The following is a 57,671-nucleotide window of genomic DNA, read 5'->3' as shown; positions in this document are numbered from 1 at the left end:
TATAGATAAAGAACTTCAGCGAATTGATCTTCCTCCGTTAGGGGTCGTTGGCATTGGGGTTGGTTGTCCTGGGATCGTTAATACCAGTACTGGTGAAATTGTTCTGTCCGCAAGGTACCCTAATCTTTCGAATATTTCTCTGCGTTCCGCATTGGAGGAGCGCTTCCAAACCAGAGTCACGATAGAGCAGAATGGTAATGCAGCTTTAGCTGGTACGTATTATTTTGGGAAAATGAAAGGTTCAGCGACATCCATGTATGTACATGTGGGACTGGGCATTGGTTCAGGCATTATGTTTCAAGGTACTTTGTACCGTGGGGGACTCGGCTTTGCGCCAATGCTGGGGCATACCGTGTTCAAGGCGGATGGCAAAGCTAGCGAAATTTTTGAAATGCATGCTTCCGAGTTTGGACTGGCAGAGCATTATTATCAAAGAAAACTTACTGATGAAGAAGATGGTGATTTGCTGAAGAAGGCAAACGAAATCATTCAACTGGCTATGGCTGAAGACGTCAAGGCCAAAAAATCAGTTCTTCATACTGGCGAATTATTGGGTATTGGAATCGCAAGTTCCATTAATCTGCTGAACCCGGATCATGTCATTATTGGTAGCCGGATGAATCAGGTAGAAGGTTTCATGGATACTGTGAAATCCTCTATTTCCAATCATGCGGTTCCTTATATGCTGAAAGGAGTGGCGATAATACCATCGCCTTTTCCGGAAAATTCAGTCGCCATAGGAGCAGCATCCTTGGCAATCGAGCAAATATTCAATGGTGTAAAGATGGGATAAAGGCAAGAAATATATATCAGTTAATAAGGGGTTGCGGATCAAATGAATCAGAAAAAGTCAATGAACATGTTATTTCTATTTTCCGATCAGCAGAGAACGGACACGCTAGGATGTTACGGCAACGCTTTGGTAGATACTCCTCATGCCGACAGTTTAGCCGAGTCGGGTGTCAAATTTGACTGCGCTTACACACCGAATGCAGTCTGTACACCAGCTAGAGCTTCTCTGCTGACCGGACTTATGCCACATAAGCATTGTATTTTGACGAATTTCGAACGAAATATCGGTTATCCAGAGGTTGTGAACGAAGCACATATTCCTTTCTCGCACTACCTTAAAGAAGCTGGCTATAACGTGGGGTTAGAGGGGAAATGGCATGTAAGCGAGAAGCAACCAGCTTCCTATTTCGGTTTTGATGCTGTACATTTTCCGGGTTGGGGGAACCCGATCGACCATCCAGAGTACCTTGAATATCTTACTGCAAATAAACTTCCGCCATTCAGCATCTCCAATGAAACACGTGGAGTTTTGCCAAATGGCAAACCGACTGTCGTCTTTTCAGCCGAATTCGATGGACCACTCGAAGCGACGTTTGAGTATTTCCTTGCTCATCGCACAATAAATAAACTAAAGCAATACGCCGAGGATTACCGTGAGACTGGCCAACCGTTTTATCTGGCATGTCATTGGTTCGGTCCTCATTTGCCCTATATTATGCCCAGTTATTATTACAATTTATATGATTCAAATGAAATCGAGCTATCTCCCGCATACCAAGAGGAGTTTCACAACAAGCCGATGGTGCAACGCCATTACTCTAAGTATTGGGCATATGATTGTTTCACAGAAACAGAATGGAAAAAATATGTAGCTGTTTATCGCGGATATGCCAAAATGATCGATGATCTAACGGGTATGATTGTGGAGACATTAAATCAACTGAATCTACAGGATTCAACAGCTGTTTTTTTTACAACAGATCATGGTGAATTTACCGGCTCTCATAAGATGAACGATAAAGGACCGGCTATGTATGAAGACATATATCGAATACCACTAATCATCCGAATGCCTGAAGGGCTGCAGGGTTCTGTCAGTGAGGAGTTAGTATCTCTAGTGGATGTAACGGCTACTTTTATAGAACTCTCTGGAACGAACGTTCCTGAAAGATATGATGGTCGGAGCTTAGTACCCATCCTTAAGGGTTGTCCAGTTCCGAACTGGAGAAAAGAGATCATTTGCGAATTTCATGGACTGCATTTTCCATATCCGCAGCGCATGTTAAAGGATTCTCGATTCAAACTTGTCATTAATCCTGCTGATGTCAGTGAGCTTTATGACTTAGAAAATGATCCTTACGAGCTAGTCAATCAAATCGATAACACGGAATATTCCCAAATAAAGAAAGAAATGGTGACGAAATTGTTCCATTCTTTAAAAGATACACAGGATAACTTCTACTCTTGGCTTGGAGCTAATTTCGAAATGATTGAGTAGAAGGAGTGATCCTAATCGTCTATAGGAGTTGGAGTTCATGTTAGAAGGCGGGACTTGTCAGCATTGAGGCGGCTTTAACTACACTCACACCAATGGAAAAAAAAGCAGGCGAGTTCATCATTAGTCAGCCGAAGATGGTTATTCATTTGTCGGTACAACGTCTAGCGGAGTTGGCAGAAGTGAGCGAATCAACAATCATTCGATTGTCGCGTTCCTTAAACTACACCGGCTTTAAGGAACTAAAGCTGAAAATAGCAGCCGATTTAGCTGGAGGACATTCCTACTCCGACTCTTATCAAGAGATTCATGGAGACAATTCAATATCGGAAATATCGTCATCATTAACAAATAATAATATCAAATCCATTCAAGATACGATGAAATTGTTATCCATAGAGATGCTTGAACAAGCCATACACGTTCTCAAAGGAGCGAGGAAAATTGTGTTGTTTGGTGTTGGTACTTCGGCAATTATTGCCGAAGATTTCAAACAAAAACTGACGCGAATTAACCGTTGGTGTGAATCAGGATATGGATTTGATTTGCAAGCAACCCTCGCATCCAACTTGGAGAAGGAAGACGTCGTCCTTGGCATTTCCTATTCGGGTCAAACAGAGGACATCATCAAGTCATTGCATATTGCTAAACGCAATGGAGCAAAAATAATAACACTAACCAGGTTCAGTAAAAATCCAGTCTCCAATCTAGCAGACATCCGCTTATATACGAGCTCACTTGAATATAGCATCCGCAGCGGTGCCATGGCTTCAAGAATAGCCCAACTTAACATTATCGACGTGATGTACGTAGGCATTGCTGCAAATATTAGTAAAAAATCGGTGGATTAGCATTCTAAATGTGTTATTAATCTTCGGAATGAAGGTTAATATAAAAAAACATGATAGGGGAGGAATAAAAGTGAAAAAGAAAATTACGCTAGGTTTAATCACGTTAGTTTCCGTTGTTATTGCATTAACGGGATGCAATAAGGGAAATACGGAGGTGAAGGAGGCTACTCAGAAAGTCAAGCTAACTATGGGAAGCTGGCGGCCCGAGGATAAAGATATTTACGAAAAAATCATCAAAGCTTTTAACAAGAACCATCCAGATATAGAAATTCAATTCAGTCCAACAAAAAACACGGAATACGCCACGGTATTAAATACGGCATTGCAAACAGGCGGCGGTCCAGATTTAATTCAATTGCGTCCTTACGGTGTAGGACAGACTTTATCGGATGCTGGATATTTGGAGCCTCTTGACGGACTGAAGGGTTTAGATGTTTTCCCTAAAGATGCGTTGTTAGCGACAACTGGATCAAACGGTAAAGTGTACGGAGTTCCAATGGTGTATAGCACAACTTTAGTATTTTATAATAAACAAATTTTCAAGAAATATAACTTACAGGAGCCAAAAACGTGGGATGAATTTATCAAGGTTGCTGAGACACTGAAACAAAATAAAGTCGTTCCATTTGCTTTTGGAGCAAAGGAAAGCTTTATCCTTTCTTTAACGCATGGTGCATTAGGGCCTGCCCTATATGGTGGCAACGAATTTGTTCAGAAATTGCTCACTGGTCAAACAAACTTTAAATCTAAGGAATTTATGGACTCCATTCAAATGATGAAAGACTTAACGCCATATTTCCCAGCTAATTTTGCCGGAATGGGCCAAGATGATATGCGAAATATGTTTGCTTCCGAGCAGGCAGCAATGGAGATTATGGGTAGCTTTGATCTTGCTCCTACGAAACAAGCAAACCCATCTTTGGATTTCGATGTTTTCCCTATTCCAGATAAGAGCGGTAAGCAATCAGTAACAACTTGGGTGGATGGCTCTTATGCCATAAATGCTAAATCACCGAACAAAGTGGCTGCCAGAAAGTTTTTGGAATTTATGACAACCAAAGAGTTCGGTACGATCGTTAGTGATGAGATGATGAAACCAACTACGGTGCCAGGAGTCGAATCAAAAGAGCCGCTCGTTTCCAAAATAACGAAATATTCCAATAGTATTGCTACACCTTATACGTTCGTCGTTTACTTTGCTTTCGGTAATCCTACTTCGAAGGCGACATTAGAGAATGCATTGCAGGGGATGTATTTAAATAAGCTGAGTCCTCAACAAGTAACGGAAGAAGTTCAGAAAAGCGTTGATTCTTGGTTTAAACCGAAAAAGTAAAAATGCTTATAAAGGTGGAAAAGTTATGAACAAGGCAGATCGAGGAATACCCCATTGGAAAAAGGGCATTATTCATTTATTTCCTTTACCCGCCATCATTCTGTATACAATGTTTATCGTCTATCCGATTTTAGCTGCTTTCAGCTACAGTTTATTTGATTGGAAAGGGTTAACGAAGGGAGCATTTGTCGGACTAGAGAATTTTGTTACGCTATTCACGCAGGAACCATTTAATGAAATGTTCTGGCAAGCGTTGGTCCACAACATTTATTATTTCTTTCTTGTCATGGTTGCCCAGAATGGGGTTGCCTTCATTCTTGCTTATATTTTATATTCACGGATTAAAGGCAGCTCTTTTTTCAAAATGGCATTTTTTCTGCCGAGACTGCTTTCCGTCATCGTGGTAGGCTTCTTATGGAAGTTGATTCTTAATCCTAATACAGGCGCCCTGAACGTTTTATTGAGTAAAATAGGGCTTGGAGAATGGAGGATGGCATGGCTCGGCGATACTAAAACAGCGCTGACTTCTGTCATCTTGGCAAACTGCTGGTTTGGCATCGGGTTTGCCATACTCATATTTCTTGCTGGACTGCAAGCGATTTCAAAAGAAGTTCTGGAGGCTGCCCAACTAGAAGGAGTCAGTGGTTTCAGACTCATCCGCACCATGGTTTTGCCGATGATGACACAATCGCTGGTAATCATGACGATTTACACCTTCATCCACGCTTTCGAAGCGTTCGAGATGGTGTACGCGATGCAAGGATCCCAGGGAGAACCGTATCATTCAACGGATACGCTTGCCGTTTTCTTTTACCGCACTGCGTTCGGCGTATCATCCGGCGATTCAGCAGCAATTGGACTGGGGTCGGCATTGGCGGTTGTATTGTTTGCGATCATCGCAAGTCTGTCGGCAGTCTTTATGTACTACACTCGTCATTCAGAAGCCACACATTAAGGAGGAGATTCAAAATGAAAACAAGCGTCACCATGCGCACTATTCAGTATTTAATCGCTATTTTGTTTACCATATTGAGTCTTTTTCCAATCTTGTTAATGCTGATGTCTTCTTTGAAAAGCAATATTGATATTCTAAAAAATCCGTTTAGCTTACCTACCAGTCCGAACTTTAAGGCTTACGTAAAGTTATTGGATCAGCTCCCATACTTCACCTTTTTAACGAACAGTATCATTGTTAGCGTCACATCGGTCTTGCTCATACTCATGTTTGGCTCGCTGGCTTCCTTTTATTTGGCGAGATATTCATACCGCTGGAATGGAGCATTGTTTTTCTACTTCTTGCTTGGCATGATGATTCCGATAAAGCTGGGGATTATCCCCTTGTTTATGTTGATGAAAAGTTTAAGCTTATTCAATTCATTATGGTCTTTAATATTGGTTTATATTGCGATTGGAATTCCGATGTCAGTGCTTATTCTTACTGGTTTTTTCCGAACACTGCCGAAGGAACTTGAGGAGTCAGCAAGAATTGACGGCAGCTCTGAGCTGGGGATATTCGTTAAAATATTGATTCCACTCATGCGTCCGGCATTGGGGACTGTTATGATCATGAATTTTATTACGGTATGGAATGATTTTTTCTTCCCTCTTATTTTTATTCAGGAAGAAGCGCAGAAAACGATTCCTATCGGTATGATGGCGTTATTCGGGGAGTATTCGACAGACTGGAGCATGCTTTTCGCAGGTCTCACCTTATCTTCATTACCTATGATCATGTTGTTCCTTTTGTCGTCAAAACAATTTATGGAAGGGATGACGGCAGGTGCAGTCAAGTAAGGGGGAAGGTACACCAAGATTTATCGGTATTGATGGAGGGGGTACGAAGACATCCTGTCTCATCGGCGATGAATACGGCAACATTCTGGCTTACTGTGTTGGTGACTCTGGAAATGTCAATTCTCGTTCGTGGCAGGAGGTTCGGACAACCCTAATAGAGCTAATTCATAAGTGTCTGTACATCTCACGCTCGGAGTCTTCGCAGTTGTCCGGCATTTATTTGGGGCTTGCCGGAAGCGACAGGGCAACAGAAAAAGAGCTTATCTCCAAGGACTTATCCGGTTTGTTTCCGGTTAATACGGCCATAACCATCAACAACGACGCTGTGACTGCGCTTGCAGCGGGCACATGGGGAGGAGCTGGTATTGTGCTTATCGCGGGCACTGGTTCCATCGCTTACGGTTATTCTCCTTCAACGGGAGCAAGTGTCCGGGTAGGTGGCTGGGGGCATATTTTTGGCGATGAGGGAAGTGGATATGACTTAGGAAAGAAAGCGCTTACCGCGGTCGTGCAGCAATATGATGGGTATGGACGGATCACATTGCTAACAAATCTAATATTAAGTCGTTTGGGGTTACAGGAGCCTGCAGGGCTGATCAACATCATATATCACGCCGAGAATCCTCGGAAAACAGTTGCAGACTTGTCTGTGGTGGTCATGGAGGCTGCCAGGCTGGGTGACACTGTTGCATTAGAGATTGTTGAGCATTCGATAAGCAATTTAATTTCCCTTGTTCGTTCTGCAAAAACAAAACTATTTTACGAGGCGGAGGAGTTACCGCTTATTCTAAACGGTGGGCTATTCTCCGACCATCTCTTTGAATCAAGCTTTCTCGCGAGGGTAAACATGCTGGCTTTGGGATTGCAACCCAGGAAGCCTAACTTCCCTGCGTCTGTAGGTGCCTATATGCTGGCTTTATTGAAGCGGAAAAAGGATTTGGACAATGGTGTAAAGATACGGATAGAGGCAACGTGGGAACAAATAAAAGATTCTGTCTGAGATTAAAGAATGAAATGTCTTAAGGAGCGTGCAGATGGATAACCAATTGAGTAAACGGACAACAGAACAGCGAAATGAAAAAAGCAGAAATTTAGATCTGCTTTCGGTAAAAGATATTATCTCGCTCATGAATGACGAAGATCAAACGGTTGCGTTGTCAGTTCGTAATGCGATTCCGCAAATTGAACAGGCGATCGAGCGTATCGTAGTTCAGTTAAAGGAGGGCGGGCGGCTGTTTTACATTGGAGCAGGAACCAGTGGAAGATTAGGTGTACTGGACGCGTCTGAATGTCCTCCTACTTTCGGCGTTGAGAAAAGCTTGGTCAACGGGATCATAGCTGGGGGCCCGGATGCGTTAACCAATGCGATCGAAAATGCGGAGGATGACGAGTCTGCTGGAAGTGCGGATGCCCAGCAAAATATCAAGACTGGAGACGCGCTTGTAGGCATTGCTGCTAGCGGGCATACCCCCTATGTAATAGGCGCTGTTCGTGCAGCAAACACTATAGGGGCGGTTACCATCGGAATTTCGTGCAACATCGATACGCCTCTAAGCGCAGCGGCACGTTATCCGATCGAAATTGCTGTAGGTCCGGAGGTGGTTACCGGTTCAACAAGATTGAAAGCCGGAACAGCTCAGAAAATGGTGCTTAACATGATAACAACCGCTTCTATGATTCGTTTAGGGAAAGTTTACGGAAACTTGATGGTCAACGTTCAAGCAACTAATCAAAAGTTGCGAGATAGGGCAGTGCGTACGATTATGGAAGCTACAGGCGCAGATTTCCAAATTGCGACAACGACTAGTGATCTCGCTGGCGGAGATGTCAGGGCAGCGGTCCTAATGATCAAGTATCAGATCGGTTTGGACGAAGCTCTTGCCGCTTTACTAAGTTCCTCTGGACATTTCGGCAAAGCGATCGATTGGCTTGAAAACAAGATAAATAAAGTTGATTGAAAGGGATAAGAGCTGCAGATCGTAATGTTCTTGTCCACTGACAACTTATCCTGCGACAAAAACGCGAATGTTTTTTAATCCCCGTCAACCGGTTTTTTTTTTTTTTTTCAAAACACCTCATAAAATTGATTTGGGTGGAATCCCCCTCATGAAACTCGCTCGGTAACCGAAATGGAGTATGATACCGCAAAGTATCATAACTCAGCGAAAATTCTCATTTATCAGAAAGAAGGGGAAGTGGTGGACGAGAGACAAAAAAGGTTCAGGAGTAAGGTTAGCGATTACCATCAAGGTTTTTTCCGTCCAACTTTTAATTCAATTGAGCAACTCTACAAACAAATCAAAACAGATATACCCACATGGATGGTAAACAGAATAAAAATAAGTATGAATTCGAGATAGATAAAATTTATATAAAAAAGTAAACCGGGGTATAGAATCAATAATTAATGCATTAGAAAAACCTTTTGTGACAAAAGTAATTACAGAAAATAACAGTTTATGCCAATTATCATTCCAACGAGTGCCAAATGTACGTTACAAAACGCCTCATTTAGTGGTATTTTGTATGCCAAGATGAATTACAACTCACAGTCGTTGTGAGTTGTAATTCACTTTGGCACCGTTTGGAACGTCATTTGTCATAGATTTGGAACATAATTTGGTTACTTGATGAGATCTAGTAATTGGTACAAAGTGGATGCGTACAATACCCCTTTGATGAGTACAATATTTATGTTTTCAATTACTCAGATGGGTGGGCTAATGTATGACAACACACGATAAACAACAAGAAAATCACGCTAAAGATCAAGAAGATAATAAACCGAATCATGGTAAAAGTAGAAAAAAGGGTAAGTAAATACTAATGAAAAAAAGCCTTGGGGATTTCCCCAAGGCTTTCTCTTTGTCCGATGCTTTCGGAACAAGATGATGTTACATCGTATTCAACTTGCTGTTTATTGTATCTAGAGATGATATAGCTTTATTTTCGGTGAATAGGATGGTGTAAATGAGTTTTTTATATAAGAAGTATGCTCGGATAGGGATTGAGGACATAATGGTTATCATTCTACTCTGAGGTCTAATAAAAAAGGTGTAATTTGCATGCTATTTTCTCCTTTAAAGCCAATGATTGTTGCGAGCGGTAAAGAAGCGTTTGATGATGAGGGATATATTTTTGAACCCAAATGGGACGGCTGGAGAATTCTTTTACACAAACAGGGGACTCGATTAGAAGCGTTTACCCGAAATGGTCTTGTTGTTACAAGCAAATTTCCCGAACTGCAGGCAGCAATTTCTTCAATAAAAGCCGATACTTGCATATTGGATTGTGAAGGCGTATGTATGCGAGACGGCAGATCTGTGTTTGATGATTTTTCCTATCGTGGTCGTATTTCTGATTCAGCCAAAATCAAAGCTGCGCTTAGAACGCACCCTGCTACATTTGTTGTTTTTGATGTATTGTTTACTGGTTCAGAGCACCTGAAGGAACCACTTATGACCCGTAAAAATCGACTCAAAGAGATAATCAGAAGCACAGACATGATCACTCCAACCGTTTATATTGAAGGGCGTGGAAGAGATTTAAGCTCTTGGAGCAACGAACATGATATGGAAGGCATTGTAGCGAAGCGAAAAGACTCCAAATATGTTTTGGGTGTAGTAACGAATGATTGGTTGAAAATTAAAAATTTCAAAACGATCGACACCATTATTTTAGGCTATCGTACAGAACCCAAGTTTGGCTTGGTAGTAGGACTGCACTTTAAAACAGTTAAGTATAAACCTGTTGGTTTTGTTGAAGTTGGTATTAGTGAAGATGATAAGTACGCATTTCAAGAGATAGCAATACAGCTACAAATTAGAATGAAAAAGCAAACATTTTGGGTAGAACCAAAGCTTTGTTGTAGGATTCAATATCAAGAGCGTACCGATCAACATCAGCTTCATACGACTATATTTAAAGGGTTTCTTTTTGATAAGGATCCTGAAAATTGCTATTGGACGTATTAGGGTGAAAATAGAAGGGATTAAATATATATTTACTAAAAAAATGAGAGAAAAACAAAATAAAAAGCACCACTTGGGTGCTTTGTTGGATTCAGCTGGATGTTCAATTCAGAAGAAGCTGACTTTTTTTACACCCGATTTTTGTACACCCGCATTGCAAAGAAATAGGCTACAATCAAAATCCCAACGCACCACGCAAGCGCGACCCATATCTCATTGCCCACTGGCTGCTCTGTCAGTAGTGCACGGATGGCGTTCACGATCGAGGTCACCGGCTGGTTATCGGCAAAGGCACGAACAACCGACGGCATCGACTCGGTCGGCACAAACGCCGAACTGATAAACGGCAGGAAGATAAGTGGATAGGAGAATGCGCTGGCACCTTCAATCGTTTTTGCGGACAGTCCGGCAATCGCCGCGACCCAAGTTAAGGCCAGTGTAAACAACGCGAGTATGCCTACTACGGCGAGCCATGGCATTATGCCCGCGGACGAACGAAAACCCATAATCAACGCTACAAGAATGATGACGATTAGGGATAAGGCGTTGGAAACCAGAGAGGTCAGCACATGCCCCCAAAGCAAAGCGGAACGTGAAATCGGCATCGTGTGAAACCGCTCGAATATACCTCGCTGTTTATCCATGAACAGGCGGTAAGACGTATAGGCTATGCCGCTTGCGATCGCCATAAGCAGGATGCCTGGCAACAGGTAATTCACATAGTTATCCGTTCCGGTTTGAATGGCACCGCCTAACACATACACGAACAGCAGCATCATCGCAATTGGTGTGATGCAGACCGTGATGATGGTGTCCATACTGCGGAAAATATGGCGCATGGAACGTCCAAGCATAACGCTAATATCGGTGAAGAAATGATTCTTTGCCGTTTCCATTTACTTCGCCTCCTTTTTGCCGACGATAGAGAGGAATATGTCCTCTAATGATGGCTGTTTTTCAATATATTCCACTTTTGCAGATGGGAACAGTTTTTTTAGATCCGAGAGGGTGCCGCTGGCGATAATCTTACCTTCATGCAGAATAGCAATTCGGTCTGCAAGCTGCTCAGCCTCCTCCAAATACTGCGTGGTTAGGAGTACTGTCGTGCCGCCATCGGCAAGCTCCTTGACAATCTTCCAAACCTCGATGCGTGCCTCGGGGTCAAGCCCAGTTGTCGGCTCGTCGAGGAAAATAATCTGCGGATTACCCACAAGGCTCAAGGCGATGTCGAGCCTGCGGCGCATACCACCCGAATACGTAGACGCCCTGCGGTCGGCGGCATCTATCAAGTCGAAGCGTTTAAGCAAGTCGTCCGCAACCTGACGCGGATCCTTGAGGTATCGCAGCTTCGCGATCATGATCAGATTTTCCCGTCCGGTCAAAATTTCGTCCACCGCGGCAAATTGCCCAGTCAGAGAGATGGCCTGCCGAACATGATCGGGTTTTGACGCAACATCGTATCCGTTTACGGTGGCAGTTCCGCTGTCTTGTTTGAGCAGCGTGGTGAGGATTTTGACAACCGTTGTTTTCCCAGCCCCGTTGGAGCCGAGAAGGGCGAAAATACTGCCCTTTTCCACCTCGAAATCAACGCCCTTAAGGACTTGATGCTGCTTGTAGGACTTGTGCAATCCAACGACTTGAATCGAATTAGTTGGCATAAGTTTTCCCTCCTTATCGAACAGTTACTTTAGACAAATCGGCTCCCATACCTTTAAGAGATGCATAAGTCAGTTTATCCATGACTGCGCCGTCAAAGCAGATGGTTTTGAAGGCACGGTAATACTTATTGGTCAATGAAAAGAACGCTTGGAAAGACACATTCTTGAATATAGCGCCTTTAAATGAAACTTCGTTTACTGCTGATTTATCAAATTTAACGCCGATAAAGGTTTGCCCGTCAAAATTCAGCCCGCTCAAGTCGGATAATTCAAAGTTCACGCCGTCAAAAATACAATTTTCAAAGACTGTTTTCCTAAGGTCGATCTTGCTTAGCGTGACATCGGTTAGTTTTACACCTGTGAATTTGGCACCATCCATCCCCGAAACGCTGAAGTTGGTACGTACAAGAGTCGATTCATTGAAGCTTACATTTGTAAGGTCAGTTGCAGTTAGGACACAGTCCGTCAGATTGGCGCGGTCAAAATTGGCATCACGTAGATCACTGGTCTTAAATGAACTTCCGGTTAAGTCAGCGCCTGCAAAGTCGGCACCGCGTAACGCGCTAGCATTAAATTGACCTTTATGAGCCTTAACGCCTGCAAAGTCGCTCATTGCCAGGTTGCTTGCGCTAAAGTTAGTCACTAATTGCCGTTCCAGCGAGCGGGAGAGGTTGGCGACTTCTAAGATTGTTTGTTCGATGTCGCCGATGCTCTCAATGGTCATCGTAAACGCGGTTTCATCGTCTTTGCCCTCAGCTTTGAGTTCACGGTAGCGCTCTTGCAAATCGGAGTGCAGATCTGTCTTTAATTCAGTGACGCTTTTTACCCCATCATAGGGTGTGAAAACACCGTTCAAATAGTTCGTTAATTTCTGATTCATCATAGCAATCTCTCCCTTATAATAAATTTTCTAGTACGCGCTTCGAATACTCCCAATTGTTTTTGTTGCTGACGTAAGCACTCTTGCCCTTTTCGGTAATCCTGAAATACTTGCGTCTTCCTCCCTGAGACTCATCGCCCCAATACCACTCGATATCGCCGTCTGTCTCAAGCCGCTTGACGCTGGAGTACATGGTGGCTTCTTTTAATTCATATTCGCCGCCCGAGCGTTCAGCAATCAATTTGACAATTTCGTAGCCGTAGCGGTCAGCTTCGGATAAGAGCCGTAGTATCATCGTATCGGTATGTCCGCGGAGCAGGTCGGATGTAATTTTGTTCTCGCTCATATCATCACCTCACATTTATTATAATACGGCATAGTACTATGACTGTCAAGGTACTATTTTAAATAAAATACTTTGTTTGATCAGAATTGAAAATAGCGGCAGCCACGGACGAGAAAATAAAGTCCATGACTGCCGCTATTTTGTTGCAAATTCGAAAAATTAATGTGTTAGATATCCAGCTTACGGTTACTGATCCATTTCACCATTTCAGGATCGCGATGTGAAAAGAACAGGCTTTGTTTCGTATCTAACGTAGTTATTAACGCCAGGTTCATTCGAGAAAAAAGTTGCACTTTTGCAATTTTGAGCTTTTCACGACACGCAGAAAGTGATTTGGAGACAAAAAGAAGGCCCCTGCCACCTGGATGGCTTATTGGACCTTCTTTTTGCATTTCATGCGGATCTGTAACGCATTGTCCAGTCTCAATAATGGTTTCTATTAAAAATGCTGGCAACTAATCAAAGATAATACCAGATCTTCTGACATTTCGCTTATAATGAAGTCGAACAAGGACTTGAATGGGGGCTGATTTTGTGCAACTGATCAGAAAAATTACAGATAACGATATCCTAGGTAGTGCACCAACTGAATTCCTAGATACCATCTCTCGATTCGGATCAAGAGGAGTTGTAGTCGATAAGCCGTTAAACGTTGCCATGATGTATATGTCCAAAACGAAACTGTACAAACTACCTGGCGGTGGGGTAGATGAAGGTGAAGATGCAAGGGATGCCTTTCTACGTGAAATCCAAGAAGAGACGGGTTATGAAGCTGAAATCATTCATGAATTGGGGTATATCGAAGAGCATAAAAACAGAAATAAGTATTTGCAATTCTCATACTGTTATATAGCAATTGCGAAAGCTAGCTTTCGCGATACCAAGCTTACTGAAAACGAGATCCAGCTAGGGATGGCCGTTCAATGGATGTCATTAGATCAAGCACTGGCCGTGATGAATGATTCGGTGTTAACTTGTACCGATTATTCATCCAAATTTATGCTTTTGAGAGATATGACGATACTTAAAGAGGCCGTACGCATATTAACTGGGAAGGCTGTGTAGAAGTAGAAGAACACTCAGGAGTCGTTCAATACCTTTTTCAAAAGTTGTAAGAACAATCGCTTATGAGAGAAGGGGGCTGCGTGCTGTCCACGAAGCAGTAAGATCCCGATGGGGATCACTGGTTCATCCCATGCAATAGCAATTCTCACCACTTCTGGGATCAAAGGAGTTGAATCCAGAACGAGACCCACTGCCAGCGTTCCTTTTGCAAAATGGGGAATGGCTGAAATTTGGTTTAGGGTATGAAGATTGGGAAGCGTTACTTCGTAATGAGATAGTAATTTGGATATTTGTGAGTAATAGAGACATGTGGGTCCCCCTGAGATGAGGGGGTAATGAAGAAGCTCACGGAAAGTAACGCGATTTCGTTCCAGCAGTGGATGACTTCGGTCAACAACAATAGCTATTTTCTCATGATAAAGAGGTTCGAAAAAGAATGGCGACGAATCGGACGGTTCACCGCAAATTGCGAAATCTAGCTCTTTTTTGATAATCGATTGTGATAATGTATCTGTATTCCCCATCGTGAATTGACAGGAGATTCGTGGCTTCTGTTCGAGAAATAGCCGCATGGTGTTTGGGAGTAGCTTCTGCATGGCAGATTCGATTCCGCCTACGTGCAAGTTGCCGATCTCATCATGCTGTAAGGCTTTGGTCAGATTGCTAACATCGTTCCAATGTTGAATGAGTTTATCAATCTCCAACGCGAATCGCTCCCCAGCACTCGTCAGTTCGACGTCCCATCCCCTGTTGAAAAGTTGCACGCCAATTTCCTTCTCTAATCGTTGCATTTGGTTCGATATCGTAGATTGTGCATATTTCAATTTCTCTGCTGCACGAGAGAACGTCCCCTCTTTAAGAATGGTTTGGAAAGTGATTAATTCCTTTAAATCCAAATCCCTCAAGCCTCCATCGATAAAATTGATTGAGATCATCATTTTATTCCATTATATAGATTTAGATGTGCGGAGTACAATGTAGCTATCTCATCAAGGGAGTGATGCATGGTATGCCATTCATAAGAGTCAGCTACTACGAGAACCAATATGATCGTAAGAAGTTAGGACAGATCAGCCGAATTATCGGAAGCGAGTTGGTGGAGTACTTCAACGTTCCGGAAGACGATGTATTTCAAGTGTTTCATTCTCATAAGGAAGGTGAGTTTTTTTACAGTTCTAACTATCTAGGTGTCGAACGAAGTGATGGACTGCTATACATTCAAATAACACTGAAATCAGGGAGAACGACTTCGCAGAAGAAAGATTTTTATAGAGCGCTAGCTGAACTATTATCCAATGAGCTTCCTATGCGGAAAGAAGATGTGTTTGTGGTGCTGGTGGATAACGAATTCGAGGATTGGTCGTTCGGTAACGGAGAAGCCCAAATGTTAAAAGCGCCTAAGATAGGTCGTGACCTATGACTCATCGGAAAATAGTGTCTACCGCAAGGGAAGCCTACGGTGAAATCGCGCCAGCATTCGTTGCATACTCGGAAGACGTGCTTTTCGGAGATTTGTGGCGAAGGGAGCAGCTTTCTCTTCGGGATCGAAGCTTAGTCACGATTGCTGTGCTGGTCGCAGGAGGTACGACAGAACAACTACCGTATCATTTGCGGTTGGCTATAGAGAATGGCCTAAGCACAGAAGAATTAGTAGAAGCAATTACGCATATGGCCTTCTATGCAGGATGGCCACGAGCGGCTTCGGCTCTTGATATTGTAAAGGGGATTAGCGAGTCGATAGAGCGGTGATCTGGCGAATGTCGCAATCTTACACTTCCGATGGCATCAATATGAACTAAAAAATCGTTCTTCTATATGCTATTGTCAATCTATATTGAAATGAAGGGAAGTTCGGACTTCAAACACTTTCATAGAGAGAAGGATTGACGACAATGAGCAAAAAGCTGCGTATTGGGATCATTGGAACTGGGGGCATTGCCAAAGCCCATATATCCGCGTATAAAAAACTTGACTATGTGGAGATTGTAGGTGTGGCCGATGTAATCCCAGGCAAGGCGTCAGCATTCGCACAGAAGGAAGGATTAACGGAAGCTGCTTCATTTGATAGCCATACGGATTTATTGCACTTAGATTTGGATGGGGTTAGCATTTGCACGCCGAACGTTTCCCATCACGTAACGACAGTGGATTCTTTGCGCTCAGGAAAGAATGTGTTACTTGAGAAACCGATGTCGGTGACACTTCAAGAAGGTATTGATATGACACAAGCGGCGAATGAGAGCGGGAAAATGCTAACACTGGGTTTCCAGCCTCGCTATGATCCGAATATGAAACTGCTGCAAACGATTGTTCAATCAGGACGACTTGGCAATGTCTATTATGTAGAGACGGGAGGCGGGCGTCGTCGGGGTATGCCAGGCGGGACATTCATCAGTAAACAGCTCGCCGGAGCAGGTGCGATGGCGGATATTGGTTGTTACTCACTAGACATGGCGCTGAATACGCTCGGATATCCTCGTCCGCTAACGGTGTCCGCATTTACGTCTAACCATTTCGGTACTAACTCTCTGTACCATCCGGAAGCGAGCAAGTTCGAAGTCGAAGATTTCGGGGTTGCGATGGTGCGCTTCGAGAATGATCTTGTGCTGCAATTCAAAATATCGTGGGCGATGCATATGGATACCCTTGGATCAACGATGTTTCTCGGTACGGATGCGGGTCTTAAAGTGACTCCGGCTGGTGCTGGGCCGTGGTCAGGGGTATGGGATGGCTCCGTAGGTTCCATCACGCTATTCCATGATGAATTCGGTGGACATACAGCGACGCCAGTTCCACTTGTCGAGCATAAATTGAATCTGTTCGATCAGAAAGTACACGATTTTGCCGAAGCAGTTCGGGATGGTCGACCAGCACCAATTCCTGGTGAGCAGATTCTAATCCAGCAAGCGATTATTGACGGCGTGCTGCGCTCCGCGGCGGCCCGTCGTGAGGTATCGGTGGAGTTGCCTCGCTGAAATAGTGATAAATGCGAAATAAAGAAAAGCAGCCAATGATGGCTGTTTTTTTTATTTCAAGTTTTATGTCACAGATGGACAACGCCAGTTGTCTTATCAAAGAACGCATGTTTCTGTCAGAATGGCTAAGGTTCTCTTAGGAAAGAAGGAGTGTTATTATGCAAAGTTTCACGATGGATCACCCCGCAACGAACATGGAGGATTTGTATACATCCTACAAACTTCATTTGTTTTCTATTGCGTACCGGATGCTTGGTTCTAGATCAGATGCAGAGGATATGGTGCAAGATTTATTCATAAGCATTCATGGCCATATCCATGAGAATATTCATAATATCAAGTCATACTTAAGCAAAATGATGATTAACCGATGTTTGAATGAATTAAAGTCAGCACGGCGAAAAAGAATTAGCTATGTGGGACATTGGCTGCCAGAACCAACGGTGCAGATCAACGAGGATAGTCCGTTGGAAAGCGCAGAGCGCCATGATACGATTTCTTATGCTTTTCTTATTCTGATGGATAAACTGACCCCATTGGAGAGAGCGGTGTTTATTCTTCGCGAAGTTTTTGCGTATGAACATAGTGAAATCGGCGAAATGTTTAATAAAACGGAAGTGAATTGCCGGAAGATATTCAGTCGTGTCAAGAAGAAGGTAGATGTGTCCTCGGCAAAGCAGGCAAGCACATCCACCCGTCTGGTTGAAGAAAAGGAACTGGTGTCACGATTCATTTCGGGAATTTCGAATGGCAACATTCAATCCTTGGTGGATATGTTAACAGAGGATGTCATCCTGATTGCGGATGGTGGAGGGAAAGTCTCAGCAGCTATCCAGCCTATATATAGGAAGGAACGCGTGCTCAAATTGTTGAGTGCTCTCTCTCAAAGTCGCTTTCCAGCATCGAAAGCGCAGCTTGTCGAGGTTAATGAGCAGCCTGGGGTACTGTTATCGCAAGATGGTGTGCCAACTGGCGTCATTTGTTTTGAATGGGATGAACCAACCATGACGATTCAACGTATTTACATTATTGTCAATCCAGATAAACTACAACATTTAGCTACTTGAGGCTTTGCGGCGAAGTCGTATACCGCCAATTGCCCATAAAATCAAGGGGAATGACAATATAGACGGCAGGGTAAAAGAAGCTAATCAGAAACGTGACCTCCAGGATTTGTCACACTTTGAAGTCGCCAGTTGTCTTCATAGTGTCAGAAAAAATAGGAGGTAAGAACTTATGACACAACGTTTAAATTATATGCAGCAATCACCGGAGCTTTTCAAAAAAATGCTGGAATTCAGCAACGCAGAACAGGGGAGTGCTGTTGAAGAGAAGATTCTTGATCTTGTTCACATCAGAGCTTCACAAATGAATGGTTGTGGTTTCTGTCTAGACATGCACGTCAAACAAGCCAAGATCCATGGGGAAGGCGAGCTTCGTCTCTACCACATTGCAATATGGAGAGAATCGACACTGTTTACGCCCCGCGAGCGGGCTGCACTGGCTTGGACAGAAATTCTGACTAAGCTTCCTGAGCATGGTGTGCCAGACGAATTGTATGATCGGGTACGCGGACAGTTCTCTGAGAAAGAAATCTCAGATCTGACTTTCTCCGTAATGGCAATCAATGCTTGGAATCGCATCAACGTCGCTTTCAAGAATGTACCAGGCTCGGCTGATGCAGCATTCGGATTGACCAAAGCTGGTCTTAGCTAATAGCTGCCCAATTAGACTGTAGCTGGGGCGTGACAATACAAAAAGATCTGGTGCTTCGCGCATCCAGATCTTTTTTGTATTGGTATCATTATTGCAACGATGACTTCATTCTGTTCAATAAATTGTTGATTGACTTGACGCTCTCCGCACGGGATGTTGGGCCTTGTGGATCCAGACGATGGTTATCTTTACCTTCGATTAAGCCAATGCGGACTGCTTTCGCTATGGCTTCTCTTGCCCAATTACTGATCGTGTCTTCATCCGTAAATGTCGGTTTCATGCTTACGGTTTCAGCATGAGTCCCGACGACCTCCGCAGCCCGTAGCAGCATGACCGCCATCTGTTCGCGGGATATCGTACGATCCGGGGCGAAGTTGTTACTTTCAGTTCCGTTCACGATACCGGCTTCAGCTAGTGCTGTGACGGCTTCGGCGTACCATGCATGTTCGGGAACGTCAGCAAATGAGGATCGTTGTGCTGCTTTCAGCTGCATAGTTCTTGTGAGTAACGCCGCAAATTCTGCTCGCGTTACGGATCTGGCAGGTTCGAATGTCATATCGGTTACACCTTGAACGATATGCTTAGCACTTAATTCGGCGATGGCTGACTTCGCCCAGTGTCCTTCAGGAACATCAGCGTAAAGCTTGTTGTACTCCAACATGATGTAAGTACTGAAGTGGTGCAGCTGAACCTCCAAGACATCCCCTATTAATTCCCCACCGACGTACTCCACAACTCCGTTATTGTCGACATAATAAATGCCCAACAGATTTTTATCCATCTGGGGGTTGATCTTAAAGGTAACAGTAATGGGAGTATCGAATGTGCTGATTTCTTTTTCCTCGCCATCATTGTTCACAATGCTCAGATGGAAGTCCACGGCATCGCTGGCGCTTCGTACAATTGCATTTTCCAAATCGTGGGCATGATTCAGCTGAGCGGTTATGTTGTCATCTGGCACTTTGTTTATTTTAAAAGAAACTGATCCGTCTTTACGTTCTCCCTCAGTCGCCTGTGCGGCAATTGCTTGTAGTGAATCCTTTGAAAGTGTTACCTTAAGATCCTCTCTGACGATTTCCAAAGAGCCGGTTTTGAGCAATTTTATCGTATTGGCCGGCAGTATAACTTGGTTTTTTTCACTCGATAACTTGAGTATAACTTTCCCGTTCGTCGAAGTTAAATCTTCTGGTTTTACAATGAGCGAGGTTGTTTCTAACTGTGGTGCTGCAGGTAGTGATTTAGGTTCTTGTGAATAAACAGGCTCCTGATTGTGCTCATCAGTCGAATTCGTTACCGTTAAGGAAAACGTTGCTGTCCGGATGCCGTTGGATGCACGGATAACGGTTTCTCCATACGTTTTTGCATGAAGATATCCAGTTGCTGAGATTTCCGCAACACTCGGGTTGCTGCTCGCAAAGTGATATCCATGTGTAGCGTCCACTTGTGGCTTATTTCCCATTTCCTCCAGCACACTCGCCTGACCTTGAGTTCCTGCTACCATTGATGCGGCTAAGCCGTGAATGGAAGGGTTTCCGTAATTCGTCCACTGTGACAAATCAACCATCTGGAGTCGATCAAGCGTATAGTTAGCTGTATCTCGGTATTCGTTAGCACCGGACTCGAACAATAGATATAACTTTTCATCCCGTTCGATCATATTCTCCAACATAGGTGGAACGAGCATATCGTTATTACCAGCCGATTTCGCATGACTATCCATATACCATACGGGTACATCGACAGCATTTACCTTCACGATCGTATCGGCAGTTCCGTTAAAATCAGGTTTATTGTATTTCAAAAGATTGCTGTCCCTGCTCCGCGAATAGGACTGACTGAGCATGATGCTGTCATGCAGCATCGCCATTCCTTGTATTTTATCCGGTATGGACAAAATCAAATCGGGAACAACCGTATTCGTTCCGTCATTTCTACTGGTTGGCAACACGTCGGTCTGGCTGTCTAAACGGTAACCAGCTACCCACGCGTATTGGTACGTATTGTCGCGGGTTAACAACTTATGGCTGGCAGCCGTCGTGTAGGTAGGTGGGTAGTAGTATTCTCCTACCCATAGAATACCGTCTGCATAATTGGTAAAGGATGCGTTGGTGGCCGTTGCAAACTTGCTTTCGAAGGACACACCGCCTTTATCCGGGGCATTGATTAGGTCTGCCTTGCTCAATTGATAAATAGTTGACCCAGAGGCAATCCAGACATGATCTTTACTGACGGCTACGCCGCCGGCATGGCCGTTATAAGGTACATTACCATCATATAGGTTTACATATTTGATCAATTGATCGGTTTGTGCATCGATGATCGATAGGGTGCTCGGACGTTTGTCTTCCATATAACTTGTGATGATAATCCAATCTTCATCTTTGTCGTACGCCATTCCTTGCGGAACGAAATCTTCAGCAAGTCCAGGAATAATGGCTCTTTCGCTGCTTACGTTCCATAGCATTTGGTAAGTCGAATTAAATGGATTTATGGCTCTTTCCGTTTGTGTGATACGTTGGTGCGTCGGCGTTGCTACGACTACTGCAGATCTCAGCGATTCGTTGTCAGAGGAATCGAGTGCGGATATCTCGAAGGAATACGAGATTCCTCCTTGAAGCAGTGGCACATTTAACGTTGTTTGCCCTATAGGTAAGATGATGTCTAAGAGTCCATCTTTGTAAACTTTGTAAGCGTTGAGATCCGATTCTATATTGGCGTTCCAACTAAGTGATACTTTACCTTCACCAGCAACAACAGTGACGCCAGTCGGAGCGGTGGGGGCAAGATCGTCTGTTTTCGTTTTTGGAGGCACCTGTCCATCCTGTAATACACCAGGTGATGCGGATTGCATTGTGCTGACCTTCCTCATGGTTGTCGATCCGTCAAACGGATAAGCATAAGTGATTGTCTTTTTCTCTGCAAAATCGGTCGCACCGTTATCGTTATATGTTGCACGGATAATCTCCGTTCCATTCGGGTCGGAAATCGCAAGCGTTTGCTGACCAGCATTGATAAGACCGTTGACGTCATTTATTTTGTAAATGTTCCCTTGTGGCATATACTTTTCTGAATATGTATCGAAATAGTAGTGATTAAAATGCTCATCTGAATAGAAATCGAGTCCGACATTTCGAGTCCAAATGAGCTTAATTTCGCGCGGAGCGATCACAAACGATTGGTCGATCGTTTTCTCCCAGCTTTTCGTCACATCAGCACTCGTAAATTGCAGCTTGTAACCCTCGAGATCTATCGAAGTATTGCTTGAATTGAAAATCTCCACGAATTCATAGGCATCATAACTGGTAGGTGCCCCAGAGGGTAAGTAGTTGCCTGTGTCCGGAGAAAGCTCTGTGATTAGAAGCTTAGGCAGCATTGCTCCTGTAGGCGTCACTGTTACGGTCTCGGAGTTCAACGATTCGTTGCCAGCTGTATCTATTGCTGTAATCGCGAACGTATAAGGTTGATTATTTTGCAAATTAATGAAAGTAGCGGTTGTATGATTTCCTAGCAGCGTTTGACTTAGAGTTCCATCCAAATACACATTGTAATAGGCGACATCTGCCTCAAGATTCGCGTTCCAGCTCAATTCGCTGCTGTTTGTTCTCGCTGTAGCCGTTAGTCCTTTAGGCGCGGCGGGGGCACTATGATCCGATGGCGATGGTGGCTGCTGAGCGGCAAACACGGAGCCCGGGGTTGCGGATTCGGTATATCTTAGCTTTCGCAATATGATCGTTCCATCCGTCGGATAGGTGAAATTAGCCCCCCGATTTTCCCCGACATCTACCGCGTCATAGGAAACTGTACTGATCGGTACATCGTTTGGAGCTGCGATGGATAACGTTCGAGGAGAGGCGTTGGCCATTCCTCCTAAAGCATCGACTTCACTAAGCTGATCCGTGGTCAGGTTCGTGCCGTAGCTCGTGTTAAAGCCTGCTAATGTAGCTGTATTCGTTGTGGAGTTACTTGTATTTTTGGCCCATAACACGACAGTTCCTTTGGGCTGAATTACGATATCAGACATAATCGGCCATTTATAAACGGTCGGCGTTGAATAAATAACTTTATAGTCTTTTAAATGAATCGGATCGCTGCTCGTATTATAGATTTCAACAAACTCATAGGCATCAGGCGTGCCGCTGGTCATATCAATTTTCAGGCTATCGGGTACTACTTCCGTAATCATTAGGGTAGGATATTGTCGTGGTATAGTGGCGACTGCACCCGAAAGAGCTGATTCCTGGCCGACGGTATCCACGGCCGTAATCGTAAAATGATACGTGATATCGTTTGACAATCCGGTTACCTGGTACGTTGTACCAGTTACTGTACCGGAAATGTTATTACCATTCATATAAACCTTATAACCAGATACATCGGATTCCATGTTGGCATTCCAGGTAATAGTTGCCGACGCTGGGCCGGCAACCGCCATCAATCCTGTAGGCGTTGAGGGAGGAAGATCACCATTCGTTAGCGTGGTTGTCCTGACTAACGCACGCGGTGACTCGATTCCGCTCGTATTCTTTGCCGTGACTTGGAAATTATAGGTGGTTCCGATTGTTAGACCAACAATCGAATATGTCGTACCCGTAACGGTGTAGGCTTGCTGCGTCTCTGGCACATAAACGTTGTAACTTGCCAAATTCTCTTCCGTATTCGCGCTCCAACGTAACGCTACGCTGTCTATAGATGGCGTTGCCGTCAGGTCCGCTGGGATTGCTGGTTTTATTCCGGGAGAAGCTATTTGTCCGTTTGCAACTTTGGTTGTATCCAGATTTCCTGTGTATGTGTAAGTGACACTTTTATTGATGTTACCAGCGGTACCATCAGCGACGCCATCGTTAATAAAAGCTCCGCTAATCACATTTCCGCTGCCATCGGCAAGGGCGACACGACGCTTCGACGAGTCATGTAGCCCTTGAGCGCTCGTCGTTAAAGCAATCTCGAATACATTAGTTGTGGTCAGATTAACACCATAATTGAGGTTGAAGTCGGTTAACGGTACATTAGGATAATCGAATTTTTTTAACCAGAGGACCAAATAGCTTCTCGGTCCGATAGTTTTGTTGGATATTTTCCAAGTATTACCCGCTGTTGTGTAAGGTGACGCAGTATAGTACTGTAATTTGAAGTTATCGAGATCGATCGTCTCTGATGTACGGTTGAAGATCTCTATATATTCATAGGGTTGTCCTGAACCACTTGAAGCTGGAACGATCTCGGAGATCACCAAGTCAGAGGGACTTACTGCAGCAGCATGGGCTGCAGGGACGGATCCCAATCCCGCGACATGCAATGCCAACAACGCGGCTACTAAGCACTTCGCGAACATTTTCGAAAAACTTTTTTTGTACAATGTTATTCCTCCATTTCGTTTGTGACAGTGAGAACGATAAATCCTGAAATCTCAGGAAAAAACGATGCATTTTATGCTACACGTCTACTCCTTTCTGCGAATGAACAACAAAAAGCCCTAACAACCACGATGATATACATCGTTTGGTGTTAGGGCCTCTCATTATCTCCTGGCCATGAAAACGCTTTTATTAAACTGTATGTTTAATATACAAGGTTTCTTCACAAAAGGGAAGATAGACTTGGAGGATTCTTTTATTATATAAAAAAAGCTCGGGAAACAGTTACCAATAGGCAGGAGGTTCATTGTGAAGTATCATTTAAGTCAGGGTGATAATAACATGTTCATTTCTCCTATGATGCTGTACAATGCCAAAAATAACCAGCCATTTGACAGTAAGAATCATATTGCGGAATTAAAATTAGATGGTTTACGATGTATTCTTTCTCATATGGATAAACTGTATGTGTATACGAGACACAATGACTTAATAACGCATAAATTCCCTGAGCTATTAAGATGTCCTGTACCGGAAGGCACCATACTGGATGGTGAATTAGTCGTGCTGGATGATCAAGGGAAACCTGATTTTGAAGCGATGTCCGCAAGGTTTTTATCTAGAAAAAATAAGAAACCTGTGGTTTTTTGTGCTTTTGATATTTTGCGATACAAAGGTATTGACGTCACGGGTTTAAGTTTGCTTAAGCGTAAAGAACTATTGAATCAGGCTTTTAAAGAAAATGAAAATTATAAAAAAGTTGAAATGTTTGAAGGAAATGCCATCGAGTATTATGAACAAGTTCGCGGCCGCGGGCTTGAGGGTATTATTATAAAATCCAAAAAAGAAAATTCCATTTATGAAATAAACAAACGCTCCATCCGCTGGCAAAAAGTAATTAATTGGACGTATGCAGATGTGTACATTTCTGGTTATAGAAAAAATAATTTTGCCTTACTGGTCTCAATTGATGCAGCAGATGGATCCAAATTTCCTGTAGGCATAGTTGAATCAGGCGTATCACCTATCCACCAAAAAGTGATAGAAAGTGTGCAGAAACGCTTAGTTTTCAAGGAAGACAAGAATTTCGCTTATATGGAGCCGCGGATTATGGCGAGGGTTAAAACTAGAAGCTGGACCCTAAGCGGAAGACTGCGTTCACCGGAATTTATGGAATTTGTTATTTAAATTGTATAAGGCTGAATTCACTAGGGAAGATAAGGTGAGTTCAGTCTTTTTCTGTATACATATACCCATTCATTTACATAATCTGCATCAATTCCGCGCATGATATTCCTACTATCGAAACGTCAGGATTTTGGTGATTGAACCATGTTTTCTATAAAAAATTTCTTGTTTAAACCCAAACCTAAGATTAATGAGCCCTATGTGACGGCGACTACATCCTTTAATTTCGTAGCAGAATTGCCTCAAATGAACATACAATTTCAAGAAACGTTTCGTATGTTTCCTGATTTTGTTAGTAGAGAATTAACCCATAACATGACATATGGTGTTTACTATCTAAGTAATTTGGTGGATTCGTGACGATAGCAGCAGGGTATGACCGAGGAGAAGGGGAAAAAATTAATGCTACCTATGTGATTCATCAGATCGATCCTAGTTCCAAATCATCTGTCATGACGATCACCTCTGAGGGGCTGACAAGTAAAGGAGCTCGCGTTGCTGCGAACCGTAAGTCGAATAAGAAGGTCGTTTCAGGTCAGCTTCGGGTCGCCATTTATGATTATAAACTTGCCCAGGCTGGACTTTTGCCATTGGTAGACACCTTATTTCGAGACGCCTCCATTGCTAGTACGGTTTATATGGCTGTCAGTAAAGACAGAGCAGAAGATCTATTAATGCATAAATATACTCAGTTCCCGGATGTCGGAACCTTTATTGTAGACGACATTCACCAGAATATTATGGATGAACAGATGGTTTCAGGCACACTTCATGAATTCCTCTCTACCTTATATTCTACAGCAGATCCCATGGTACCGCTGCTACAACGAAAAGGCGATTCCATAGAGTTGAAAGATGTGGCTGTTTTCAGTGGTGACAAATTGGTAGGTACAGTAGACCCAAGGGAAGCTTTCTTCCTCAAGACAATACGGGATCGTTTTAAAGCGGGTAATATCGAACTGTCCTTAGACTCAGATCAATTGGGTGATATCGCGAAGAAAGTTAAAGATAAGACCGTACGTGTTGTGGTGGAGAATATATCTAGCGATAGCAGTAAAAAGTTGATCAGCCAGAGCCCACTTAAGTTTCAGGTCAATATCAAATTGAAGGGAATGCTTACGGAAAGCTCTGCGCAGCTCGATCTCGGTAAAGCCAGTGTCATTCAAGCCCTGCAAAAAGGAATGAATGAAGAATCAGAAAAGCAAATAAATGGTTTACTAAAGAAATTAACTTCCTTAAATTCGGATCCGATCGGATTTGGCGAAATTTTTCGGAGCCGAGTTTACCACTCGAATATGACGAGTGAAACATGGCATGAGATGTATAAATCTGCATCCTATGATGTTCATGTAGACATGAAAATTGTGCGGCTGGGTCAAATCCAATAACTGATAAAAATGGTTGCCATTTAAACTGTAACCTGGTAGTATACACTTAATCGAATATGAACCTTCGGGGCAGGGTGCAATTCCCTACCGGCGGTGAGGATACCCGTGTGTATCTAAGCCCGCGACTCCCAGCCAGCAATGGTTGGGACTGACTTGGTGTGATTCCAAGGCCGACGGTATAGTCCGGATGAGAGAAGGTGAAGAACAAACTTGTTAAATTTCATTATTTAACAGGTCTGTTTGTCAATGCCCCCGCCATCAACATGAGCGGGGGTATTGTTCTTCGAGAAGGTTCAATTCAAAACGTTCTTTAGGAGGTTTTTGAATTGGAAAATGTAGTTAATTTTGGTAGTAAAGGTGCGCTTTCTCCATCCACGCGTACGAGTGGGATGAGCGGGATCTGGTATGTCGCACTTGGCGCAACCCTGTGGGGACTAGATCCACTATTTCGCATCTTATTATTGAAAAGTTTTACCTCGGCGCAAATCGTATTCATCGAACATGTTCTATTGGCTATTTACGCTGTGCCCGTATTAATGAAATATCGCCGTACGTTAACAGGTAAGCTCTCTCTTGCTGTTATTGGCGCACTGCTGTTCATTTCTTGGGGTGGATCGGCGATTGCCACCATTCTATTCACCGCGGCTTTCTCTCATGGCAGCGCCAATGCGATCTTGCTTCTGCAGAAATTACAGCCCTTATTCGCAATTATCTTAGCTCGTGTGCTGCTCAAAGAGACGTTGCCGTCGAAGTTTTTTGCCTATATCGGGGTGGCCTTGTTAGGGACCTATCTGCTTACGTTCGGTCTCGACGTGCCTGGCATGGGCTTGAAGGATTTAGGTACAATAAGTTGCTTATTCTCCATATTGGCAGCTGTTTTGTGGGGTGGTTCAACGGTGATGGGGAAATTTCTGCTTCAGAAAAAGTTGGATTTCCCTGTCGTGACTTCACTTCGCTTCTTGCTGGCACTTCCACTTCTATCGATTGTTCTGTTAGCAAGTGGTGACCAATGGGGGCTGAACGGTTCGAGCGGTGAACTGACGATTATTGCGGTAAATTTGCTGTTCCAAGCCTTTTTCCCAGGCCTGCTTAGCATGCTGCTTTATTATAAAGGTTTGTCCTCCACCAAAGCGTTCTTTGCGACGCTTTGCTGAACTTGCCTTCCCTGCAGTGGGGGTCTGTATGAACTGGCTCGTATTTGGTCAAAAGCTGACGATAGGTCAGTTGCTTGGGTTTATACTTATCTGGTTGACGCTATGGTTTATGAGTCGGAAGAGCAACCAGAGGGGGCAATAGACGCTAGGGAAGGAATTTCTAGTAACCCCCCCTCCCAACTCCCATCTTTTCAAAAAATGTATAACATGATATATTAATATCAATATATGATATAACATTTGGTTGGGAGTAGGGAGTGGGGAGCAATGTCGACAGATTCAAGACCCATTTATGAGCGAATTTATGAAACGCTGCGGGAAGAGATTCTACAACGCAAATATAACATTGGAGACCGCGTTCCTTCCGAGAAGGAATTGGCCGATGACTATAACGTGAGCCGGATCACAAGTAAGAAAGCGCTGGAGATGCTGGCGGAAGTTGGACTGATCGTCCGTAAGCCGGGGAAGGGCTCTTTTGTCGCGGATGAAAGCGAGCCATCAGCGGAAACGTTGTCTTCCGAGGATCGGGCCAAACATAACTTGATCGGCCTTGTCATCACGGATTTCGGCAATACGTTTGGGACGGAAATGATTTACGGCATGGAGCGTGCCTCGGCCGACAACGACAGTTTCCTTGTGCTGCGCCGTTCTTTCGGCTTGCCTGAGAATGAAGAGAAAGCGATTCGTTCGTTTCTCGAATTAGGCGTGGATGGCATCATTGTATTTCCTGCGCAAGGGGAGTTCTACAATGCGGAAATCCTGAAGTTAGTCATTCAGCAATTCCCTTTAGTGTTGGTGGACCGTCACCTCAAGGGGGTAGCGGCAGCTTCGATCAGTACAGATAACATCAGTGCTGCACGCACAGGTACGGATTACTTGCTTGATTTGGGCCATAAGCAAATCTGCTTACTCACACCGCCGCCTATGGATACAACGGCGATCGAAGATCGGATTGAGGGCTTCGTACGCGCTCACGCGGAACGCGGGGTTCTTGTGGACCGATCCCTGTGGTTGGACGAAATTACGTCTACGCTTCCGAATTCGTTCCATCAACCCAACATTAATCAAGATATCGAGATGATCAAGACGCATTTGCGGAGCAATCCGCACATTACAGCTTTATTCGCGATGGAATATAATATAGCCTTACTAGCCAAGGCAGCGGTGGAGCAGATGGAACTTCAGATACCAGGGGACATTTCTATCCTATGTTTCGATAGTCCACCAACTACGCTGGGCAGCGGCTATCGGTTTACGCACATGATTCAGAATGAGGATGAAATCGGCAAGCTGGCTGTTGAGAACGTGCTGAAGCTCAAGCGCGGTGAGAAAGTGTCGAATAGAACGACTTTGGACGCCAAGCTAATCATCGGAGAGTCTACAGGTCCAGCTAGATGACTGAAATATCGGAACCACCTACAGCCAAATAGTAAGGCCTACACCAGAGATTGCTAAACTAGCAATCTCTTTCTTTTTGAGGTTAATATATTAACCTAATTAAATGATATGTAAATAATATAATAAATACATATTGACATAACCTTAATTGGTCGCCTATAATCATAAATGTAAGCGTTTTATTTCCAAGTTAAGGGAGATGATTCACCCGATGAGGAAATCTGCTATGCTGCCGACATCTATGTACAATCTCATTGATCATGTAAGTAAAGAGCTGCATCATCTAGAGCGGCCGAAGCTGGCTGCCATGTTTGGCGAATGCTTCGCGAATACATTTCAAACCACGATTGGGCAGCTGGAAGACGGTTCAACGTTCGTTATAACAGGTGATATACCAGCCATGTGGCTACGCGATTCTTCTGCCCAAGTTCGGACGTATCTGCTACTAGCACAAGAAGATCCCCTCATCGCCGATATGATTGAAGGTGTCGTGAGAAGGCAAGTTCAGTATATTGGGCTTGATCCGTACGCGAATGCTTTCAATAAAGAACCCCATGGCGCAGGCCACCAGCAGGACATCACAGCCATGAGCCCATGGATTTGGGAACGTAAATATGAAATTGATTCTCTCTGCTACCCCATTCAGCTCAGTTACTTCTTATGGAAGGTAACGGGCCGCATCTCACATTTTACGGACGAATTTCGAGCAGCCGTTCTTTCCATCCTTCAGCTTTGGCGAGTAGAGCAATCCCATGAAACCCATTCCCCTTATCGCTTCCAACGGTTGAACTGTCCGCCTACAGATACCTTAACAAGAGAAGGACTCGGCAGCGCAGTTGGCTATACCGGCATGACTTGGTCTGGTTTTCGCCCTAGTGACGACGCTTGTACATATGGATATTTGGTGCCAGCTAACATGTTCGCCGTCGTGGTGCTTGGCTACCTTGGGGAGATCGCGGATAAAGTTTGGAGGGACCGTGCTGTAAGTGACGAAGCCCTTCAATTAGCCGCTGAAATTAGAGATGGGATCGAGGCATACGGAACCATCCCGCATCCTACGCTAGGTGTCATGTATGCTTACGAGACTGACGGCCTTGGAGGCTATCATCTGATGGATGATGCCAATGTTCCCAGCTTGCTCTCCATCCCGTACTTAGGCTACACAGAAATGTCGGATCCGACGTATCAGCGCACGCGGAGCTTCATTCTAAGTGAAGAGAATCCTTACTTTTATCAAGGGGAAGTTGCGCAAGGTATTGGTAGTCCGCACACACCCGAGCGTTACATTTGGCCCATTTCACTTGCTATTCAGGGGCTTACGGCTTCCTGCCAAGAAGAAAAGCTTCGACTATTGGATCTATTGGCTGCTACAGATGCTGGAACAGGATTCATGCATGAAGGCTTTCATGTGGACGATCCTGCGAAGTTTACGCGACCTTGGTTCTCCTGGGCAAACGCGATGTTTAGTGAGCTGGTATTGGATGTATGCGGTCTTTCGATTATGAAAATAGTTCGGTCATCATGCTAGGTTATGTGGGGGTAACCCTTTTTAACATAGGCAGTGAAAAGTAGCTTGTTTCATATAAAAGGGAGGAAGAATAATGAAAAAATGGATGACTGTGATTACCGCTGTGACACTAACGCTTAGTTTAGCAGCTTGTACGTCCAAAACCGACACGAATCAAACGACAGCAAGTACGAAGCCTGAGGGGACAACGGCTCCCGCAGCTACGGCATCAACCGCACCAGCGGCCAAAGCGCCAGTAGAAATTACCTTCTGGGGTGACTGGGGTGGAGAAGGAGAAAAGCAGTTCGTCATGATGGCGGATGCCTTCAATAAATCGCAGGACAAAATTAAAGTGAAGTACGTGCTGCAGGAAGACATGATTACGAAGTTTCTGACTGCTGCGACCTCAGGCGGCTCTCCGGATGTGATGTTCTGGGATAGATGGCGGACATCTCTATATGCTTCCAAGAATGTCCTTCACCCCATCGACGAATATATGAAGAGAGACAACATTAAGCGTACCGATTACTACGATGAAGCGCTCAAAGAACTATCTGCCGGTGATAAACTGTACGGTCTTCCTTTAACAGTGGATGCTAGAGCACTCTTTTATAATAAGAAATTATTCGCTGAGAAAGGACTTCAACCGCCCAAAACGTGGGAAGAGCTGGAGAATGCAGCTAAGCAGTTGACCGTATGGGAAGGCGATAAACTGGTTCGCTCCGGGATGTCGATGAATGATAATGGCCTGTTCAATATGTGGCTGCAGCAAGCAGGTGGCTCCATGATAACTAGTGATATGAAGAAAACAAACTTCAATAACGACCAAGGTAAGCAGGTGCTGGATTTCTGGGATAAACTGATCAACAAAGATAAGGTATATAAAGTTGGTTTTGAAAAAGGGTTAGGTGAAGGCACCGATGCCTTCGTCACAGGTAAAGTAGCGATGACCTATACAGGTCCTTGGATGTTGTCTACGTATAAAAAATATGGCAAAGAGCTTGATTTCGGCGTTGTGCCTCCACCAGCAGGACCTGGCGGCGGTAAAGGAAGCGTCATGGGCGGCTTCGGTCTCGTGATTCCTGCAGGCTCTAAACACAAAGAAGAGGCATGGGAATTCGAGAAATGGTGGTTAGCGAATAAAGACAATGCGCTCTTATGGGCTAAAACCAGTATGAACCTGCCTGGCTTCAAGCCAGCGATGCAGGATCCATTCTTCAAGGATGACCCGAACTGGAAGCCATTCATGGATACGCTGGAATTCGCGAAGATTCGTCCGCAGCACCCTGGTTACTCCGTCATGGAAGTGGATGGATTGATGCCGAACCTGGATCTATTCGTTCAAGGCAAGCAAGACGCGGCAACGACCCTGAAGAAGGGGCAAGAGCAAGGAGATAAGCTGCTGGATCAGAACGCGGCAGGCAAGTAAATAGAGGCACAAGGGGAAGGTGAACCTGATCTTCCCCTTTCTTGTAAGGAGGAAATCTATGGCATCCGTCAGCAAGCTTAGCCGACATCAAGCTAGAATGGGATACTTTTTCATTACGCCGACAATATTCCTGTTTGTCATATTTACCGTAATTCCCGTGATTATGGCGCTGTACCTAAGCTTCACGAATTATGACATCGTAAGCAAAAATGATTTTGTAGGCTTGACCAACTATAAGCGACTCGTGGATGATCCGACATTTTGGACGACATTGAAAAATGTCTTATTCTATTCGGTGCTGTATATTCCCTTGAATATCGCAATTTCGTTGTCCATGGCTGTGCTCTTTATGCGTAAACGGATCGGAGTGAAATTATTCCGCACAGCAGGTTATTTACCGACGTTAACATCAGGCGTTGCAGCTGCAACGGTCTGGATTTGGCTGCTGAATCCTGAATTTGGACTCGTGAATGAGCTGCTGAGCAAAATTGGCATTACGGGACCCTCGTGGCTGGGGGAAATGCCCTATGCGATGATCTCCATCGTATTCGTGACCTTATGGCAATCCGTTGGTGCGAACATGATCATTTATTTGGCCGGATTGAACGGTGTTCCCGAGCATCTGTATGAATCGGCAAAGCTGGACGGCGCGAATGCTTGGCAATCGTTCCGCTACATTACTTGGCCCGTTCTAAGGCCGACGACTTTTTTTGTCAGTACGATGGCGATTATTGGCGCACTTCAACTCTTCGATCAAGCCTATGTCTTGACCAAGGGCGGTCCTGCGAACTCGACCAAGACGACCGTGTATTATATTTATCAGCAAGGCTTTGGGCAGTTACAAATGGGATACGCAGACGCTATGGCCTTTGCCTTATCGCTTCTGATCTTAATATTCTCACTCATGAATATGAAGCTTAACAAAGAAGAAGACGCCATGATCTAGGAGGTGGATTATGAAACCAAAGTATTTGCATACGACGATTCTGTACCTCATTTCCATCGCAGTCTGCCTAGTCATGGTGATCCCTTTTGTTTGGAGTTTAATCACTTCAGTTAGACCGGATGAAGAGATCTTCATGCTTCCGATCAGGTGGATTCCTTCCAGCTTGACGATTTCGCATTACACGAAAGCTTTCGACCTAGTCCCGTTTGGACTGTATTTCAAAAATTCGTTTTACTTAGCCTTTATGGGCGTCCTGTTCAATCTATTGTTAGGTTCATTGAGCGGGTACGCGTTCGCTAAGCTTCGGTTCAGAGGCCGTGACACGATGTTCAAAATATTGCTCGCCGCCATGATGATTCCTGGAGTCGTAACCTTGATCCCGCAATTTTTTGTGCTCAAGCATATCCCCTTCGTGGGCGGGAATGACTGGCTTGGCGGAGGCGGGAATGGCCTGTTGAATACGTTCTGGGCGGTTATTTTGCCAGGAGCTTCGGGATCATTCGCTGTCTTCTTCATGCGGCAGTTCTTCGTATCCTTACCGAGTGATCTGCAAGAGGTGTCACGCATCGAGGGGAGCGGGGAGCTGCGCATTTATTGGAACATTTATATGCCGCTGGCGAAGCCGGCTTTAGCCACATTAGGCATTTTCACTTTCCAGGCAGGCTGGAATAGCTTCCTAGGTCCGCTTATTATGCTGAATGATCCCGCTAAGAAAACAATTCAGTTAGGCTTAGCTGCATTTACGTATAACAAGCAGGTTGATTTCGGACCTTTGATGGCAGGTGCTTTAATTGCAGTGGTTCCCATTCTAATCCTCTTCCTGTTGTTACAGAAGTATTTCGTGCAGGGGATTGCTTTTACAGGGACCAAGGGATGAAACGCAAGTCAGACTTGAAGGTGAATGCAATTGAACAAGCGATGGAACATGCGAATAGTCCTAGCGGCTTTCGGAATTGGGTTAATCATAGTGGCAATCTGGGGAGTGATGAACATGGGGAATGAGCATATCGTGACGGATGGACAGGTGAATGAAGAAGCTAAGACTGAAACCTGGGAGAAGCGAGCAGCATTAGCGCAAGCAGGATTGATGAAGCAATATTGGAACAGCAAGCGGAACTTATTCGATAATTTATCGCCGTGCAACGATTTGTGCAATGAGAAGTTTCACTATTGGTGGCAAGCCCATGGCGTAGATGCGTTGGTGGATGCTTATATAAGAACGGGAGATAGCGAGGTTAAAAGCTATTTGGCCAATATGTACCAAGGTATGTTAGATCGCAATGGCGGTGCTTGGCCGAATGATTTCTATGATGATATGGAATGGTTAGCAATAGCATGGCTTCGAGCGTATGAGGCGACAAGCGAAGACAAGTATAAACAAGCGGCACTGTTGCTATGGGAAGATATTAAGACAGGATGGAATGAGGAGCAAGGCGGAGGTATTGCTTGGCGTAAACCGCAGATGGATTATAAGAATACACCGGCGAATGCCCCAGCAGTCATTCTAGCAGCGAGATTGTATCAGCAGTTTGGCGATGCGGAGGACTTGGCATGGGCCAAGAAGATCTACGACTGGCAGAAGGCGAACCTCGTGGATCCCGAATCAGGCTTTGTCTGGGACGGGAAAAACCGTGAGGGTGACGGCAAGATCGATAAGAGCTGGGAGTTCTCTTACTGCCAAGGTGTTTACATAGGAGCGGGCGTTGAGCTATTCCGAGCAACGGGAGACAGGAGCTATCTGGCGGACGCATCGCGAACCGCTCAAGCATCCAAAGCTAGATTGACCTCTCCGATCACGGGCATGCTGCCTAGTGAAAGCAATGGCGATGGCGGCCTGTTCAAGGGTATATTTGTCCGCTATTTGGCTGAACTCGTGCTAGTGGACCCGAGCCAGAAAGAGTCGCTGGACCTATTAGTAACCAATGCGAATAGCCTCTGGTCTTACGGAAGAGATGAGCAGCGCCAGATGTTCAGTAAGTCGTGGGCCACTTCGCCGGAACCAGCGGAGGATTTAAGTGTTAATTTAAGCGGCGTCATGCTGTTGGAAAGAATGGCTGTTTTGGAGGAGAAGGGCTTGCTGAAAGAGCGTTGAACGCTGAGTGCTGAGTGCTGAGTGCTGAGTGCTGAGAGCCGAGAGCCGAGAACTGAGAGCTGAGAACTGAGAGCAGACCACAGACCGCAGACCGCAGACCGCAGACCGCAGACCGCAGACCCAAGCCCCCTTGCTCAATACTAGCTAACGGACATGAGAGCCGCTATTTGCCTAAAATATGAGGTTTTGACAATCTAACGGACACAGATGACGTTATTTCATGGAATCCATCAACAAGTGGGGGATTCTTACCATAATAACGTCCATCATGTCCGTTAAATTCTGAAACGAGCAAATTTGTTAGAAATAACGGTCGTGATGTCCGTTAGAATATCAGTGGACCTAGGCAATTGCAAGAAAGGAGCTACAGATACGCAGGATGGAGGAAATTCATTCGAGAGGAGGTAAATTTGATATATTTGTAAGCGTATTCATTCGCGAGTTCAATCGACCTTTGCACTCATCTTTTAATAGAAAAGGAGTTGTTGGACATGAGTCTAGTACAAAGAACAGCAGCCAAATGGGTAAGCATGTGTTTGGTCATGATCCTATTTCTTACGGTTTGGGGAGGCGCCAATCGCGCTTCTGCTTTCACGACAGCCAATGCGGATACAGCGATGACGTCTTTCGTAAACACGTTTTATGATGCATCGGCTAAATACTTCTACACGAACAGCGATCATCAGATTCAAGCTGCCCATGCTTATGGTCCGAACGGTGGGCTCTACACGGATTTCTGGTGGGAGGCTCAGCTGTGGGAAACGGTGATGGATGCTTATCAACGTACAGGAAACAGCACATATCGTACGATGATCGATGATATTTACACGGGCTTCAATGCGAAATACACGAACATGGTAGCGAACCAGTTTAATGATGACCTCGGCTGGTGGGCGCTTGCCTGTCTGCGTGCCTATGAGATTACAGGAACACAAGAATATTTGAACCGCGGCTCCTTTCTCTTCGATCACGTCTATGCCAGCTGGGATACCTCTTATTATGGCGGCGGAATTTGGTGGAGATCGGATGCGCAGAATCCGGCAACCAGCACCAACGCTCAGAAAAATATGGCTACCAACGCGCCTATGGTCATGACCGCCATTAAGCTGAAAAATGCTTACAATAACGCCAGTTACTTAACGAAAGCGCAGCAAATCTACAGTTGGATTCAAACGAAACTAGTCAATGGCAGCAAGGTAAATGATCACATGGAAGGTACAGGAGCTGGGATCGTGAAGGATTGGGACTTTACGTACAATTATGGCACTTATCTAGGTGCAGCTACAGCGTTATACATGGCTACGGGTACAGCTAGTTATTTGACGGATGCGAATAATGCTGCTAATTACGTCATCAACAAAATGACCTCGGCTACCACACTATTATATGAAGGGGAAAATGACGCCCCTGGTTTCAAAATGGTTTTTGCACGCAACCTGAACCAGCTTCGCGTACAGGCGAGTCAGTCTCAATATCTCAACTTTCTGCAGCAAAATGCCACACAAGCGTGGAACCATAGACGTACATCCGATGGGATCATCGGCAGTGATTGGACAGCGCCAACGGGCTCTTCCTACATTCAAAGCTTAGCAGCCGCAGCAGGAGCTTCCATTCTACAACTTGCGCCCGCAGATAATTACACAGGAAACATTGCTGGCAACGGGGTGTATGAAGCCGAGAATGCAAGGCGTACCTTAGTAAGCGGCAGCGGCATGATCAATGAAAGCACACAGACTGGCTTTAATGGCCGGGGCTATGTGGCAGGTTGGAATACGAACGGCACGACCATCGATTTCTATGTGAATCAGAATACGGCAGGTACCAAAACCATTACATTCCGATACGCGGCAGCGGCTGGAAATGCGAGCCGTTACGTGAATGTAAATGGTGTTGATGTGGCTGCGAATCTCACCTTCAATGGTACTGCGAACTGGAGTACCTGGAACACCGTCTCCTTAACGGTTTCGTTAGCTGCGGGGTCTAACACGATCAGACTTGGATTTGCTAGTTCGAAAGGTAATACGAACTATTTGAATATAGACCAATTGTCTGGCTTATAAAAAATCTTGAAAATGGAGGTAGTTATGATAAAAGAAGCGGGAAATCAAATACATTTTGTGCGGCAGGTATTGATGGTGTTTTTTATTACATTGCCATTGATCATGTCAGGCTATTTGTTTCCGCAGAAAGCGGCAGCTTTAAACAACGGTCTTGCGGTGACTCCTCCAATGGGTTGGAATAGCTGGAACATCTATGGATGTAATGTGGATGAAGATAAAATAAAGCAAGCAGCGGATGCAGCAGTCAGTAGCGGCATGAAAGCAGCGGGCTATACCTACATTGTGATCGATGATTGTTGGCAAACAAGCAGAGCTGTTGATGGCACGATCATCGCAGACCCGGTCAAATTTCCAAGTGGCATTGCAGCACTTGCCAGTTATGTTCATAGCAAAGGCTTAAAATTTGGGCTCTACACGGATGCTGGGTACACTACGTGTGCTGGAAGGCCTGGCATGTATGGTCATGAGGTTCAAGATGCTGCTACATTCGCCGCATGGGGTGTTGACTATACCAAGGTAGATTGGTGTGATCATGGTACCTTGGATCCACAAACGCGGTACAGCATTATCCGAGATGCCATAGCTAATTCTGGAAGGCCCATGTTATTCAGCATTTGTAACTGGGGTGTGAATAAGCCCTGGATATGGGGTCCTGTGACAGGAAATATCTGGCGAACGACGGATGATATCTTCGATTTCTGGGGTAGAGTCACGTGGATTATTGACCAGAACGCTCCACTTGCTAACTTCGCTGGCCCTACCTTAGGCTGGAATGATGCAGATATGCTGATGGTAGGCAACTACGGAACAGGTGCTGTGTTTGGAGAAGGGATGACAGATACTGAATACCGTTCGCATATGTCCATGTGGGCGATCATGGCATCACCGCTTATTGCTGGCAATAACTTAGCCTCCATGAATCAAGCAACGAAAGATACGTTGATGAATGCCGAAGTGATTGCCGTGGATCAAGATGCGTTGGGCAAACAGGGTGTATTGGTCAGTGATGTTGGCGGGCTTCAGGTTTATTCAAAGGTATTGCAGACTTCGGGGACCAGAGCCATAGTCTTGTTAAATCGCGAATGCGTCATCGAATATGACGGTGAATTTTGCAAGCCTTGGATTGAGCTCCGCGGTAGCAGTTAGAGATTTGTGGGCTAAAGCGAATGTGGGCTCTTTTACAACAAGTTATACGACAACTGTGCCCTCACATGGATCTGTTATCTTAAAGCTCTCAGGTTCAGAGGCAGCAACAGGGCCGATTGTTTCGGGAAAAACATTTCGAATATCCCCGAAATCAAATGGCTTGTCACTAGCTGTTGACGGAGCTTCGACTTCGAACGGAGCGAACATTCTTCAATGGGATAAAGGTATTGCGCAGAATGACAAGTGGGTTATTACTGCTACAGATAGCGGTTACTATAAAATTATTAATGTAAAAAGCGGAAAAGCGCTAGCTGTCGAAAATGCATCTTTAAGCGATGGTGCGAAGGTTTTTCAATGGGATTATGGTACAACTGGCAATGATCAATGGCTAATCCAAGGGCTTACTCAAGGCTATTATAAAATAACGAACAGACTCTCAGGCAAATCGCTAAATGTCGCGAATAACTCGTTGATTAGCGGCGGTACATTTATTCAGTGGCCCTATACAGCAGCAGATAACATGACCTTCCAGCTTATCGAAACGGATATCACCTATGAAGCAGAGGCAGCTTCTCTTCATTCCCTCTCTACGGAATCTACCAATGGCGGATTCACTGGAAATGGCTATGTCGCAGGCTGGAATGCCAGCGGACAATGGGTAGACTTTAACATTGTTGCGAGTGCAGCTGGCAATTACAACTTGACCTTCCGGTATGCTGCCGGGGCAGGAACAGCAGGACGATATCTCTATGTGAACGGCGTAGGCGTCGTTAACAATGTATCATTTGTCGGTACGGGGAGCTGGAGTTCGTATAATTCCGTTACGGTCTCGAATGTCGCCTTAAATAGCGGCAGCAATACGATTTCTCTAATTTTCGATGCAGCGAAAGGCAGCAATAATTATTTGAATCTGGATAACATGAAGGTACAGTAAATGAAATAGTCCATAGGAAGCCCAGGGATGAAGGATGTCCTTGGGTTTCTTTATTTCGAGTTTCTAGCATAGGATTAGGTTAAAAATTTGCACTAGTAAAATAATGTAAGATGATTTAAGCTTGACTCATTGATTGTCATGAGGAGGGTTATCAAGGATGGAAATCAAATTATTTAAAGCACTGTGGGGCATGGAAGGCTCGCTAGAATCCCAATTTGAACGAATTGCAGAAGCGGGTTATGTGGGAATTGAGGCACCAATGCCGACACTTGCGGAAGAAGATCAGTTCCGGAAGCTACTGGAGAAGCATCAATTGGACTATATAGCTATGGTATTTACACAAGGTCCTGATCATATCGCTTCTTTTGCTGAGCAAGTGGCACGTGCTGTATCCTTTCAACCTATTAGCATTACTTCACATAGTGCCAAAGATTCGATGCCCTTTGAAGAGCAAGTCGAATTCTTTCGTAAAGCGGCTGATATTGAGAAAGAATACGGGATTGCCATCGGTCATGAGACGCACCGCGGCAGAGCCTTGTACAACCCTTGGGAAACGGGCAGACTGCTAGATGCCGTGCCTGAGATCAATCTAACAGCTGATTACAGCCACTGGTGCTGTGTAACCGAGACCACCTTAGAGAATCAAGAGGAGAATTTGCGCAAGTCCTTCTCACGCGTACAGCATATTCACGGTCGCGTAGGTTACGCACAAGGACCTCAAGTACCAGATCCAAGAGCACCGGAATACGCACACGAATTGCAGAGGCACATGAGCTGGTGGGATAGCATCGTACAAGCGAAGCAAGATGCAGGACTAACGACAGTCACCTTTACACCAGAGTTCGGACCTCCGGGTTATTTACACACCTTACCGTTTACGAACCAACCTGTTGCAGATTTATGGGACGTTTGCCTTTGGATGGGAAAACATTTCAAAGGACACTATAAGAGTATCTAATCCTATTACTCTCAGTTGAAGGTATAATCATGCTTAAGAAACTACAGAAAATGCCTGCGTCCAGACTTATTGTTATCGCTTATCTAATTGGCATATTTCTTATCGCCATCCTTCTTAAATTACCTATCAGTTTAAAAGCGGGCGCCACAATCTCCTTTGTGGACGCCCTCTTTACATCAGCTAGCGCTGTCAGTGTAACGGGACTGACAACGGTTGGTATCAATGAAACGCTCAGTAGTTTCGGCGTTGGCGTACTTATCGTCGCTTTTCAATTCGGTGGGATCGGCGTCATGACGTTGGGGAGCTTCTATTGGCTATTGTTTGGGCAGGAAATCGGCTTACTGCAGCGGAAGATGATTATGATTGACCAGAATCGTAATAATTTATCTGGATTGGTTCAGTTAATGAAGCTAGTGCTGGGTTTTACGCTGATTCTAGAGGCGATTAGTACATTGGCATTTGGCTTGTATTTCTATTTTACAGGAGAGTACGGGTCGATTTGGAGTGCATTGTACTATGGGATGTTTCATACCATTTCGGCGTTTACGAATGCTGGATTTGATCTGTTCGGTAATTCTTTGCTTAATTATTCGAGTGATTATTTCGTTCAAGCGCTTACGATGTTCTTGATTGTATTAGGCGGGATTGGGTTTCTAGTACTGGCTGAGTTGCGAGAATATTTTTGGGGTGGGCATAAGAATTTCCGTTTCTCCCTTTTTACCAAGCTGACACTCGTTACGACATCAGTATTGCTATTGTTCGGGACGATTGGCTTCTGGTTGACGGAGCGAACGCATGCGTTGGCAGGGATGAGCTGGCATGGGAAAATACTTACCGCACTCTTCACATCCGTCACATCGCGCAGTGCTGGTCTTACAACCATTGATATGTCTACCATTACAGAGGCAAGCCTGTTGCTTGTGTCTATCTTAATGTTCATTGGGGCAAGCCCATCTAGCATGGGGGGCGGTGTTCGAACAACGACCGTAGCCGTTATTGTACTGGCCCTTATTGCGTATGCGCGCGGGGAGAAAGAACCAAAGGTATTCGGTCGGATGATAAGCCAAGAGGATTCACTCAAAAGCTTTGTGTTTTTCCTAACGGGTATAGCACTGCTTCTCGGAGGGATCTTCATTCTGCTGATAGCTGAACCGAACCGTTGGGGAGTGTCTGCGATCCTATTCGAGGTGGCATCTGCGTTCGGCACGTGCGGTTTATCCACGGGAATCACCGCAGATCTTGGTACCTTTAGCAAAATCTCGCTCATTGTGCTCATGTTTATCGGAAGGATAGGATTGTTTCTATTCTATTCCTTATTTACCAACGGTAAGAAGAAACCTCTCATCCGCTTTCCAGAAGAAAAGCTAATCATTGGGTGAGCGGTCAGGAAATTCAACACATATTAACCGAGAAGGATCTACGACGATCTTCCTCGGTTTTTCATTTTGAATAAGGCTTATCTCTTTAAACATTCCTTTTTCAGTCTGCCCCAGGAAATACTGGATATTTCAAACCTTTTCTGTAGATTAGCGCATAGGAAAGGATAGGCGCTTTCCCCTATACTTAGTGTAAGCGTTTTATCCGAAAAGGGGGATTTACTTTTGAGCCGACGCCCGAACATTCTATTCGTCACGACAGACCAACAACGATTCGATTGCCTTGGGATAGCTGATTCCATGCATCCCGTTATGACACCACACTTGGATCAACTAGCGTGCGAAGGGATCCGTTTCACAAGTGCATATTCCGATTGTCCGCTTTGCATCCCATCCCGGACGTCGATGATGACTGGCCAAGCTGCCTATCATCATGGTGTAGCCAAGAATGGGGAGTTTCGTATTCCTGAGGATTCGAAAATGACCTTGCCTGGCAGGTTGAGCACCGCTGGCTATCAAACGCATGCTGCTGGCAAGATGCAGTTCATTCCACCAAGGAATCGAAATGGCTTTGAACGGATGAGACTCGTTCCAGAAGATTATGTGAACTACCTTGAAACCACGGAATATCGAGGATTATATCGTGGTCATGGTATGGGTGGAAACGAAGTATATCCCGTTTATAATTCAGTTCCCATTCCCTATTCAGCTACACATTGGATAGTGAATGAGTCGATCGACTTTTTGCGTCAGCGTGATTCAGAGATGCCTTTCTTCCTATGGACCAGCTTCGAAGCGCCACATCCACCCTATGACCCGCCAGAATCCTTTGTCAGACTCTATGACGGTGTGAACATTTCGTCGCCGGTAGCTGCAGCTTGGAATACATCAGAGGAGGTTCCTGAATGGGTTCGTACGAGGAAGAAGAGTCATAAATTAGATGTGTTACCTCCACACATCGTAAGTATGGCAAGGAAGCATTATTACGCGCAACTGACTCATATTGATTATGAGCTAGGACGATTATTTGGTGAATTAAAAAGTAAGCAGCTGTGGGATAACACAGTTGTTATCTTTACTTCAGACCATGGAGAGATGCTGGGGGACCACGGGTTATTTCACAAAACCTGCTTCTACGAACCTTCATCCAAAGTTCCCTTCCTTTTGAAGCCGCCGAAAGATTGGCAGGGAGCCCTAACCACCTCGACTGTTAGCGCAACACCTATCATATTGGCTGATATTTACCCGACTGTGCTTGACTTTGCTGGATGCCTGCAGGAGGATGATCAGAAAAGAGACGGACGCAGCTTACTGAATTTGACCTCATTATCCGAGGAGCGCCCGTGGATTTATGGCTATATGAATGATCTGGATGGATTGTATATGGTAACGAACGGCGAGTGGAAATATCTCTATTATGTCTGCGGGGGGAGTGAGCAGTTGTTCGACCTCGTGCAGGATCCAGAAGAAAGAAGTGATCTTAGTCAGGATTCAAATACTAGGAGTTGCGATATGCTGGAGACGTTGAGAACGTTGTTAACGACGAAGTTTCCTGAATTACTCGCTAACGATACAGTTGAAACAAGGATGCTCTTCCACACACAGCCCAATTTAACTGAAGAGCACTTGAAAGCGACAAATCCATTCGCCTGGCGAGGTCCAATGCGTTTCGGCGGTCAGTGGTAGCCAAGTCAACAGCCCACACGCGGACCAGAAGGAGTGTCGGAGACATCTCAATGGAAATTTTTTGAATACCATAAGTTGTAAAATGTTATAATAAGATAAAACGCAGCCTAGGATCGTCCTGTGGCTGTTTTTCTTTTGAATTCTGGGGGATTTTGACTACTAAAGTCGAATTCACAAATAATTTACCCAGGAAAGTGAAACGTGATTGAATTTCATGCGTATCAGATAAGGGAGTTCACTAAAACAGGTAAGCGAAGGGAGGTGACCTCGTTGACAATCAGTTTAGTCAAAGGTCAAAAGATTGATTTAACAAAAGGTAACGCAGGTCTTTCTAAAGTTGTGGTTGGATTGGGTTGGGATCCTGCAGTTGTTGAGAAGAAGGGGTTCTTCGGCTCTAAGAAATCGGCAGTTGAGATCGATTGTGACGCTTCCGTGATTTTATTGGATGAAAAGGGAAGAATAACCAACCAGAAACATGTGATTTATTTTGCTAATCTACAAAGCCCTGATGGTTCAGTCGTTCACTCTGGTGACAACCGTACCGGAGATGGCGATGGTGACGATGAGACAATTTCTATTAATTTAGGACAAGTTCCTGCGGATGTGAGTAAAATCGTATTCGTCGTGAATATTTACGACTGTGTGAATAGAAAGCAAGATTTCGGTCTCATTCAATCCGCTTATATCCGCGTATTGAATGGTTCTAATCAACAAGAGTTGGTTAAGTTTAACTTAACTGATGACTATTCAGGCAAATCATCTCTCATTGTTGGTGAAATTTACCGACACGGAGGCGAATGGAAATTCAGTGCAATTGGTGAAGGCAGTACAGATACAACCATTGGACAATTGGTCAAAAGATATCAATAATGGCACAGCCAAATCCTATATAAAGAGAGGTATTTCACATGTCTATTTCATTATCTAAAGGTCAGAAAGTCGATTTAACGAAAACAAACCCAGGTTTGACGAAAGTTCTTGTTGGCTTAGGATGGGATACGAACAAATATGATGGCGGTAAGGATTTCGATTTGGATGCTTCCATTTTTGCAGCGAATGCTGCTGGTAAAGTTGGCAACGAATCCGATTTTATTTTCTACAACAACACTAAAAATGCGAATGGTTCTATCGAGCACAAAGGTGACAATCGTACAGGCGCAGGCGATGGTGATGATGAAGTTATCTCCATTGATCTTAGCGCAGTACCTGCTGAAACAGAGAAAATCGCATTCTGCATTACGATTCATGATGCGGAAGCAAGAGCGCAAAACTTTGGACAAGTTTCCAATGCTTATGTGCGTGTGCTAAATGAGGGATCTGGCGCGGAATTAATTCGTTTCGATCTTGGTGAAGATTTCTCCATTGAAACAGGCGTTGTTATCGGTGAACTTTACCGCAATAACGGCGAGTGGAAATTTAGCGCAATCGGCAGCGGTTATAAAGACGGATTAGCAGGCTTGGCACGTGATTATGGTTTACAAACTTCCTAATAGGAAGTCTAATGTAATAGGGTGGTGCTTTCCGGAGCATCACCTTCCCTACTCTTCTTAATCAATTCAACTCGAGAAATGGTATTCACTTGACCAGCTTTGTTGCGTTATGAATTGGAATTCAATGATCCGAGTAGACGAATCGTGTAATCGGTGAATGAGATAGATGAGGAAGATCGCGTAAGGATGATTAGCAATTAAAACAGGGGGTCCATCTTAATGTCAGACTTTTTTCAAAGCTTTGTAGATAATTTCATGAATTTCTTTAGCTGGGATGTGCTCTCAGCAACACTAACTGATCCCGTAAACTGGGGGATTATCGGTACACTCGTCCTTCTCGAAGGATTGCTATCCGCAGATAATGCGCTAGTACTTGCTGTAATGGTTAAGCATTTGCCGAAGCAACAACAGAAACGAGCTTTATTTTATGGTCTATTAGGAGCCTACATATTTAGGTTTATCGCCATTGGTGTGGGTACGTTCTTAGTACAGATTACCTGGATTAAGGTAGCCGGTGGGGCGTATCTCCTTTGGATTGCTTATAGTAATCTCTTCATGAAGAAGCATGGCGACGAAGGCGGGGAAGTCAAGAATAAAGGTCTTTCCTTCTGGCGTACCGTTCTTGCCGTAGAAATCATGGATATCGCATTCAGTGTCGATAGCGTTCTGGCCGCATTTGGTGTGAGCGACAAGGTATGGGTATTGTTCTTAGGTGGTATCTTAGGCGTCCTCATGATGAGAGGCGTGGCACAAGTCTTCTTGAAGCTCATTGACAAGATCCCGGAACTGGAGAGAACAGCGTTTATCTTAATTATCGTCATCGGTCTTAAAATGATTGCTGGAGCATTCGGCTTCCACATCTCACATGTGATCTTCTTCTCCGTCATTATTGCCTTGTTCGGAGGAACGATCATTCTAAGCATGCTTCGTAAAAAGAACAAGTCTGGATCCGTAAAAGAATCTTAATCTTATTTATAATTGTAGACAATGGACAATCCCTCCTCTATGGAGGGATTGTTTATTGAAATAAAGAGGGAGGAATCGGCATGCGATATTTCAATTATTTAACCGCGGATGAAGAGAAAGCTTTATTTTATTTACCGCCGAATTCCTTCCATAATCATTCGCACAAAGACATTTTAGCTCATTCTGTCGGTGCTGCTCTGTACATGCCAGCGACCCGACGTACGTTCGCAGAAGATATTGCTTTTGGTAAAATCGAAGGCTTAGTGTCCGTTGTTCTTGATCTGGAGGATGCTGTAGGTGATAACGAAGTGCATGCTGCAGAAGAATCGCTTATTGGACAAATGAATCAGATCGCCCATTGGATGGAAGTTGGTATTGTAAGTGCAGAGAATCTGCCGCTGATATTCATTCGTGTAAGAAGCGTGAATCAATTAAACTATGTGCTAGAGAGACTGGAAGAGCATGTATCCCTTCTAACGGGTATTGTGTTCCCGAAATTTACTGTGGAAAATGGCGAGGATTATTTTCAAATTCTAGAAAATTACAATGATGAGAAATCGGCATCTGCACCAATTTTATATGGATTACCGATTCTGGAATCTGCCTCGATTATTTATAAAGAAAGCCGCACTTTTACCTTATTGGCGATTAACGAAATTATATCGAATTTTAAGGATTTGGTCTTGAACATCCGTATTGGCGCAACTGACTTTTCAAGCTTATTTGGGCTGAGACGAAGTCCGGACAGAACGATTTATGACATCGCCCCGATACGGGATTGTGTCGCTGATATTATTAATATTTTTGGTCGTATGGAAGCCAACAACGTGATTTCTGGACCTGTTTGGGAATATTTCGGAGTGAAGGGACTCCTACATGAAGTGATGCTGGATAAAGAAAATGGCTTGATCGGTAAAACAATTATTCATCCTACGCACATTAAGCCGGTGCAAGCTCTCTACGCGGTCACACATGAAGAATATACGGATGCTATAAGCATTCTGAAGAACAATCATGGCGACCTTGGGGTTATGAAGAGTGTCTACGGCAATAAAATGAATGAATTCAAACCCCATTTCAATTGGGCGAAACGTATTCTTTTACGATCACAAGTTTATGGGGTGCTGCATGAACAACAAACCTTTGATGGATTACTCACTAGGCCTAACCGAGCGTACGTATAAAATAGCAGGAGATTTGGAGCTGCACGTCACCGTGACTTCCAATCCCCACAACATACCGCCCGATGCCTTATTCGCGATGGCGGCGAGAATTAATAAGAAACGATCTTTTTTGTTTGTAAGTAAGGTCTTAGGCAAACATATCCCGGTGAATCCGTACACGTCACTGTTAAGTGGAACTACGTTAGCATTATTACTGCAACAAGAGTTACAAGGAGCCAAGCTAGATAAGAAGGTACAGCAGGCTGTTGAGGGGCTAGTATACCCGGATAAAGCGGAAACGGCTTATAAGGCGATCATGTCTGAACGTTTCCCATTAAAGCAGCCTACTGCCTTCATTGGATTTGCGGAAACAGCGACGGCGATTGGGCATGCGGTCTATGAAGCTTTTGGGCAAGGAAGCCATTATTTGCACACGACACGTGAAGTGATCGAAGAATCACCGTCCATTCTTCAATTCCAAGAAGAACACTCGCATGCTACAGATCACTATGGATATTCGGATAATCCTGTCATTCTTGCGCAGCCTGATATTCTCGTTCTCGTCGATGATGAAATTACGACAGGCCGAACGTCGCTTAATATCATTCGCGACCTGCAAGGGAAATACCCTAAGAAAATGTACTACGTGTTAGCACTGCTGGATTGGCGGACAGAGGAAGACATCCTACAATTTGCCCAGTTGGAGCAGGAATTGCATATTACGATTCACGTCATCTCATTAATTCGCGGGAATACGAAGGTAGTTGGCTCTAGCGAAAGCTTGCCATTGCAAGCGCCTAGCCCTTTACCTGAGGAGCGCACAGAACTTCTGCAAATTTCTTATGTAAATCAACTATTCTCCCACGCTCCTTATGCAGGTAACAAGCCCTATTTGCAACATAGCGGAAGGTTCGGACTTACCCCCTCCAATACCGCACAACTGGATCGTTCCATCACGCAGACGGCCGAGCTGCTCAAACGTAAACGTACAGGGAACAAGACACTCTGTGTGGGCACGGGGGAGTTTATGTATATCCCGATGCGTATTGCTGCTGAGATGGGGTCAGGGGTGTCTTATCAATCAACGACACGCAGCCCTATTCATGTCATGGAACACGGAGACTATGCGGTGAAATATGGTCATGCTTTTCCTTCTCCAGAGGATGAACAAGTCGTGCACTTCTTCTACAATATCCCGTACGGCACGTATCAGGAGCTCTTTCTTTTTATGGAAAGAGAAGCTTCTCCTTCATCTATGGAGCCGATTCTGCGAATTCTCCAAGCAAAGGGACTGCATAACCTGCATATCGTCTTCTTCTCGCCTCAAACGGTCGATTGGAAGGAGGCTAAGGTATGGAAGCTTGGCGAACCAGACGCATAGATGACCCCCAACCAATGGGGAGTTATCCACCTGGTGATGTGACATTTCTACTGAAGGATATCAGCAACATAAAGCTGGAAGTCGCTTTAGATGCAAGAGAGCGAGCTATCCAATCTGGAACGCACTATTCCGAAATGCTTCCACAGGAGCATCTGCCTTCCTCGGATTATTTGAACCTTTATCAAGAAACCCTCGAGCTGTCTGCAGAGAAAGTAGCTGTATCCGTTGGTGTGGTAGCTGAGCTTATCCGAACAAACAAAGGGCCACACACGGTCCTCGTTTCCTTGGCTAGAGCGGGCACACCTGTAGGCATTCTGATCAAGCGATACTTGCAAGAGATTCACCAGATGAACCTGCCGCATTATAGTATCTCGATTATTCGAGGCAAGGGGATTGATGAGAACGCTCTCTTGTACATGTTGCAGAAACATCCGGGTGCAAGGCTGCAATTCATTGATGGGTGGACAGGCAAGGGGGCCATTCGTAAAGTGCTTACCCAAGCTTGTGGCAAAATGGCAAGGGATTACGGGATCATCCTAGACGATGATCTAGCGGTACTCGCCGATCCTGGGCATTGTACAGACATGTTCGGAACCCGTGAGGACTTTCTCATTCCGAGTGCATGCCTGAACTCGACGGTCTCCGGATTAATGAGTCGTACAGTGCTGCGCGACGATTTAATTGGGCCACATGATTTTCATGGCTCGAAATATTACAAAGAATGGTTGGATCACGATCAGTCTAATCATTTCATCGAATCGATTGTTCCTTTTTTCAACAAGGTGACTAAGGAAGCTCAGGAGATGGCTCAATCTTTTGTGACTCATCCACCTGAAATTTCCTGGCATGGCCTACGGGATATCCAAGCGATTCAGACGGCCTATCAGATGGCTGATATCAACTTGATTAAGCCTGGTGTGGGAGAAACGACTCGTGTTCTGCTTCGGAGAGTACCGTGGCGGATCTTGGTAGATCGCATGGATAATCCGCATATTCGGCATATCTTGCTACTAGCTGAGGCGCGCGGTGTACCTGTTGAGGTGTATCCAGGCCTCAAGTATTCATGTTGCGGCCTCATACAATCTGTGAAAGGGGATGCCGAATGATTTATGCCAGTGATTTAGATCAGACCTTAATCTATTCCCAGCCAGCAGAACGTGCTGAGCACTTGGGAGATCGTATCATGGTTGCCGAGCTGATCGATGGCAAAGTGAGATCCTATATGTCATCCAGCACATATCAACGATTACAAGAGCTGATGAATGAACTCATTTTCATCCCAGTGACAACGCGAACGATTGCCCAATATGAGCGAATACATCTCATCAGTCAAATTCTGAAACCCCACTATGCGGTTACAAGCAACGGGGGGAATATGTTGATTGACGGCAAGGTGGATATGGAGTGGCGAGATCTTGTCAGGACGCGTGTCAACGAGACGAGTGCTCCGGTTGAAGATGTTCGCCAAGTTATGCATAGCGTTCTAAGCCAGGACTGGGTGATCAGCTCAAGTTGGTGCGATGATCTCTTCTATTCCCATATCGTCGAGCGCGACCGCATGCCTGTGCAGGAAATAGCTGATCTGAGCGCTCATTTGAAGGGGATGGGTTGGCGCACTTCCGTGCAAGGAAGGAAGGTCTACATCGTCCCTGAGGCCGTGAGCAAGGGTGCAGCAGTTGCACATCTGAAGCAAATACTTGATGGTCGGAAAGTCATTGCTTCCGGTGATTCCCTGCTGGATCAGAGCTTATTAGACATCGCTGATTACGCGATTGCTCCAGGTCATGGAGAGTTATTTCGCCAAGAACAAATAACACCATCCGGGATATACAGATTTACGGAGGAATCCGGCATTTTTGCAGCTGATGACATCACCACATTTGTGCATTCCACACATAGCGAGCACCGAAAGATGCTCATAAAGGAGCCCTCATGAAAAAAGTATGGTTTAACCGCTGGTTCTCTGTTGCTTATCATTACATGAACAGCATCCGTAATAATGAGGATGGGGCTCAGTTTAAGATGTATGCAACGCATCCGGATCGTACCCACATGGCGCTGCAAGCAGCGGACTTTGCAGATACAGAGCCTGTTCTTGGCGATGACGACTATGTAGAATTTGCACTGAATTTTTGTAAACAACATGGGATTGATGTGTTTATTCCTAGGCTGCATATGTACGCAATTGCCAAGCAGATCGATGAATTTGAGAAAATAGGTACACGTGTAACGGTTTGTCGTGATCTGGAGCTCTTAGAAAATCTCATGGAAAAGCAAAAATTCTACGAATCCATCCGGTCTAAGGGAATCGTAGCGATTCCTGACTATCATGTGGTGAATACGGCTGAGGAGTTTCTTAGGGCGTACGATGCGCTTACAGAGGTTGGTCATGGCGTCTGCATGAAGCCAACGAATGGTGAGGGCGGCAATGGATTTCGGATTATCAGCAATACGCGGAATGCGCTCACTGATATGTTTGGACCGGTATTGCCGTATCTCACGAAAGAGCAAGCCTACCAAAACTTATCGACTGTGGAACGTTTTGATGACGTCATGGTTATGGAAGTATTGGGTGGCCATGAATACAGCATCGATTGCTTAGCTTCCGCGTCTGGTGAGCTTCTTGCTGCTGTCCCGCGTCGTAAGGCGGATGGACGATTGAGGCTGCTGGAAGAAGTGCCAGAGCTGATTGAACTTGCTAATCGAGTAGCTGCTACCTACCGCATTCCATTTAATTATAATATTCAAGTTAAATACAATCAGGGTGTACCGAAGCTGTTGGAGATTAATCCGCGGATGTCAGGCGGTTTACATGTCACTTGTTTGTCAGGCATTAACTTCCCTTATTTAGCTGTAAAATCGCTGCTTGGCAATCATGTTGAAGTCCAAAAGCCAACCTTCGGCCTATTGGCAAGCCATATTGAGCAATATGTTATTATGAATCTCGGTGAATAATCACTGCCGCGCATCATATCTTTGATAAGAGATGATCATTTCGTATCAATCAGCAAAGAGGGTGCGCGGTATGATCGTAGGCGGAATTATCTTATTCGGAATTATTGTAACGTTAATCGTCATAGCAAGTGCAGAGAAAGCGGAATATGTGTCCAATTTTATCGATAAATAGTCATCTTTGAAGCCTGAAAAGGTTTCTTTTTTTTGCTTCGATTTGGTAGAATAGAAGATAGGTAGTTTACTATGTGAAGGAGATTTAACATGCTGCAATTAAGCGATAGTCAACTTGCAACAATGTGGAGTCAAGGAGATGCGAAAGCGTTTAATCGACTTTTGGAACTGTATAAGGACAGAATTTATCGATTAGCTTTTCGTATGCTTCGAAATAAATCAGATTCCGAAGATGTTGTTCAGGAGACTTTTTTGCGTGCACATTTGAATTCACACCGATTTGACGCTACCAAAAACTTCTCGAGCTGGATCTTTAGCATTGGGAAAAATGTCACGATTGATCTGATGCGGAAGAAGAAAAAAGAGCTCTCCATGGATACAAGTGGGTTTCCATCTCATGATGAACGTCCCCTGATTGAGAAGTTGGTGAGTCATGAGAAGACGCCTGAGCTTCAGCTTATTGAACAAGAAACATATAGCCAGGTAGAACAAATGATTCAAGATCTGCCAGACAAATATAAAGATCTTATTGTTTACAAATATTATTTGGATATGTCCTTAGAAGACATCAGCCGAGAAGTGAATTTACCTGTTTCTACGATTAAAACGAGGCTATTCCGTGGCCGGAATTATATCAAAAGAAAATGGGGATCCTTATTCTTCATGCTGCATAGCTTATCCACGATGATCATTTTATAAAGGTAAGCCGGTAAGGCTTATTTTTTTGCCCATTACCTTATGTTAAAGGAGTTTTTCATGAGTAATCCTAAATTAGATGCACCCAAAATGCCTAAAGAATTGCCCGTCATAACCTTGCAAGAAGGAAAATTTGAACCTGAGGATAGTTTTCATACTGGCATCATTAGTGATTGCATCATTGATAATCAGTCAGCCTATAAGGTCGCCTTTGATAAAGTTATTTTTCGCAATGTGACATTCACACGAATAGCGATGAAAGAAATTGAATTTACAGATGTTATTTTTGATCGATGTGATCTATCAAATGTCGACTTTACAGAAGCAACGATACATAGAACGGAATTTCGGAATTGCAAAATTATCGGCATGGATCTTACTGGATCTACTTTACGAAACATCCTTTTTCAAGATTGCTTAGGGGATTTTGCGACCTTCCGAATGGCAAATCTCAAACAAATCACGTTTCATACGTGTTCTTTAAACAACTCAGATTTTTATGAAGCGACTTTGCAAAAGCTACAATTTGAGGTTTGTCAATTGGAACAAGCACAATTTACGGGTACGAAACTGGATGGAATCGATCTCAGCACATGTGAATTCACAAGCTTAGGTGTAAGTATTGAGGATCTACGCGGATGCATCATTTCTAGAGAACAGGCTTCGGTATTTGTAAGTCTTTTTGGGATCAAACTAAAGGAATAGAGGCAAGGTGAATGGAGGGTTAGACGGTGAAACTTGGATTTGATATTGATGATACCCTCATTAATCTAAGAGAGCATGCGTTTCATATTTATAATCAGAAGCTGCAGCAGGACATTGGGCTAGATGTATTTCATGCTTTGCCTACGATGGAAATTCACAGTGCTTTTGGACTAACCAAGGAAGAAGGCGGGAAGTTGTGGTACAGCTTACGTGATGAGATTTATTATTCACATTGTCCGTTATTCCCCCACGCGCGTGAGGTTTTGAACAGGCTGGTGGAGCAAGGTCATGAGGTGTATTACATCACCGCTCGAGCCAAAGAGCATACGGAGCGCACACGACAATGGTTGATCGACCATGGATTCCCTGTCGCAGAGGGGCATTTCTTCTGTGGGATGAGTGATTCCGAGAAAGTACATATCATAGAGGCACTAGAGTTGGATTATTATTTTGATGATAAACCGACCGTTCTGGAGACGTTAGCGCACCTGCCTATCCGCATTTGTGTGAAGGACAGATCCTATAACCGACATTTGGAATTGCCGCGGATTTCGTCTTGGGATGAGATAGATGAGCTTATGAAGGGTTAAAAAAGTGAACAGATGCTCGCATCGTTACAACACGATTCGAGCATCTGGCTGAAGGGAGAGCAGATCTTGCTCTCCCTCTTTTTCGAGCTGTTGGAGCAGCGCATCCGTACCCCGTTTCGGGGCGTGAACGAGTGAAAAAATTTCCATAAACGTAGAGGAGATGTGTGATGTTTAAGAAAAACGCGATGACTGTCATCATGCCGCTGTAGTCGGGACTAGTTTACTTGCGGGTATTGGTACAGCCCCTCAATCAGCGAGCGCAGCAAGCAACATGGTTCCAGATTACGAGGTAAAGCTTCTCCTGAATCCTAGTGTCGTACTTGGAACTGATTTCAAGCTAACGAGCAGTGTAAGATCAGCATTTGGTATGCCGGATACCGTGACCAAAATGAACGTAGAATTCCTCGATACCAATGCGAAGGACATTTACAACAACGGCTGGAGCCCACGCATTCGCAAGACAGAGGGTGAGAGTGACTTTGAGCTTAGTTATAAAAAGAGATATGCCATAACGGGAAGCGACATCACTGGAGCACTAACATTAGCTAATCAACAAGGATTTAACTCTGGGGATATACGCTACGAGGCGCAAGTCGAGTAGGGTTATCAAAAGAAAACCCTAAGCATTACTCGTTCCAAACAAGGGAGTAAATCAGGCTACAGCGGAATGGATCTTCCTAATCTAACGGATTCACGCAGTTTGCTGATCAATAATGCCCCTGATAAATTTAACAATTGGGTTTCCAGCGGTTGGGGAACCAGCAAACTATCCACTTCGCGTGTATTCGGTCCAATTCTAGCCAAACGTTCCATTGGTACATGGAGTGGGTTGCAGTTGTACATTGAAGTTTGGCCAATTCGAAACGCAGCAGGAACGGGGACAGAATATGTCGTAGAGGCTTCCTTTAAAACAACGAGCCAAACGACTGCATCTACCAAACATGATGAATTAATTACCTATCTGCAAGGCAAAGGTTGGTTCCTGGCGCAAGATTCCCTGAAGACACAATTAATTATGGATCGTTACTAATTACGAATGGAGATGAGTAAACCGATGTCCCAAATTAATAAAATGTCTAAGGTTATTATGGCTTCAACCACTGCAGCTTTGCTTTTAATTGGAGGTAATATCAGCCTGCAACAAGCTTCCGCAGCAAACGGTACACCGAACTATGAGGTTAAATTCAATTTAAATCCGAGTATCGTTGTGGATTCTAGACATAACTTGATCAGCAGCGTACGTAGTCAATTTTCAACTGGCTCAAAATCCTATCGTGTTCAGTACATGGATACTGCGAAAGGAGCATTGGATGCGCAAGGCTGGAGTGACCGTATTCGTAAAAAAAGCAGCGACAGCACACATCAATTGCAATTATGGAACGATACGCACCAACCGCTCCAACGCCAGATACAACAGTACCATCTGTACCAACGGGATTAACCGCAACAGCAACATCCAGCACCCAAGTTCAATTGAACTGGACAGCTGCGACAGACAATGTCGCTGTAACAAGCTATGATGTGTATCGCAATGGTTCTAAAATTGGTTCATCCTCCACGTTCGACAAAATTGCTTTATCCAAAACAAGTAGTACCCCGACCGGACTTGGCGGCACAGCTCTTGTTCCGTCTACACACTAACTAGACTCCATTTTACATAGTCAGTAACTCCAAACTTTCATATCGCTGCACCATAATCGAGAAAGTCTTAAGTTTCAAGTGACTATTCACTCACTAGTCACCAGTTGTTTCCCAGATGCTCGCAAAAGCTGCAAAACTCCCAAACCCCAAGCTCCAAGCTCCAAGCCCCCAAAATGCCTTAGTCACTAATTACCAAAAAAGATCGCAAGTTCTTTTACACTGTTCTATACCTTTCACAGCCATCTATGTCCACTATCCCCTTAGCTCAGAAAAATGGTAGCACTTTGATTTTGTTAAATTGAGACCAACCAGACAGGACAAGTTCTAATTATAGAATTAATCTGAACAGATCAACACAGTCTAAACAGACCCAACTACAGAATTGAACGCAACAGACCAACCCAGCTGAACAGACTCAATTACAGAATTGAACGCAATAGACCAACCAAAGCTGAACAGGCCTAATTACAGAATTGAATGCAACAGACCAGTCCATATTCAAGCGATATGTCTGAAATTTGTAAATTGGTGATCCCGAAATAACATGAAGGAGTTTTGAAGACCAAAAAGGCTACTGACGAAAGGAGTCCTCAGACAAGATTTCTAGTGGCAGTAAAATTAAGTATGCAGCGTTTAATTAAGTTTTCAAAGACAGGTATTTTGGACGTAGTTAGATTGGCTCGGTAGCAGAACTCGTCTAAATAGCTTTGAAGATGACGGGCGCCGATGCCATGGAAGGTAGTATTAATCCAAATGCTTGCTTGTTTAGCAATTTCAAGTAGGGGGCGCTGCCGTTTTGGTGTGTAAAATCCAGTAATTGTGTGAATCTCTTTCACAGTAGGTTCGATTTGTTGCTCCTGAAAGGTGGAGATGTCGCTTTTAGTAATATGTTTATTTTTAGGATGTGAGGGTATAACATGTTTAATTTTGATATGCGTAGGTTCACCTAAATCATTGAGTGATGAGCCTACGAGCAGGAGATGTTCTTGAGGATGTTTGTGGACAGTTGAATTGAAGGGTTTTCCATAGATTGCGGAGTTAATTTGGACTGATCCTGTCAGCGGACATTGGTTATCCACCTGTAGGATGGAAGTGCGAATTTTATGTAGGATTAACCAGGCTGTTTTGTAAGTGACTTTAATAAGTCTGGAAAGCTCCATGGCAGTTGTACCAATATGAGTACGAGAAATCAGGAAAATTGCTAATAACCACTTACGAAGCTCTGTTCTTGAGCCTTCCATAATCGTTCCTGAAAGTAATGAAACTTGGAAACAACAACGGGAACATTCATACAAGGGTAATCGTCGAGTTGTAGTTACATAGGCGTGACGATGTTCACAACGTGGGCAACGAAAGCCTGAAGGCCATTTAGTTTGAAAAATAAAGTCGATGCAGATATCTTCAGAGGAAAAATAATTATGAAATTGCTCGAATGACAAACCTGAAATGTCCATAATAATTCTCCCTAATATATGAAATGGAAACGTTTGTTCTGTCTTTATCATACCAAATATATGATCCATTTTCAATAATTTGGATAAAAATGCGGGTTCCTTTTTCTGAGTGAAGGGGATAGTGGGGATAGGGTTTGACGGGAAGAAGTAGTGGGGAGAAGGGCAGGTAGGGAAGAGTAATTGGGAACGTAGTGAGTAAGAAAGGGGAGTGCAATGGGGAAAGGTAGTGAGTAAGAGCGGGGAGTGCAATGGGAAAGGTAGTCAGTAAGAAAGGGGAGTGCAATGGGGGAACGTAGTGAGTAAGAAAGGGGAGTGTAACGAGGAAAAGTAGTTCATAAGAAAGAGGGGAGTGGAATTAGTAAGTTAGTGGGTGGAAAAGGTTAGTGTAGTTGGGTTAAGTGGGGGGATTTGATTAGGGGTGGCGTATGTTAGTTAGGAATGAGTGATGGTTGAGGATTGGATCGTCTTTTTCAAAACATGTCCGCATAAGGTAGTACTAATGAATTATGGCGAATAAGTAGGAATTGGTCACGTAGGAAGGGGGAGACGCATGCTGCAGAGACGACGATGGAGGAGCAGGCCAACTGTGAAAACAAGCCGTAAAAAGGTACTGTGGATTGGTTTGCTCATCTTAGTCTTGTTTTGCATTCAGTTTTTTATTTTTATAGAACGGAATCTAAGACCGCCTTTGATGAATCTGGCGAAGGTTAGGGTTAAGCAGATTGCAACGCAAGCGATAAATAGTGCAATCGCCGATCATGTGGCTGGGGGAACGAATGCTGAGCAATTAATTGACTGGAAAATGGATAAAAACAATAAAATTACAGGTTTTATGTTGAATTATAACGAGCATATGAGGATTACTTCGGAGGCTATTAAAACGGTCCAAGGGGAGTTGAATAATCTGGAAAGTATCGCAGATCATATTCCCCTTGGGCAGGCTATGAATAGTGCTATTCTCGCCTCT

General features: G+C 44.4%; 54 protein-coding genes, 1 pseudogene and 1 riboswitch (2 of these 56 running past the window's edge). Of the genes and pseudogenes, 47 read left to right on the top strand and 8 right to left on the bottom strand.

The genetic code is table 11. From position 1 onward, the window contains the following. The 9 genes from ACSQ8O_RS22240 to ACSQ8O_RS22200 all read left to right on the top strand — a co-directional run. A protein-coding gene (locus ACSQ8O_RS22240; RefSeq protein ID WP_436243930.1) for an ROK family transcriptional regulator crosses the window boundary here: on the top strand, positions 1 to 793 show its 3' portion. It extends 377 nt beyond the left edge of the window; only the last 793 of its 1,170 coding nucleotides appear in the window; its start codon lies off the left edge, out of view; it ends in the stop codon at positions 791 to 793. A gap of 42 nt (positions 794 to 835) precedes the next feature. Further along, positions 836 to 2,290: a sulfatase-like hydrolase/transferase gene (locus ACSQ8O_RS22235; RefSeq protein WP_436243404.1), complete on the top strand. Its 1,455-nt coding sequence runs from the start codon at positions 836 to 838 to the stop codon at positions 2,288 to 2,290. 62 nt (positions 2,291 to 2,352) lie between these two features. Then, entirely contained in the window at positions 2,353 to 3,138 is a 786-nt protein-coding gene (locus tag ACSQ8O_RS22230; protein WP_436243929.1) for a MurR/RpiR family transcriptional regulator, read from the top strand. 70 nt (positions 3,139 to 3,208) lie between these two features. After that, complete coding sequence (locus ACSQ8O_RS22225) at positions 3,209 to 4,471, top strand: ABC transporter substrate-binding protein (protein ID WP_436243403.1); 1,263 nt, start codon at positions 3,209 to 3,211, stop codon at positions 4,469 to 4,471. A 25-nt stretch (positions 4,472 to 4,496) separates the two neighbouring features. Continuing rightward, complete coding sequence (locus ACSQ8O_RS22220) at positions 4,497 to 5,426, top strand: carbohydrate ABC transporter permease (protein WP_436243402.1); 930 nt, start codon at positions 4,497 to 4,499, stop codon at positions 5,424 to 5,426. A gap of 14 nt (positions 5,427 to 5,440) precedes the next feature. After that, entirely contained in the window at positions 5,441 to 6,265 is an 825-nt protein-coding gene (locus ACSQ8O_RS22215) for a carbohydrate ABC transporter permease (protein WP_436243401.1), read from the top strand. After that, positions 6,252 to 7,265, top strand: a complete 1,014-nt coding sequence (locus tag ACSQ8O_RS22210; protein WP_436243400.1) for an N-acetylglucosamine kinase — start codon at positions 6,252 to 6,254, stop codon at positions 7,263 to 7,265. The genes ACSQ8O_RS22215 and ACSQ8O_RS22210 overlap by 14 nt, the downstream gene beginning before the upstream one ends. Positions 7,266 to 7,299: 34 nt before the next feature. Further along, positions 7,300 to 8,223: an N-acetylmuramic acid 6-phosphate etherase gene (murQ, locus tag ACSQ8O_RS22205; RefSeq protein WP_436243399.1), complete on the top strand. Its 924-nt coding sequence runs from the start codon at positions 7,300 to 7,302 to the stop codon at positions 8,221 to 8,223. Positions 8,224 to 9,330: 1,107 nt separating this feature from the next. Then, positions 9,331 to 10,239 carry an ATP-dependent DNA ligase gene (locus tag ACSQ8O_RS22200; RefSeq protein ID WP_436243398.1) on the top strand — a complete coding sequence of 303 codons (909 nt, stop codon included), beginning with the start codon at positions 9,331 to 9,333 and terminating at the stop codon, positions 10,237 to 10,239. A gap of 125 nt (positions 10,240 to 10,364) precedes the next feature. Here ACSQ8O_RS22200 and ACSQ8O_RS22195 read toward each other — a convergent pair whose 3' ends face one another. The 5 genes from ACSQ8O_RS22195 to ACSQ8O_RS22175 all read right to left on the bottom strand — a co-directional run bounded on the left by ACSQ8O_RS22195 (position 10,365) and on the right by ACSQ8O_RS22175 (position 13,575). Then, the gene (locus ACSQ8O_RS22195; protein WP_436243397.1) at positions 10,365 to 11,132 is read right to left on the bottom strand and encodes an ABC transporter permease; all 768 of its coding nucleotides are present in this window, start codon (positions 11,130 to 11,132) and stop codon (positions 10,365 to 10,367) included. Then, complete coding sequence (locus ACSQ8O_RS22190) at positions 11,133 to 11,894, bottom strand: ABC transporter ATP-binding protein (RefSeq protein WP_436243396.1); 762 nt, start codon at positions 11,892 to 11,894, stop codon at positions 11,133 to 11,135. It lies immediately after the preceding gene. Positions 11,895 to 11,907: 13 nt separating this feature from the next. Continuing rightward, positions 11,908 to 12,774, bottom strand: a complete 867-nt coding sequence (locus tag ACSQ8O_RS22185; protein ID WP_436243928.1) for a pentapeptide repeat-containing protein — start codon at positions 12,772 to 12,774, stop codon at positions 11,908 to 11,910. A 16-nt stretch (positions 12,775 to 12,790) separates the two neighbouring features. Continuing rightward, positions 12,791 to 13,120 (bottom strand): PadR family transcriptional regulator, encoded by a 330-nt coding sequence (locus tag ACSQ8O_RS22180; protein ID WP_436243395.1) that lies wholly within the window; start codon positions 13,118 to 13,120, stop codon positions 12,791 to 12,793. Positions 13,121 to 13,287: 167 nt separating this feature from the next. Next, a complete protein-coding gene (locus tag ACSQ8O_RS22175) occupies positions 13,288 to 13,575 on the bottom strand; it encodes a hypothetical protein (RefSeq protein WP_436243394.1) in 288 nt (95 codons plus the stop codon). Between the two features lie 79 nt (positions 13,576 to 13,654). Here ACSQ8O_RS22175 and ACSQ8O_RS22170 point away from each other — a divergent pair, with 79 nt between their 5' ends. Further along, a complete protein-coding gene (locus ACSQ8O_RS22170) occupies positions 13,655 to 14,185 on the top strand; it encodes an NUDIX hydrolase (protein ID WP_436243393.1) in 531 nt (176 codons plus the stop codon). A 14-nt stretch (positions 14,186 to 14,199) separates the two neighbouring features. Here ACSQ8O_RS22170 and ACSQ8O_RS22165 read toward each other — a convergent pair whose 3' ends face one another. Then, complete coding sequence (locus tag ACSQ8O_RS22165) at positions 14,200 to 15,081, bottom strand: LysR family transcriptional regulator (RefSeq protein ID WP_436243392.1); 882 nt, start codon at positions 15,079 to 15,081, stop codon at positions 14,200 to 14,202. A 113-nt stretch (positions 15,082 to 15,194) separates the two neighbouring features. Here ACSQ8O_RS22165 and ACSQ8O_RS22160 point away from each other — a divergent pair, with 113 nt between their 5' ends. From ACSQ8O_RS22160 to ACSQ8O_RS22140, 5 genes are all read left to right on the top strand, one after another. Beyond that, positions 15,195 to 15,605 (top strand): tautomerase family protein, encoded by a 411-nt coding sequence (locus ACSQ8O_RS22160; protein ID WP_436243391.1) that lies wholly within the window; start codon positions 15,195 to 15,197, stop codon positions 15,603 to 15,605. Continuing rightward, positions 15,602 to 15,934 (top strand): carboxymuconolactone decarboxylase family protein, encoded by a 333-nt coding sequence (locus tag ACSQ8O_RS22155; protein ID WP_436243390.1) that lies wholly within the window; start codon positions 15,602 to 15,604, stop codon positions 15,932 to 15,934. The genes ACSQ8O_RS22160 and ACSQ8O_RS22155 overlap by 4 nt, the downstream gene beginning before the upstream one ends. Before the next feature lie 143 nt (positions 15,935 to 16,077). Further along, complete coding sequence (locus tag ACSQ8O_RS22150) at positions 16,078 to 17,160, top strand: Gfo/Idh/MocA family protein (RefSeq protein WP_436243389.1); 1,083 nt, start codon at positions 16,078 to 16,080, stop codon at positions 17,158 to 17,160. Positions 17,161 to 17,318: 158 nt separating this feature from the next. Beyond that, positions 17,319 to 18,227: an RNA polymerase sigma-70 factor gene (locus ACSQ8O_RS22145; RefSeq protein WP_436243388.1), complete on the top strand. Its 909-nt coding sequence runs from the start codon at positions 17,319 to 17,321 to the stop codon at positions 18,225 to 18,227. 169 nt (positions 18,228 to 18,396) lie between these two features. Then, positions 18,397 to 18,876 (top strand): carboxymuconolactone decarboxylase family protein, encoded by a 480-nt coding sequence (locus ACSQ8O_RS22140; protein WP_436243387.1) that lies wholly within the window; start codon positions 18,397 to 18,399, stop codon positions 18,874 to 18,876. 88 nt (positions 18,877 to 18,964) lie between these two features. Here ACSQ8O_RS22140 and ACSQ8O_RS22135 read toward each other — a convergent pair whose 3' ends face one another. Beyond that, complete coding sequence (locus ACSQ8O_RS22135; RefSeq protein WP_436243386.1) at positions 18,965 to 24,232, bottom strand: lamin tail domain-containing protein; 5,268 nt, start codon at positions 24,230 to 24,232, stop codon at positions 18,965 to 18,967. A 307-nt stretch (positions 24,233 to 24,539) separates the two neighbouring features. Here ACSQ8O_RS22135 and ACSQ8O_RS22130 point away from each other — a divergent pair, with 307 nt between their 5' ends. From ACSQ8O_RS22130 to ACSQ8O_RS21980, 31 genes and pseudogenes are all read left to right on the top strand, one after another. Next, the gene (locus tag ACSQ8O_RS22130) at positions 24,540 to 25,418 is read left to right on the top strand and encodes an ATP-dependent DNA ligase (protein ID WP_235550441.1); all 879 of its coding nucleotides are present in this window, start codon (positions 24,540 to 24,542) and stop codon (positions 25,416 to 25,418) included. 356 nt (positions 25,419 to 25,774) lie between these two features. Further along, positions 25,775 to 26,806, top strand: coding sequence for a Ger(x)C family spore germination protein (locus ACSQ8O_RS22125; RefSeq protein WP_436243385.1), 1,032 nt, complete (start codon positions 25,775 to 25,777; stop codon positions 26,804 to 26,806). Positions 26,807 to 26,862: 56 nt separating this feature from the next. Continuing rightward, a riboswitch (FMN riboswitch) is annotated at positions 26,863 to 27,009 on the top strand. A gap of 186 nt (positions 27,010 to 27,195) precedes the next feature. Continuing rightward, positions 27,196 to 28,102: pseudogene (locus ACSQ8O_RS22120) on the top strand (DMT family transporter). A 125-nt stretch (positions 28,103 to 28,227) separates the two neighbouring features. Continuing rightward, positions 28,228 to 29,358, top strand: coding sequence for a GntR family transcriptional regulator (locus ACSQ8O_RS22115; protein ID WP_436243384.1), 1,131 nt, complete (start codon positions 28,228 to 28,230; stop codon positions 29,356 to 29,358). A 211-nt stretch (positions 29,359 to 29,569) separates the two neighbouring features. Continuing rightward, complete coding sequence (locus tag ACSQ8O_RS22110) at positions 29,570 to 30,886, top strand: glycoside hydrolase family 125 protein (protein ID WP_436243383.1); 1,317 nt, start codon at positions 29,570 to 29,572, stop codon at positions 30,884 to 30,886. Positions 30,887 to 30,959: 73 nt separating this feature from the next. Then, positions 30,960 to 32,294, top strand: a complete 1,335-nt coding sequence (locus ACSQ8O_RS22105) for an ABC transporter substrate-binding protein (protein WP_236288969.1) — start codon at positions 30,960 to 30,962, stop codon at positions 32,292 to 32,294. A 58-nt stretch (positions 32,295 to 32,352) separates the two neighbouring features. Next, positions 32,353 to 33,240, top strand: a complete 888-nt coding sequence (locus tag ACSQ8O_RS22100) for a carbohydrate ABC transporter permease (protein ID WP_436243382.1) — start codon at positions 32,353 to 32,355, stop codon at positions 33,238 to 33,240. Positions 33,241 to 33,250: 10 nt separating this feature from the next. Further along, complete coding sequence (locus ACSQ8O_RS22095) at positions 33,251 to 34,117, top strand: carbohydrate ABC transporter permease (protein ID WP_436243381.1); 867 nt, start codon at positions 33,251 to 33,253, stop codon at positions 34,115 to 34,117. Then, positions 34,114 to 34,242, top strand: coding sequence for a hypothetical protein (locus ACSQ8O_RS22090; protein WP_436243380.1), 129 nt, complete (start codon positions 34,114 to 34,116; stop codon positions 34,240 to 34,242). Before ACSQ8O_RS22095 ends, ACSQ8O_RS22090 begins: the two co-directional genes overlap by 4 nt. Further along, positions 34,232 to 35,332 (top strand): glycoside hydrolase family 76 protein, encoded by a 1,101-nt coding sequence (locus ACSQ8O_RS22085; protein WP_436243379.1) that lies wholly within the window; start codon positions 34,232 to 34,234, stop codon positions 35,330 to 35,332. The genes ACSQ8O_RS22090 and ACSQ8O_RS22085 overlap by 11 nt, the downstream gene beginning before the upstream one ends. 491 nt (positions 35,333 to 35,823) lie before the next feature. Next, positions 35,824 to 37,392 (top strand): glycoside hydrolase family 76 protein, encoded by a 1,569-nt coding sequence (locus tag ACSQ8O_RS22080; RefSeq protein ID WP_436243378.1) that lies wholly within the window; start codon positions 35,824 to 35,826, stop codon positions 37,390 to 37,392. 24 nt (positions 37,393 to 37,416) lie between these two features. Continuing rightward, positions 37,417 to 38,538 carry a glycoside hydrolase family 27 protein gene (locus ACSQ8O_RS22075; protein ID WP_436243377.1) on the top strand — a complete coding sequence of 374 codons (1,122 nt, stop codon included), beginning with the start codon at positions 37,417 to 37,419 and terminating at the stop codon, positions 38,536 to 38,538. After that, entirely contained in the window at positions 38,489 to 39,472 is a 984-nt protein-coding gene (locus ACSQ8O_RS22070) for an RICIN domain-containing protein (protein ID WP_436243376.1), read from the top strand. Before ACSQ8O_RS22075 ends, ACSQ8O_RS22070 begins: the two co-directional genes overlap by 50 nt. A gap of 157 nt (positions 39,473 to 39,629) precedes the next feature. Then, positions 39,630 to 40,430 carry a sugar phosphate isomerase/epimerase family protein gene (locus ACSQ8O_RS22065; RefSeq protein WP_436243375.1) on the top strand — a complete coding sequence of 267 codons (801 nt, stop codon included), beginning with the start codon at positions 39,630 to 39,632 and terminating at the stop codon, positions 40,428 to 40,430. Positions 40,431 to 40,459: 29 nt separating this feature from the next. Further along, positions 40,460 to 41,809 (top strand): TrkH family potassium uptake protein, encoded by a 1,350-nt coding sequence (locus ACSQ8O_RS22060; RefSeq protein ID WP_436243374.1) that lies wholly within the window; start codon positions 40,460 to 40,462, stop codon positions 41,807 to 41,809. A 222-nt stretch (positions 41,810 to 42,031) separates the two neighbouring features. Continuing rightward, positions 42,032 to 43,492 carry a sulfatase-like hydrolase/transferase gene (locus ACSQ8O_RS22055; RefSeq protein WP_436243373.1) on the top strand — a complete coding sequence of 487 codons (1,461 nt, stop codon included), beginning with the start codon at positions 42,032 to 42,034 and terminating at the stop codon, positions 43,490 to 43,492. 270 nt (positions 43,493 to 43,762) lie between these two features. After that, positions 43,763 to 44,362 carry a TerD family protein gene (locus ACSQ8O_RS22050; protein WP_436243372.1) on the top strand — a complete coding sequence of 200 codons (600 nt, stop codon included), beginning with the start codon at positions 43,763 to 43,765 and terminating at the stop codon, positions 44,360 to 44,362. Positions 44,363 to 44,400: 38 nt separating this feature from the next. Continuing rightward, positions 44,401 to 44,982 (top strand): TerD family protein, encoded by a 582-nt coding sequence (locus ACSQ8O_RS22045; protein ID WP_056613284.1) that lies wholly within the window; start codon positions 44,401 to 44,403, stop codon positions 44,980 to 44,982. A gap of 219 nt (positions 44,983 to 45,201) precedes the next feature. After that, positions 45,202 to 45,948 (top strand): TerC family protein, encoded by a 747-nt coding sequence (locus tag ACSQ8O_RS22040; protein WP_436243371.1) that lies wholly within the window; start codon positions 45,202 to 45,204, stop codon positions 45,946 to 45,948. Between the two features lie 80 nt (positions 45,949 to 46,028). Beyond that, positions 46,029 to 47,132: an HpcH/HpaI aldolase/citrate lyase family protein gene (locus tag ACSQ8O_RS22035; RefSeq protein ID WP_436243370.1), complete on the top strand. Its 1,104-nt coding sequence runs from the start codon at positions 46,029 to 46,031 to the stop codon at positions 47,130 to 47,132. Further along, entirely contained in the window at positions 47,077 to 48,492 is a 1,416-nt protein-coding gene (locus ACSQ8O_RS22030) for a phosphoribosyltransferase family protein (protein ID WP_436243369.1), read from the top strand. Before ACSQ8O_RS22035 ends, ACSQ8O_RS22030 begins: the two co-directional genes overlap by 56 nt. Beyond that, the gene (locus tag ACSQ8O_RS22025) at positions 48,465 to 49,598 is read left to right on the top strand and encodes a cysteine protease StiP family protein (protein WP_436243368.1); all 1,134 of its coding nucleotides are present in this window, start codon (positions 48,465 to 48,467) and stop codon (positions 49,596 to 49,598) included. The genes ACSQ8O_RS22030 and ACSQ8O_RS22025 overlap by 28 nt, the downstream gene beginning before the upstream one ends. Continuing rightward, a complete protein-coding gene (locus ACSQ8O_RS22020; RefSeq protein WP_436243367.1) occupies positions 49,595 to 50,428 on the top strand; it encodes an HAD family hydrolase in 834 nt (277 codons plus the stop codon). Before ACSQ8O_RS22025 ends, ACSQ8O_RS22020 begins: the two co-directional genes overlap by 4 nt. Then, positions 50,425 to 51,447, top strand: coding sequence for an ATP-grasp domain-containing protein (locus tag ACSQ8O_RS22015; protein WP_436243366.1), 1,023 nt, complete (start codon positions 50,425 to 50,427; stop codon positions 51,445 to 51,447). Before ACSQ8O_RS22020 ends, ACSQ8O_RS22015 begins: the two co-directional genes overlap by 4 nt. A 261-nt stretch (positions 51,448 to 51,708) precedes the next feature. Then, the gene (locus ACSQ8O_RS22010; RefSeq protein WP_056613297.1) at positions 51,709 to 52,317 is read left to right on the top strand and encodes a sigma-70 family RNA polymerase sigma factor; all 609 of its coding nucleotides are present in this window, start codon (positions 51,709 to 51,711) and stop codon (positions 52,315 to 52,317) included. 57 nt (positions 52,318 to 52,374) lie between these two features. Further along, a complete protein-coding gene (locus ACSQ8O_RS22005) occupies positions 52,375 to 53,019 on the top strand; it encodes a pentapeptide repeat-containing protein (RefSeq protein ID WP_436243365.1) in 645 nt (214 codons plus the stop codon). 26 nt (positions 53,020 to 53,045) lie between these two features. Continuing rightward, the gene (locus ACSQ8O_RS22000) at positions 53,046 to 53,609 is read left to right on the top strand and encodes a 5' nucleotidase, NT5C type (protein WP_436243364.1); all 564 of its coding nucleotides are present in this window, start codon (positions 53,046 to 53,048) and stop codon (positions 53,607 to 53,609) included. 271 nt (positions 53,610 to 53,880) lie between these two features. Further along, on the top strand, positions 53,881 to 54,210 hold the full coding sequence (locus ACSQ8O_RS21995; protein ID WP_436243363.1) for a hypothetical protein: 330 nt from the start codon (positions 53,881 to 53,883) through the stop codon (positions 54,208 to 54,210). A 66-nt stretch (positions 54,211 to 54,276) separates the two neighbouring features. After that, on the top strand, positions 54,277 to 54,639 hold the full coding sequence (locus ACSQ8O_RS21990) for a hypothetical protein (RefSeq protein WP_436243362.1): 363 nt from the start codon (positions 54,277 to 54,279) through the stop codon (positions 54,637 to 54,639). Between the two features lie 12 nt (positions 54,640 to 54,651). Continuing rightward, complete coding sequence (locus ACSQ8O_RS21985; protein ID WP_436243361.1) at positions 54,652 to 55,050, top strand: hypothetical protein; 399 nt, start codon at positions 54,652 to 54,654, stop codon at positions 55,048 to 55,050. After that, positions 54,984 to 55,250 (top strand): hypothetical protein, encoded by a 267-nt coding sequence (locus ACSQ8O_RS21980; protein WP_436243360.1) that lies wholly within the window; start codon positions 54,984 to 54,986, stop codon positions 55,248 to 55,250. Before ACSQ8O_RS21985 ends, ACSQ8O_RS21980 begins: the two co-directional genes overlap by 67 nt. A gap of 590 nt (positions 55,251 to 55,840) precedes the next feature. On the opposite strand, the gene ACSQ8O_RS21975 is transcribed toward ACSQ8O_RS21980, so the two are convergent. Next, on the bottom strand, positions 55,841 to 56,704 hold the full coding sequence (locus tag ACSQ8O_RS21975; RefSeq protein WP_436243359.1) for a transposase: 864 nt from the start codon (positions 56,702 to 56,704) through the stop codon (positions 55,841 to 55,843). A 550-nt stretch (positions 56,705 to 57,254) separates the two neighbouring features. Between ACSQ8O_RS21975 and yunB the strand changes: the two genes are divergently transcribed. Then, positions 57,255 to 57,671, top strand: the 5' portion of a protein-coding gene (gene yunB / locus ACSQ8O_RS21970; RefSeq protein WP_235550443.1) for a sporulation protein YunB. Its footprint extends 351 nt past the window's final position; the window shows 417 of its 768 coding nt (coding positions 1-417); the start codon lies at positions 57,255 to 57,257; its stop codon lies off the right edge, out of view.

Origin of the sequence: Paenibacillus sp. LjRoot56, assembly GCF_964253335.1 — a bacterium.
Taxonomy (GTDB): domain Bacteria; phylum Bacillota; class Bacilli; order Paenibacillales; family NBRC-103111; genus Paenibacillus_E; species Paenibacillus_E allorhizoplanae.
The sequence above is the reverse complement of the archived record's forward strand: the minus strand, read 5'-3'. Positions and strand labels throughout refer to the sequence as shown.

Excerpts from the sequence above, each read along its gene's own strand:
- ACSQ8O_RS21985 (WP_436243361.1), top strand. The coding sequence starts at position 54,652 with ATGAGTAAACCGATGTCCCAAATTAATAAAATGTCTAAGGTTATTATG.
- ACSQ8O_RS22045 (WP_056613284.1), top strand. The coding sequence starts at position 44,401 with ATGTCTATTTCATTATCTAAAGGTCAGAAAGTCGATTTAACGAAAACA.
- ACSQ8O_RS22215 (WP_436243401.1), top strand. The coding sequence starts at position 5,441 with ATGAAAACAAGCGTCACCATGCGCACTATTCAGTATTTAATCGCTATT.
- ACSQ8O_RS21980 (WP_436243360.1), top strand. The coding sequence starts at position 54,984 with ATGGAACGATACGCACCAACCGCTCCAACGCCAGATACAACAGTACCA.
- ACSQ8O_RS22115 (WP_436243384.1), top strand. The coding sequence starts at position 28,228 with ATGTCGACAGATTCAAGACCCATTTATGAGCGAATTTATGAAACGCTG.
- ACSQ8O_RS22035 (WP_436243370.1), top strand. The coding sequence starts at position 46,029 with ATGCGATATTTCAATTATTTAACCGCGGATGAAGAGAAAGCTTTATTT.
- ACSQ8O_RS22040 (WP_436243371.1), top strand. The coding sequence starts at position 45,202 with ATGTCAGACTTTTTTCAAAGCTTTGTAGATAATTTCATGAATTTCTTT.
- ACSQ8O_RS22090 (WP_436243380.1), top strand. The coding sequence starts at position 34,114 with ATGAAACGCAAGTCAGACTTGAAGGTGAATGCAATTGAACAAGCGATG.
- ACSQ8O_RS22095 (WP_436243381.1), top strand. The coding sequence starts at position 33,251 with ATGAAACCAAAGTATTTGCATACGACGATTCTGTACCTCATTTCCATC.
- ACSQ8O_RS22185 (WP_436243928.1), bottom strand. The coding sequence starts at position 12,774 with ATGAATCAGAAATTAACGAACTATTTGAACGGTGTTTTCACACCCTAT.
- ACSQ8O_RS22155 (WP_436243390.1), top strand. The coding sequence starts at position 15,602 with ATGACTCATCGGAAAATAGTGTCTACCGCAAGGGAAGCCTACGGTGAA.
- ACSQ8O_RS22110 (WP_436243383.1), top strand. The coding sequence starts at position 29,570 with ATGAGGAAATCTGCTATGCTGCCGACATCTATGTACAATCTCATTGAT.
- ACSQ8O_RS22145 (WP_436243388.1), top strand. The coding sequence starts at position 17,319 with ATGCAAAGTTTCACGATGGATCACCCCGCAACGAACATGGAGGATTTG.
- ACSQ8O_RS21990 (WP_436243362.1), top strand. The coding sequence starts at position 54,277 with ATGGATCTTCCTAATCTAACGGATTCACGCAGTTTGCTGATCAATAAT.
- ACSQ8O_RS22075 (WP_436243377.1), top strand. The coding sequence starts at position 37,417 with ATGATAAAAGAAGCGGGAAATCAAATACATTTTGTGCGGCAGGTATTG.
- ACSQ8O_RS22220 (WP_436243402.1), top strand. The coding sequence starts at position 4,497 with ATGAACAAGGCAGATCGAGGAATACCCCATTGGAAAAAGGGCATTATT.
- ACSQ8O_RS22010 (WP_056613297.1), top strand. The coding sequence starts at position 51,709 with ATGCTGCAATTAAGCGATAGTCAACTTGCAACAATGTGGAGTCAAGGA.
- ACSQ8O_RS22025 (WP_436243368.1), top strand. The coding sequence starts at position 48,465 with ATGGAAGCTTGGCGAACCAGACGCATAGATGACCCCCAACCAATGGGG.
- ACSQ8O_RS22100 (WP_436243382.1), top strand. The coding sequence starts at position 32,353 with ATGGCATCCGTCAGCAAGCTTAGCCGACATCAAGCTAGAATGGGATAC.
- ACSQ8O_RS22085 (WP_436243379.1), top strand. The coding sequence starts at position 34,232 with ATGGGGAATGAGCATATCGTGACGGATGGACAGGTGAATGAAGAAGCT.
- ACSQ8O_RS21975 (WP_436243359.1), bottom strand. The coding sequence starts at position 56,704 with ATGGACATTTCAGGTTTGTCATTCGAGCAATTTCATAATTATTTTTCC.
- ACSQ8O_RS22105 (WP_236288969.1), top strand. The coding sequence starts at position 30,960 with ATGAAAAAATGGATGACTGTGATTACCGCTGTGACACTAACGCTTAGT.
- ACSQ8O_RS22140 (WP_436243387.1), top strand. The coding sequence starts at position 18,397 with ATGACACAACGTTTAAATTATATGCAGCAATCACCGGAGCTTTTCAAA.
- ACSQ8O_RS22030 (WP_436243369.1), top strand. The coding sequence starts at position 47,077 with ATGAACAACAAACCTTTGATGGATTACTCACTAGGCCTAACCGAGCGT.
- ACSQ8O_RS22005 (WP_436243365.1), top strand. The coding sequence starts at position 52,375 with ATGAGTAATCCTAAATTAGATGCACCCAAAATGCCTAAAGAATTGCCC.
- ACSQ8O_RS22060 (WP_436243374.1), top strand. The coding sequence starts at position 40,460 with ATGCTTAAGAAACTACAGAAAATGCCTGCGTCCAGACTTATTGTTATC.
- murQ (WP_436243399.1), top strand. The coding sequence starts at position 7,300 with ATGGATAACCAATTGAGTAAACGGACAACAGAACAGCGAAATGAAAAA.
- ACSQ8O_RS22195 (WP_436243397.1), bottom strand. The coding sequence starts at position 11,132 with ATGGAAACGGCAAAGAATCATTTCTTCACCGATATTAGCGTTATGCTT.
- ACSQ8O_RS22015 (WP_436243366.1), top strand. The coding sequence starts at position 50,425 with ATGAAAAAAGTATGGTTTAACCGCTGGTTCTCTGTTGCTTATCATTAC.
- ACSQ8O_RS22160 (WP_436243391.1), top strand. The coding sequence starts at position 15,195 with ATGCCATTCATAAGAGTCAGCTACTACGAGAACCAATATGATCGTAAG.
- ACSQ8O_RS22180 (WP_436243395.1), bottom strand. The coding sequence starts at position 13,120 with ATGAGCGAGAACAAAATTACATCCGACCTGCTCCGCGGACATACCGAT.
- ACSQ8O_RS22235 (WP_436243404.1), top strand. The coding sequence starts at position 836 with ATGAATCAGAAAAAGTCAATGAACATGTTATTTCTATTTTCCGATCAG.
- ACSQ8O_RS21995 (WP_436243363.1), top strand. The coding sequence starts at position 53,881 with ATGGTTCCAGATTACGAGGTAAAGCTTCTCCTGAATCCTAGTGTCGTA.
- ACSQ8O_RS22070 (WP_436243376.1), top strand. The coding sequence starts at position 38,489 with ATGACGGTGAATTTTGCAAGCCTTGGATTGAGCTCCGCGGTAGCAGTT.
- ACSQ8O_RS22080 (WP_436243378.1), top strand. The coding sequence starts at position 35,824 with ATGAGTCTAGTACAAAGAACAGCAGCCAAATGGGTAAGCATGTGTTTG.
- ACSQ8O_RS22020 (WP_436243367.1), top strand. The coding sequence starts at position 49,595 with ATGATTTATGCCAGTGATTTAGATCAGACCTTAATCTATTCCCAGCCA.
- ACSQ8O_RS22065 (WP_436243375.1), top strand. The coding sequence starts at position 39,630 with ATGGAAATCAAATTATTTAAAGCACTGTGGGGCATGGAAGGCTCGCTA.
- ACSQ8O_RS22150 (WP_436243389.1), top strand. The coding sequence starts at position 16,078 with ATGAGCAAAAAGCTGCGTATTGGGATCATTGGAACTGGGGGCATTGCC.
- ACSQ8O_RS22190 (WP_436243396.1), bottom strand. The coding sequence starts at position 11,894 with ATGCCAACTAATTCGATTCAAGTCGTTGGATTGCACAAGTCCTACAAG.
- ACSQ8O_RS22200 (WP_436243398.1), top strand. The coding sequence starts at position 9,331 with ATGCTATTTTCTCCTTTAAAGCCAATGATTGTTGCGAGCGGTAAAGAA.